Below are 57671 nucleotides of genomic sequence, written 5' to 3'. Positions count from 1 at the left end.
TTAGTGGGATTTGCCATCGGCGTGCTGGCACTGCCGTTTCTGGCACTGGGCTGGTATCTGTTGGCGCTGATTGTCATTTTGTTGAACAGGTTGCTTGATGGTCTGGACGGAGCGCTTGCTCGGCGCAGAGGACTTACCGATGCGGGCGGCTTTCTCGATATTGCTCTCGATTTCCTCTTTTATGCGTTGGTGCCTTTCGGGTTTATCCTCGCCGCACCAGAGCAAAATGCGCTGGCGGGAGGCTGGCTGCTGTTTGCGTTTATCGGCACGGGCAGCAGTTTTCTCGCTTTTGCTGCGCTGGCGGCGAAACACCAGATTGATAACCCCGGCTATGCGCACAAATCGTTTTATTATCTGGGGGGATTAACCGAAGGCAGCGAGACGATTTTGCTGTTTGTTTTAAGTTGCCTCTTCCCAACGTATTTTCCGTGGTTTGCGTGGATTTTTGGCGCACTGTGCTGGATGACGACATTAACGCGGGTGTGGAGTGGGTATCTGACGCTGAAGTCACTCCAGCGTCAGTAGTTGTAATGTTATTTGCTACTGTCCGGGCCGCGTTCCCCGGTTGCTACCGGATTTTTCGGATCGCTACTCCATTCATACCAGCCGCCATCATATACGGAGACGTTATTCCAGCCCATTGCGCGTGCGTACATAAAGGTTTCTGAGGCGCGCCAGCCGGTGCCGCAGTAGAACGAGACTTGTTGATCCGGCAAGATATTCCATTCTTTCCACATCGCCGCGATGTCATCCGCAGTACGCATGGTGCCGTCCGGATTATGGAAATCTTCCATATGCGTTGAATCGCTGCCCGCATGGCCCCAGCGTGCGCCCGGAATGTCACCTTTTGGCTTAATGTAGCTGTAACCACTGGTCGTACCGATAAATTCTGGCCACGAACGAATGCTCACCAGCGATGCATCCTGGCGATGCAGCAGCCCACGGGCCTGTTCCATATCAAGCATCAGTTGCGGTTGCGCCGGGATCTTCACGCCGAAATCCGGTTCCTCTTTCACGTTTGGTGGTGTGCCACGTTCAACGGGCAGCTCCGCGTCGGACCAGGTTTGCCAGCCTCCGTCCAGCAGACGCACATCTTTCACGCCTGCGTACAGCATAATCTGCGCTACACGCGCTGCCGCGTAAACGTCTCGCCCGTAAAGAATGACTGTGGTGTCATGGCGAATGCCGTGTTTTGCCAGCATCGCTTTCAGTTGTTCATCAGAAACTTTATTCCACAGCGGTTCGCTTTCCACTTCGTTGGTGTCGATGTAGTCAGCGCCGGGAATATGGCTGATAAGATAAAGTTTCGGTGCCCCCCAGGCCGCTTCAATGACTTTCCAGTCACCGGCAGGTTTCGCTGTAACGTCTTTACCTTGTTGCAGGTCATGCAGCCATTGCGGATAAACCAACTGCTCAAAGTGCGGCAGTTTTTGCAGACGGGAAGGTTCGCTTAGCGCGTCACTCAGGATGGAGATATGCGTAAAACCTGCTTTTTGCAATCGCGTTTTGACGGCGTCGACATCTTTGTCATTACCGTACAGTGCCACCGGAGCATCGGTTTTCAGGTTATGTTGCCTGGCCCATTCGTTGAGCTGTTCGGTACTCATTTTGTCGAGCCAGTTAGCAGAGAGGTTTAAGGCGGCAGGTTCATGACCGGAAGGGCCATTTAAGGTTTGTGACCAGCCGTTATAAAACGCGCTGGGGCGAGTATCTATCGCTTTGCCATTTTGTTGTTGAAGCTGGTCAAGTGTAAGAGGCTTCGCCAGTTCAGCGGCCCACGAAGAAGCGCAAGCCAGCCCTAAAGCCATTGCCAGCGCGGTCATTTGAGAAACACGTTTCATCGAAAATCCCGACATTGTAGTTTTGAGTGCGCCATTCTGAACTGACGCATTGGGAAAAACTTTGCGTTATCGCAGTTTGTTGTAATTTTATGACCACTGCGCCATATCCAGAACAGAACTATCAGCAGGAACATCCTGGAGATCGTGCGTTACCTGAACAACGGGGATCGCCAGTTCGCGGACTTCGCTGAACACCCACTGGCGAAAATTATCGCGCAGAGCCACATCAAGACGGCTGAACGGTTCATCCAGTAGCAACGCTTTTGGCTGGGCGAGAAGGGCGCGTAACAGAGCAACACGCGCTCGCTGACCGCCAGACAAAGTGGCGGGATCCTGATGGAAAGCTCCGTCAAGGCCTGAACGCTCAAGTGCATCATTCACGGCATTACGTCGGGCATTTCCCTTGAGTGTTGCCGGTAGCGCCAGCAGTAAATTTTGCCCGACGCTGAACTGGTCAAATAACAGTGCATCCTGGAAAAGAATGCCAATCTGACGTTGTGCGGTGGGCAGCATGTCAATCCGTTGCTCATTGAGCCATAGCTCACCTGTACAAGAAAACTGCCCGACCAGCGCACCAATCATCCACGAAAACAGAGTAGATTTTCCACAGCCAGACGGCCCCATTAACGTGACAATGTCACCTTTATCAACCGTAAAGTTAACGTTTGTCAGCAAAGGGTTTTCAGGTAAACGTAGCGAAACATTTTTCACGCAGAGCATTAGCGGAGTCCTTGTCTGACATAACCTACCCATTTTGCAAGCAGGGCGGTCAGGGCAAAAATAATAAGCGGCAATAGCAGTTGCCATAAAGCCTGGACGGCGAGAATACCATTGCTGCCACCGCTGCTTAATGCCACCGCTTCAGTGGTGAGCGTCGGAAAACGTCCCGCTCCCAGCCACAGTGTCGGCATATACTGTGCAATACTCACTGAAAATCCCACCGCGAAGGCAATCAGCGCAGGGCGCAACATGAGTGGGCATTTCACGTAAAAGAAGATTTTGACACGCGACCAGCCCAGCGTTTGCGCAATCAAAATTAACCGTGAATCAATGCGTTGCCAGGCCGGTTGCAGGATAAACAGCATCCACGGTATTACCCACAGCAGATGCCCCCAGACCACCGCCGTCCAGCTCCCATCCAGGTTCAGCCATAGCGCCAGCGTGTACTGGCCCGCCACCAGCGGCAGCGCCGGTAATAAAATGGGCAACCATAGCCACAACTGGCGACGCTGTGGCCCCCATTCCAGCCACAGCAGCAACAGAACCAAAGCGATGAATGTCGCCACCAGTCCCATCGTCAGGCTGTTGATAAGTGCCTCGTGATTGATCGTTGATTGATCCGCGAGGATCGCCAGCAGAACCACGCACAGCACACCGGTTATGGGTAAACAACTCGCCAGCGTATTGCCGGTCAATAAAGGCGTGGTGGGCTTACGAACACCATCTACGCGGGGAATAGTACGCCGCCAGCTACGCTATAATAAATAACCCAGCAAAACATAAGCGGGGAGTAGCAGCATCAGCAGCAGGCTGGCGACTGCGCCTTTCATCTGTTGATCGGCGTCGCCCTGGGTTAACCACTGCCAGCTAATTACCGCAAGCGTCGGTGGATTACCCGGCCCGAGGATAATCGCTACATCCACGACCGACAGCGACCAGGCCACAATCGCCAGCATCGCCATTGCCAGCGCAGGCGCGACAGAGGGCAACAGCAGCCAGTTCAAACATTGCCAGCGGCTGTAGCCCAGCGAATCCAGCACAATGACTTGCTGTAACAGGCGTTTTTCACTCAATACTGCCGCTAAGATCCACAACAGAAATGCGCTTTCTTTCACCGCCAGGGTGAATCCCAGACCGATACCCAATTTGTCCATTGGTGGAGTGAAATAAGGGAAATAGTCATAAAGCAGTCCACCGTCAGCAAAGAGCAGAAGGATGCTGGTGGCAAAAGCCACATGGGGAATGGCGAGCAACCACGGCAGACGGGCGCACAGATGTAGCCATTTCCCGCCAGGCCACAGCGCGACAATCACCAGCAGAGCAATCAACAATGCCCCGCCCGCCGCAATGGTTGTCGAAACCAGCGTTGCCAGTAATGCCTGCGGTAACTGCGGGTCGGCAAATAACGCCTGCCAGTGTGTCAACGACAATGCAGGCGATATCAGCGTGAGAACTGCCGGGAACAACGGTGCATAAATCACCACCACTATCGCCCACAGCAGAAAAATTAATGCGTACCGTAACGGCGTAGCCATTCTTGTTCCAGCGCATTTACCCAACCTGCGTGCGGTTCAGCCAGTACTGGCGGTAGATCTTGCGGCATTCTTGATTGCAATGTTTCGCGCTGCCCATCAGGCAGTTTTTGGGGATCGAGAACGGAAGGATCTCCCCAGATAGCAGGATCCGCTTTACGCTGTTGCGCATCGGGTGAGAGCAGGAAGTTGGCGACGACTTTTGCCGCAGCACTGGCATTCGCGTTGGCAGGAATGGTGACGAAATGCACGTTGCCAATCATCCCCTCCCGAAAGCCAAAACTGTAACTGCTTGCTGGCAAATCATCGCTGGCGATTTTTTGCTGCGCATGAGCAGGATTAAAGGTCAGCGACAGGCGCAATGTGCCAGCTTTTAGCAGAGCATCCATCCGTGCGGGCGAAGGCGGGAAATCCTTTCCTTCGCGCCATAAATACGGATGCAGCGCATCAAGATATTGCCACAAGGGCGCGGTGACATGGGCGAAAGTCGCATCGTTAGGCGCTTCTTTTAATGCTGCTGGATCTGGCGTCAGCATAATCAGCAACTGTTCAAGAAACGCCGTGCCGGTAAAGTCCGGTGGGCGCGGATAGGTAACCGTGCCGGGATTGGCTTTAGCAAATTCCAGTAAGGCTTGCGGCGTTTGTGGTGGTTGTGGCGTAACATCGCGGCGGGCGATAAACGTCAGTTGTGCGCCGCCCCAGGGTGATTCTGCCCCTTCTGTAGGCACTGAAAAATCTTCCCGCACCGGCAACTGCGTGTCGACATAGCGCCAGTTGGGCAGCGTCTCTGCCCAGCCCGTTTGTAATAAATTGGCCACTTTTAAGGTGCGGAAGTTTTCGCCGTTCACCCAGAGCAGATCCACCGAGCCGCCCGTTTTACGTCCGGCAGCAGCTTCCGTCTGAATGCGCTTCACCGCGTCTGCGGCATCCACCAGACGAACAATCTTCAGGTTTATATCGTAATGGGTTTTCATCTCGCCGCTAACCCAGTCGAGATAGCGGTTAATTGCGGTATCGCCGCCCCAGGCGTTAAACCAGACGGTTTGTCCTTTGGCTTCGTTTTTAATTTCCTGCCAGTCACTGGCATGTGTTGCCAAAGAAAACAGCGATAACAATCCCAGCAACCACCCACAATGGCGCATCATCTCTCCTTAAGAACGTTTTTCAGGAATACGGCACAGCCCCTGAGCGGGAATGTCCATGGCGGAATTAAAACGCGCCGACAGATTTTGCAAACCGATCAGCGCCGTCAGTTCGGTGAGAGCCTGGGCGTCAAAATGGATAGCCAGTCGGGCGCGCAGATCATCATCCACCGTTGGCGGCGTGACGCTGGCGGCTTCTGCGTATTCCAGCGCCAGCCGCTCTTCATCGCTGAACAGCGGGCTTTGCCGCCACTCTGCCACTGCCAGCAGTTTATCGGTACTGCCGGTACGCTCGGCGACTTTCATACTGGTGATGTCCACGCAAAATTCACACAGACACATTTGCGCAATGCGGGCGCTGACAAGCGATCGCACTACCGGATCGAGCGGTGAGCGTTTGCGCTCCAGCCAGCCGACGAACATCGACACCAGATAAAAGATAAACGGGATCCGCCCCCACCAGCGAATGGGGCTTAACACCTCACCGTAATGTCGACGATGCAACCACGCCTGCGGACGTAAAATCAACGGAATCTTGTTAAGCGGCGGTAAACCCATCAGGCATTCCTCTTCTGGCGTTCAAGCCATATTTTTTTCGCCACAAAAACCACCACGGTCAGAGCAAACAGAATAAACAGTCCGCTGACAAACCAGAAGGTACGGCCTGTTAACATACTGCCCGCCCAGGAATAAACAATCGTCGCCGGTAACTGACCAAGCCCGGTGGCGATAAAAAACGAGCGAAAACGTATTGAAGTCAAACCGGCAGCATAGCTGATTGGATCGAAAGGGACAAAAGGCAATAACCGACATACCAGGATGGTGTGTTTACCGTAGCGAGTGAAAAAGCCGTCCATACTGTCAAGCACGGTTTTACCTGTTAATTTTTCAACCACTTCGCGGCCCATCACTCTGGCGATAAAAAAGCATAGCACTGCACCCGCCATTGAACTGGTCCACGATAGCAAGGCACCCCAAAACGCGCCAAACAGTGACGCGTTGGCAAAGGTGACCAAAAACGCCGGAAGCGGCGCGGCAATGGCCTGCAAAATCATCAAAAAAAACGAGACAACTGCCGCCTGAGTGCCGTACGACTGAATAAACTGTTCTATACCCTGTTGGTCTACGGCAGCAAACGCCGCAATGCTGCGATTAATAAAATCATGGACGCCGGGAAACAGCGCCCATGCCAGCAGCGTAGTGAACAACAGGATGATGATGGCGGCACGGTAGTACCAGGTTTTACGCGATTGTATCTTCATCATCCTTTATCCAGGTTTTATTCGGCGATTTTAAAGGTAACAGATGCCAGCGTGTTATCTGGTGGGAGAATAGACGCATTGCCTTTGAATTTGACTTCACCACGTTTTTCCACCGCGCCATAAGTGTATGTTGCATTGCTGACGATACCGACCGGGCAGCTATCCAGACACACCAGGCAGCCCGTTTTCTTCTCCTCTGCGGCGGCTAAATTACCGCCAAAGCGCATGTCCAGTTTTTTACCGTTACTGTCGACAATCACTTCATCGAAGGAATACGCTTTTGCCGCTCCTTGCCAGTTGACCGAAATATCCAGTTTGCTGCCTGCGACGTGGGTAGTTTCTTTATTCTCCATGGTCATGTTTTCGCCCGGCGTACCACCGGCCTGTTTCAGGGCTTCATATAATGCTTTCGGGGAGGCATAGCCTATGAATAGCGATTTATGCCCGTTGGAGCCATCTTTAAACACAATGCCATGGCGAGTATCGTCAGTCAGAAAGCGACCATTAATTTGCACCGGCATAGTCACCGTATGGTTATTGACATCGACACGCAGCGGTTGGCTGTCCGAAAGCCCGTCGTATTCCACTTTTGCTGGCGCATTCTCTTTTTGATCGCAACCACTAAGCCCCGCAACGGCCAGTAAGCACAGTGCAGCAAGTCCTTTTTTCCATGACACTGAATAATGTTACAACATGGTTCTATCCTTCATTTTTGGGTTGAGTAAGTGGGCTGCGGTGCGAAGCAGACAGATCCACGTGTTTGTGTCGGGCGTAGAGTTTGGCGAGCTGGACGAGAATAAACAGCGCCAGGCCAGCGAGACAGAGTTGTAAAATAAAGCGCAGCGTAATGCCTTCATTGGCGAGATCGCTTGCCATCAGGGTATAAATAACAATACCGGGCAGGGTAGTCAGTGCTGAAATAAGGGTGTAAGGCCAGAAGGCGATAGTGGTTAATCCGTAAGCATAATTTTGAATATTGTAAGGAAACAGCGGGATTAAGCGGGTCAGAATAAGAAAATCAATACCGTTACGCGCAATGCCTTTTTCAATGGCCTGAAAGGTCTGGCTATGGCCAACGTATTTCAGCAGCAAATCACGCCCCAGCCAGCGCGCCAGCAGGAATGAGCACGAGGAGGCCAGCGTGGCGGCAATTAATGATAGTAGTGTCCCTAAGAGCGGACCAAAAACTATTCCTCCAGCGATCACCAGTATGCTCCCCGGTAACAGAAAGAGGGTGGCAATGATGAATAACAGAATATAGAGGCTATAACCGAACAATCCGCTCTGGCGAATGAGTGTCTGTATGTGGGGTAAATCGGTGAGCAGATCGAATAAACCGAAAGCGTGGATAGCGTAAATGACCAGCGCAAAAATAAAACAGGCAAAAAGAAATTTACGCTCAGCGTTCATCGTGGAGTTTCCTATATCAAACTTGATAATAGAGAAGTGGTCAGACAACTAAAAACGCAGTGACGGTATAACAAAGGACGGCAGGCAACAAATCATTACTGACTGTTTGTTGATTTTTCTCAAAGTTAATTCTCCTGACCCAGTTTGAGCCAGGAGAGCAGCTAAATTAGCGGTGGAAGGTCGCCCAGACGGGGGCGTGATCGGACGGTTTTTCCATGCTGCGGATTTCATAGTCGATGCCGGTTTCTACGCAACACTCGGCCAGTGGTTGGCTGGCGAGCAGCAGGTCGATACGCAGACCCCGGTTATCGTCAAAACCTTTTGAGCGGTAATCAAACCACGAAAAGCGATCTGTCGTTTGCGGATTCGCATGGCGGAAGGTATCCACCAGCCCCCAGCTCATCAGTCTCTCCATCCATTCGCGTTCTTCCGGCAGGAAAGAGCATTTACCGGTACGCAGCCAGCGCTTACGGTTCTCTTCGCCAATGCCGATATCCAGGTCGCCAGGACTAATATTCATATCGCCCATAATCAATACCGGATTATCACGTTTGAGTTCGGTTTCCAGATAGTTTTGCAGGTTCTGGTAAAACTGCGCCTTCGCGGGGAATTTTATCGGATGGTCGCGGCTTTCACCCTGCGGGAAGTAACCGTTGATCACCGTGACATTACCCAGCGGTGAGGGGATTTCTGCCATAATAATCCGCCGCTGTGCCTCTTCGCCGTCACCGGGAAAGCCGCGACGCACGGCAATCGGTGTCTCTTTGGTCAGCAGCGCCACGCCATAATGACCTTTCTGCCCATGATAAAACACGTTGTAGCCGAGCTTTGCCACCTCTTCGAGCGGAAACATATCGTCATGAACTTTTGTCTCCTGCAGGCCAATCACATCCGGCTGGTGCTTTTCGACGATGGCTTCAAGCTGGTGAGGTCTGGCGCGCAGGCCGTTGATATTAAAAGAGACAAATTTCATAGTCGCTGCCATTTATTCAGTTAAAGAGTGCGTGGATGGTAGCAGAATTTCGCTTTGCTTACTGCCTGTTGTTAAGTGATTTGATCGATGGTTGTTAATGATGTCAACGATGGCGCAAAAAATGCCCGTTTTTGGTGCGCGCCGCATCAGAATGGCGCAGTAATTTTCAGTAAATTTCGTCAATGATCACAATTCCAGAATTATATTTTACTTCTGCATAACATTGCGTTTTTAATTCTTTTTATTCACCCATATTGCAAACGTATTCACTTTATATGCACTTTAAATGCATATGGCTTGGTTATAACGCCTTGATTTCCAGTTAACCTCCTCCGTTTATGCACTTTTATCACTGGCTGGCACGAACCCTGCAATCTACATTTACAGCGCAAACATCACTCGCCGTTAACATGTAAATAACGATTTATTTACTTTAGAGGTCGCTATGTCTCAGCCAATTACGCGTGAAAATTTTGATGAATGGATGATACCTGTTTACGCTCCGGCGCCGTTTATACCGGTACGTGGCGAAGGTTCGCGCTTGTGGGATCAGCAGGGGAAAGAGTATATCGACTTCGCGGGTGGCATTGCGGTAAACGCATTGGGTCATGCACATCCGGAACTGCGCGAGGCGCTGAACGAACAGGCGAGTAAGTTCTGGCATACCGGCAACGGTTACACCAACGAGCCGGTACTGCGGCTGGCGAAAAAATTGATCAACGCCACTTTTGCCGATCGCGTGTTCTTTTGTAACTCCGGCGCGGAAGCCAACGAAGCGGCGCTAAAACTGGCGCGTAAATTCGCTCACGACCGCTACGGCAGCCATAAGAGCGGCATCGTGGCGTTCAAAAATGCATTTCACGGGCGCACGCTGTTTACCGTCAGTGCAGGCGGGCAGCCAGCCTATTCACAGGATTTTGCGCCACTGCCGCCGGATATTCGTCATGCCGCGTATAACGATATTAACTCTGCCAGTGCGCTGATTGACGACGCCACCTGCGCGGTGATTGTCGAACCCATGCAGGGGGAAGGTGGTGTGCTGCCAGCCAGCAACGCGTTTTTACAAGGTCTGCGTGAATTGTGTGACCGCCACAATGCATTACTGATTTTCGATGAGGTGCAAACCGGCGTCGGACGCACCGGTGAACTGTATGCCTATATGCACTACGGCGTGACGCCCGATCTGTTAACTACCGCCAAAGCGCTGGGCGGCGGTTTCCCGGTCGGGGCGCTGTTGGCAACCGAAGAGTGCGCCCGCGTGATGACTGTTGGCACCCACGGCACCACCTATGGCGGTAATCCGCTGGCCTCGGCGGTGGCAGGAAAAGTGCTGGATCTCATCAACACGCCAGAGATGCTTAACGGGGTTAAACAGCGTCACGACTGGTTTGTTGAGCGTCTTAATACCATTAATCACCGCTGCGGTTTGTTCAGTGAAATTCGCGGATTAGGTCTTTTGATTGGCTGTGTACTGAATGCCGATTACGCCGGGCAAGCGAAACAGATCTCTCAGGAGGCGGCGAAAGCGGGCGTAATGGTGCTGATTGCGGGTGGCAACGTGGTGCGTTTTGCGCCAGCGCTCAATGTCAGCGAAGAAGAGGTGACGACCGGACTGGATCGCTTTGCAGTTGCTTGCGAACACTTTGTTAGCCGAGGTTCATCATGATGGTCATCCGTCCCGTTGAGCGCACCGATGTCGCAGCGTTAATGCAGCTTGCCAGCAAAACGGGCGGCGGCCTGACGTCGCTTCCCGCCAATGAAGCCACGCTTTCAGCGCGTATCGAAAGGGCCATCAAAACCTGGCAGGGCGAACTGCCCAAGAGTGAGCAGGGTTATGTGTTTGTACTGGAAGATAGCGAGACAGGTACTGTGGCGGGAATTTGCGCCATAGAGGTAGCGGTTGGGCTGAACGAGCCCTGGTACAACTATCGCGTCGGCACGCTGGTTCACGCCTCAAAAGAGCTAAATGTCTATAACGCGTTGCCGACGTTATTTCTTAGTAACGATCACACCGGCAGCAGCGAGCTGTGCACGCTGTTTCTCGACCCGGACTGGCGCAAAGAGGGTAACGGTTATTTGCTGTCGAAATCACGCTTTATGTTTATGGCGGCCTTTCGCGACAAGTTTAACGACAAAGTGGTCGCTGAAATGCGCGGGGTGATTGACGAACACGGTTATTCACCGTTCTGGCAAAGCCTCGGTAAACGCTTCTTTTCGATGGATTTTAGCCGCGCCGATTTTCTTTGCGGCACCGGGCAAAAGGCGTTTATCGCTGAACTGATGCCGAAACATCCGATCTATACCCACTTTTTATCCCTGGAAGCGCAGAACGTCATCGGTCAGGTGCATCCACAAACCGTGCCCGCCCGCGCGGTGCTGGAAAAAGAGGGCTTTCGCTACCGCAACTATATCGACATCTTCGACGGTGGGCCGACGCTGGAGTGCGATATCGACCGTGTGCGCGCCATCCGCAAAAGTCGATTGGTGGAAGTGGCAGAAGGACAACCTGCGCAGGGCGATTTCCCGGCTTGCCTGGTCGCTAATGAAAATTATCACCATTTCCGCGTGGTGCTGGTACGTGCCGATCCGGCTACCCAACGTTTGATTTTAACCGCCGCACAACGGGATGCCCTCAAGTGCCACGCAGGGGATCGTGTTCGTCTGGTGCGCCTGTGCGCAGAGGAGAAAACAGCATGACTTTATGGATCAACGGTGACTGGGTGACGGGCCAGGGCGCATTGCGTGTGAAGCGTAATCCGGTATCGGGCGAGGTGTTATGGCAAGGCAATGATGCCGATGCCGCTCAGGTCGAGCAGGCTTGTCGTGCTGCTCGTGCGGCGTTTCCGCGTTGGGCGCGGCTCTCCTTTGGCGAGCGTCAAGAAATTGTTGAACGCTTTGCTGGATTGCTGGAAAGCAATAAAGCCGAATTAACCGCGATTATTGCCAGAGAAACGGGTAAGCCGCGCTGGGAAGCGGCAAGCGAAGTGACGGCGATGATCAATAAAATCGCGATATCAATTAAGGCGTATCACGTTCGTACCGGCGAGCAGCATAGTGACATGCCGGACGGCGCGGTAAGCCTGCGACATCGCCCGCACGGCGTGCTGGCGGTGTTTGGGCCTTACAATTTTCCCGGTCATCTGCCTAACGGGCATATCGTTCCGGCGCTTCTGGCGGGTAATACGCTAATCTTCAAACCCAGTGAACTGACACCGTGGAGCGGCGAAGCGGTAATGCGTTTATGGCAGCAGGCCGGTTTGCCGCCGGGTGTGCTGAATCTGGTCCAGGGCGGTCGCGAAACCGGTCAGGCGCTGAGTGCACTTGAGGATCTCGACGGTTTGCTGTTTACCGGTAGCGCCAATACTGGCTATCAACTGCATCGCCAACTTTCCGGTCAGCCGGAAAAAATCCTCGCCCTCGAAATGGGCGGTAATAACCCGCTGATTATTGATGACGTCGCGAATATCGATGCCGCCGTGCATCTGACTATCCAGTCGGCATTTGTCACTGCCGGACAACGCTGCACCTGCGCCCGCCGTTTATTGCTGAAAAACGGGACGCAGGGCGATGCGTTTCTTGCTCGTCTGGTTGCCGTCAGCCAGCGATTAACGCCGGGCAACTGGGACGACGAACCGCAGCCGTTTATTGGCGGGCTGATATCAGAGCAGGTCGCGCAGCAGGTGGTTACTGCCTGGCAGGAACTGGAAGCGATGGGCGGGCGAACTCTGCTTGCGCCCCGTTTGTTGCAAGCCACAACATCGCTGCTGACGCCGGGGATTATTGAAATGACGGGCGTTGCTGGCGTGCCGGATGAGGAGGTGTTCGGGCCGCTGTTGCGCGTCTGGCGTTATGACACCTTTGATGAGGCGATTAAGATGGCGAATAACACTCGCTTTGGCCTTTCTTGCGGGCTGGTTTCCCCCGAGCGAGAAAAGTTCGAGCAACTGTTACTGGAAGCGCGGGCGGGGATTGTTAACTGGAACAAACCGCTTACCGGAGCCGCCAGTACCGCGCCATTCGGTGGTATTGGCGCTTCCGGCAATCATCGCCCCAGCGCCTGGTATGCCGCAGATTATTGTGCCTGGCCGATGGCAAGCCTGGAGTCAGACTCGCTAACGTTGCCTGCGACACTTAACCCAGGGCTGGATTTTTCCGATGAGGTGGCGCGATGAACGCCTGGGAAGTCAATTTCGACGGGCTGGTGGGGCTGACGCACCATTACGCTGGTCTGTCGTTTGGTAATGAGGCCTCTACCCGCCACCGTTTTCAGGTATCGAATCCACAACTGGCGGCGAAGCAGGGCTTACTGAAAATGAAAGCCCTTGCTGATGCGGGATTTCCTCAGGCGGTGATCCCGCCGCATGAGCGTCCGTTTATTCCGGTTTTGCGTCAATTGGGGTTTAGTGGCAGCGATGAACAACTGCTGGAAAAGGTTGCACGTCAGGCACCGCACTGGCTTTCCCGCGTCAGTTCCGCTTCGCCAATGTGGGTAGCCAATGCGGCCACTGTCGCGCCATCCACCGATGCGCTGGATGGCAAAGTGCATTTCACGGTCGCCAACCTGAACAACAAATTTCATCGTTCGCTGGAAGCGCCCGTTACCGAATCGCTGTTAAAAGCGATTTTTAACGATAAAGAGAAATTTTGCGTCCATTCGGCGTTGCCGCAGGTGGCCTTGCTCGGTGACGAAGGGGCCGCGAATCATAATCGTCTCGGCGGTCATTACGGTGAACCGGGTATTCAGCTTTTTGTTTACGGACGAGAAGAAGGCAATGTTTCCCGACCTTCCCGCTATCCGGCGCGGCAGACCCGTGAAGCCAGCGAGGCGGTCGCAAGGCTGAATCAGGTGAATCCCCAACAGGTGATGTTCGCCCAGCAAAACCCGGACGTTATCGACCAGGGCGTTTTTCATAATGACGTGATTGCCGTGAGTAACCGCCAGGTGCTGTTTTGCCATCAACAGGCGTTCGCTTGCCAGGCACAGTTACTGGCAAACCTGCGTTCGCGGGTAAACGGTTTTATGGCGATAGAAGTTCCGGCGACTCAGGTTTCCGTGTCTGATGCGGTGTCTACATATCTGTTTAACAGCCAGTTACTTAGCCGCGCTGATGGTTCCATGATGTTGGTGCTGCCTCAGGAGTGTCGGGAACATGCTGGAGTATGGCGTTATCTCAATGAATTGCTTGCTGCCGATAACCCAATAAGCTCACTAAAAGTTTTTGATTTACGTGAAAGTATGGCGAATGGCGGCGGCCCGGCGTGCCTGCGGTTGCGCGTGGTGTTGACAGAAGAAGAACGCCAGGCGGTGAATCCGGCGGTGATGATGAACGATACCTTGTTTAATACACTCAATGACTGGGTGGATCGTTACTACCGCGATAGTCTTACTGCGGCAGATCTGGCCGACCCGCAATTGCTGCGCGAAGGGCGGGAAGCACTGGATGTATTGACCCAATTACTGAATCTTGGTTCGGTTTATCCGTTTCAGCGCGAGGGAGAGGGCAATGGATAATTTTCTTGCTCTGACCTTAACGGGTAAAAAACCGGTTATCACCGAACGAGAAATTAACGGCGTTCGCTGGCGGTGGCTGGGCGATGGCATGCTGGAACTGACGCCATTAACGCCTCCACAAGGTGCGCTGGTGATTTCGGCAGGAATACACGGTAATGAGACGGCACCGGTGGAGATGCTGGACGCGTTGCTTGGCGCTATATCTCACGGCGAGATCCCGTTACGCTGGCGGTTGCTGGTGATCCTCGGAAATCCTCCTGCGCTGAAGCAAGGGAAACGTTATTGCCATAGCGATATGAATCGCATGTTTGGCGGTCGTTGGCAGTTATTTGCTGAAAGCGAGGAAACCTGCCGGGCGCGCGAACTGGAACAGTACCTGGCAGATTTTTATGATCAGGGCAAAGAATCTGTGCGTTGGCATCTTGATCTGCATACCGCAATTCGTGGCTCCTTGCATCCGCAGTTCGGTGTATTACCACAATGCGATATTCCCTGGGACGAGAAATTTCTGACGTGGCTGGGGGCGGCGGGGCTGGAGGCACTGGTGTTCCATCAGGCGCCAGGAGGGACGTTTACCGATTTCAGCGCCAGACATTTTGGCGCGCTGGCCTGTACGCTGGAACTCGGCAAAGCGTTGCCTTTTGGACAAAACGATCTTCGCCAGTTTGCAGTAACTGCCAGCGCAATTGCTGCGCTGCTATCTGGTGAGAGGGGCGGTGTCGTGAGAACGCCGTCACTTCGTTATCGGGTGGTTTCGCAAATTACTCGCCACTCGCCGTCCTTCGAAATGCATATGGCAAGTGACACGCTTAATTTTATGCCGTTTAAGAAAGGAACGTTGCTGGCGCAGGACGGAGAGGAACGTTTTACCGTAACCCATGATGTGGAGTATGTGTTGTTCCCTAATCCGCTGGTAGCGTTGGGGTTACGTGCAGGGTTAATGCTTGAAAAAATAACCTAATACTTATCCTCAGAAATCACTCTGCGGGTATTTAGTTGCCTTCTTGTAAATTAATGCAGATTAATCCTGGTTATTTGCTTTATTTATCACCAGTCATCCGGTATAGTTCTTCATAATCTCCGCAAAATCATTGTGTTGTAATATTCTCCCATCACTCTTCATCAAATTTTCTTTTTTTCTCCATAATTGGCACAAAAGTGTTTTTTACACTTTCATTGTTTTACCATTGTTCTGGTTAATTGACGCTAAAGTCAGTAAAGTTAATCTCGTCAACACGGCACGCTACTTAAGAAAGCCGTAATAAATAACTGAAAGGAAGGAATAGAATATGCGTAAATTAACTGCCCTGTTTGTTGCCTCTACCCTGGCTCTGGGCGCGGCTAACCTGGCCCATGCCGCAGACACCACTACCGCAGCACCGACTGACGCGAAGCCGATGATGCACCATAAAGGCAAGTTCGGTCCGCATCAGGATATGATGTTCAAAGACCTGAACCTGACCGATGCGCAGAAACAGCAGATCCGCGAAATCATGAAAGGCCAGCGTGACCAGATGAAACGCCCTCCGCTGGAAGAACGCCGCGCAATGCATGACATCATTGCCAGCGATACCTTCGATAAAGCAAAAGCTGAAGCGCAGATCGCAAAAATGGAAGAACAGCGCAAAGCTAACATGCTGGCGCACATGGAAACCCAGAACAAGATTTATAACATCCTGACGCCGGAGCAGAAAAAGCAATTTAATGCCAATTTTGAGAAGCGTCTGACAGAACGTCCAGCGGCAAAAGGTAAAATGCCTGCAACGGCTGAATAATCTTTCAGCCAAAAAACTTAAGACCGCCGGTCTTGTCCACTACCTTGCAGTAATGCGGTGGACAGGATCGGCGGTTTTCTTTTCCGTTGTCAAACAGATGCAAAAAAGTCTGCTCGTCACTAACGTAAATCACCCGAGTTGCCGATACCCATCCACGGTTACCTGAACGATAACAATGAAAAGAACGGGCATGGAATACTTTGATATGCGCAAAATGTCGGTGAATCTGTGGCGAAACGCTGCCGATGAAACTTGCGAAATTTGCACGGTAAACTGCTGTTCAGTGAAATCAACGGGCTTGCTGGCCATTCGCCGGATCAAGTTCTGTAATTTCATAGTCACCGGAAAGCAGCGGCTTACAGAGTATTTTATAACCGTCGTGATCAAAACCGGCGGGTGTCCGAATTAACGTTGTCGCTTCTTCCAGCGAATTAACCGCCCCCAGCCACAGCCAGTTTTGAATAATATGATATTGAGTCATTTCCGGGTGCTGTTCTTTCAGTGCCACGGCACCTTGCCATGGCCAACACACCACCCGCAAACGCTCCAGAGACTGGCGCAAGCGCAGTGCATGTTCCTCATGGCTCTCTTTACCGCAACACGCCCCGGCGCAACGTTTTAACGCAGAACGAAAACAAGCACGCCCGCGGCTTAACGGTTCCAGTCCCAACAGACCATAACAAAGTTTTTGTTCATCAGCGATGGCCTGCAATGCATTGAATTTGCAAAGTTTTGTAGGCCAAATAAGGCGTTCACGCCGCGTCCGGCGTGAACAAAGCACTCTTTTTCGCACAAACCAATATGTGCAAATTATTACTTTTTCCAGAAATCATCAAAAACGGTAATTGGCGGGCGGCGTTTATGCTCGGTTTTCAGATACCAGTTCTCTATTGTTCTGGCGACCTGTTCAGGTACGTTTTTCCCTTCCAGATAGTCGTCGATATTGTCATAGGTCACGCCGAGCGCCACTTCATCTGGCAGAGAAGGGCGGTCATCTTCCAGATCGGCCGTTGGCGCTTTCTGATAAAGATGTTCCGGGCAACCTAATGCCGCCAGTAACTGTTTACCCTGTCGTTTGTTGAGACGATACAGCGGATTAATGTCCGTACCGCCGTCACCATATTTAGTGAAGAATCCGGTAATGGCTTCTGCTGCATGATCGGTGCCCACTACGACACCGCTGGTCATACCCGCAATGCTATATTGTGCTTTCATCCGTTCACGCGCTTTTTCATTGCCACGGACAAAATCGCTCAGTTCAATGCCCGCTTCCCGCAATGCCTGCTCGCTGGCGAGTACCGCGCCCTTGATATTGACGGTCAATACGCGATCCGGTTGAATAAAGGCAATGGCATCCTGGCAATCTTGTTCGTCGGCCTGAATACCATAGGGCAGACGGACGGCAATAAATTGCAGCGATTTGTTGTCGGTTTCCTGGCGCAGCTCATTAATCGCCATCTGACATAGCTTACCAGCAAGCGTGGAGTCCTGACCGCCGCTGATCCCGAGCACCAGTGATTTAATGAACGGATAAGTTTGCAGGTAGCTTTTCAGAAAATCGACGCTACGACGAATTTCCTCTTCAACATTAATCTGCGGTTTTGCGCCCAGCGCCTTTATTATTTGTTGTTGCAATGTCATTGAACCCCTCCAGACAAAAAAGACAAAACTTCCTTAAAGCTAACCCGTTGCTACTGAAACGACAAGCGACAGCAGGTTGAATGGTGGTTAAAACGTCATACAGGAATCCTCTGAAAGCGGAGCCGTTTCGTTCACGGGCTTGAAAAAGCACCCAATGTATTCCAGGCTTATCTAACACGCTGATAAACAAGAGGACGGAATATGAACAAGAATATGGCAGGAATTCTGAGTGCAGCGGCGGTATTAACCATGCTGGCGGGTTGTACGGCTTATGATCGTACCAAAGACCAGTTTGTACAGCCTGTGGTGAAAGACGTCAAAAAAGGCATGAGCCGGGCGCAGGTTGCACAAATTGCGGGTAAACCTTCGTCTGAAGCGAGCATGATCCATGCTCGTGGTACTTGCCAGACCTACATCCTGGGTCAACGTGATGGTAAAGCTGAAACCTACTTTGTCGCGTTAGATGATACCGGACATGTCATCAACTCCGGTTATCAGACCTGTGCCGAATACGACACAGATCCACAGGCTGCGAAGTAATCACCTCGCCTGAAAGCTTGAGTCACAACGGAAACCGGCCATTGCGCCGGTTTTTTTTGCCTGTGTTCTTAATTATCTTCGCGAATTATTTGCCCGAAATGTGAAGAGGGTCATAACCGCAGGTCAAAGAGAAACAATTTACTAAATCAAAGAAATACTATTGCTCAGATCTATACCGTATACTCCTTTCAGCCATCAAAAAAAGTCATGTTGGTTTCGCAAGTTACCCAGAGCATGGAAGCAGGTTAAGGCTTGCGGAGTGTCTGGCTGACAGATAATCGTCGATGAGGGCAGTTTTATGGAAAAGAAACACATTTATCTGTTTTGTTCTGCGGGCATGTCTACCTCTTTACTGGTATCAAAAATGCGCGCACAGGCAGAAAAATATGAAGTCCCGGTCATTATTGAGGCATTTCCGGAAACACTGGCCGGTGAAAAAGGTCAGAATGCTGATGTCGTGTTATTAGGGCCGCAGATTGCTTATATGTTGCCCGAAATCCAGCGTTTGTTACCCAACAAACCGGTTGAAGTAATTGACTCTCTGCTTTATGGCAAAGTCGATGGTTTAGGCGTGCTTAAGGCTGCGGTTGCAGCGATTAAAAAAGCCGCAGCAAATTAATTTATTTTAAATTTTCCCGTCAAAGAGTTATTTCATAAATCAATACCGCAATATTTAATTTGCGGTTTTTAAGGGTATTTTTCTATGAGTAATGTTATTGCATCGCTTGAAAAGGTACTCCTCCCTTTTGCAGTTAAAATAGGAAAGCAGCCACACGTTAATGCAATCAAAAATGGCTTTATTCGCTTAATGCCGTTAACCCTTGCGGGGGCCATGTTTGTATTAATTAACAACGTTTTTCTAAGCTTTGGGGAGGGGTCGTTTTTTTATTCCTTAGGTATTCGCCTCGATGCCTCAACCATTGAAACACTTAATGGTCTGAAAGGTATTGGTGGCAACGTATATAACGGAACATTAGGGATAATGTCTTTAATGGCTCCATTCTTTATCGGTATGGCGCTGGCCGAAGAGCGTAAAGTCGATGCGCTGGCGGCAGGATTGTTATCCGTTGCGGCATTTATGACTGTCACCCCTTATAGCGTCGGTGAAGCTTATGCCGTCGGCGCAAACTGGTTAGGTGGCGCGAATATCATCTCCGGGATTATTATTGGCCTGGTGGTGGCAGAAATGTTTACCTTTGTTGTGCGGCGCAATTGGGTGATTAAATTACCGGATAGCGTACCGACATCGGTCTCGCGTTCCTTTTCTGCATTAATTCCCGGTTTTATTATCCTTTCCGTGATGGGGATTACTGCCTGGGCGCTGAATACCTGGGGGACTAACTTCCACCAGATTATTATGGATACCATCTCAACCCCACTGGCATCGTTGGGTAGCGTGGTGGGCTGGGCCTATGTGATCTTTGTTCCACTGCTCTGGTTCTTCGGTATTCATGGCGCGCTGGCGCTGACCGCACTGGACAACGGCATTATGACGCCGTGGGCGCTAGAAAACATCGCGACCTATCAGCAATATGGCTCCGTCGAAGCGGCGCTGGCAGCTGGTAAGACCTTCCATATCTGGGCCAAGCCGATGCTTGACTCCTTTATTTTCCTCGGTGGCAGCGGTGCGACTTTAGGCCTGATCCTGGCTATCTTTATCGCTTCTCGCCGCGCTGATTATCGTCAGGTGGCAAAACTGGCGCTACCGTCCGGCATCTTTCAGATTAACGAACCGATTCTGTTTGGTCTGCCGATTATCATGAACCCGGTGATGTTTATCCCGTTTGTACTGGTACAACCGATTCTGGCGGCAATCACTCTGGCGGCGTACTACATGGGCATTATTCCACCGGTGACCAATATTGCACCGTGGACCATGCCAACCGGTCTGGGCGCCTTCTTTAACACTAACGGTAGCGTTGCCGCATTGCTGGTTGCACTCTTCAACCTTGGTATCGCCACGCTCATTTATCTGCCCTTTGTTGTGGTTGCTAACAAAGCACAAAACGCGATTGATAAAGAAGAGAGCGAAGAAGATATCGCTAACGCCCTGAAATTTTAATCGATGCCGGTACGGGTAATCGTGCCGGTAAGAAGAGAGAGGAACGATGTATGATGGAGCTCGATAATATTCCTGATACGCAAACGGAAGCCGAAGAACTGGAAGAAGTGGTGATGGGGCTTATCATTAACTCCGGACAAGCGCGCAGCCTGGCGTATGCGGCACTGAAACAGGCGAAGCAGGGCGATTTTGCCGCAGCAAAAGCCATGATGGATCAGTCACGGATGGCGTTGAATGAAGCGCATCTGGTACAGACGAAACTGATTGAAGGTGATGCGGGCGAAGGTAAGATGAAAGTGAGCCTGGTGCTGGTCCATGCTCAGGATCATTTAATGACGTCCATGCTTGCGCGTGAACTGATTACCGAATTAATTGAGCTTCATGAAAAACTGAAGGCATAAGGAGTCGATGATGCAGCCAGTGATTAACGCGCCGGAAATTGCCACTGCCCGAGAACAGCAGTTGTTTAATGGCAAAAACTTCCATGTGTTTATCTACAACAAAACTGAGAGTATCAGCGGACTGCATCAGCACGACTATTATGAATTTACGCTGGTATTAACCGGGCGTTATTTCCAGGAGATTAACGGTAAGCGTGTGTTGCTGGAACGGGGCGATTTTGTTTTTATTCCGTTAAATTCGCACCATCAAAGTTTTTATGAGTTTGGTGCCACGCGCATATTGAACGTTGGGATCAGTAAACGCTTTTTTGAACAGCATTACCTGCCGTTGTTGCCTTATTGCTTTGTCGCTTCGCAGGTATACCGGACCAATAACGCTTTTCTCACCTATGTGGAAACAGTGATTTCTTCATTGAATTTCAGTGAAACAGGGCTGGAAGAGTTTGTCGAGATGGTGACTTTTTATGTCATTAACCGTTTACGTCATTACCGCGAAGAACAGGTGGTTGATGATGTACCGCGGTGGCTGAAAAATACGGTAGAAAAGATGCATGATAAAGAGCAGTTTAGTGAGTCGGCGCTGGAAAATATGGTGACGTTGTCGGCTAAATCACAGGAGTATTTGACGCGAGCGACTCAACGATATTATGGCAAAACGCCAATGCAGATTATTAATGAAATCCGTATTAATTTTGCAAAAAAACAACTTGAAATGACCAACTACTCCGTGACGGATATTGCGTTTGAGGCCGGTTATAGTAGCCCGAGCTTGTTTATTAAAACATTTAAGAAATTAACGTCCTTTACACCTAAGAGCTATCGTAAGAAGTTGACTGAGTTTAATCAGTAAATCGTCATACCTGACAATTCACATATCAGTCCTGTCGCCGGATTATTTCTGGCCTTGGAACCGGATATGCCAGATATCAGTATTCTGTACTGAAGGGAGAAATTATGAGCCAGAAATTAAAAGTCGTCACTATTGGTGGCGGGAGTAGCTATACCCCAGAATTGCTGGAAGGATTTATTAAGCGTTACCACGAATTGCCGGTCAGTGAATTATGGCTGGTGGATGTCGAAGGTGGTAAAGCGAAACTGGATATTATTTTTGAACTCTGCCAACGGATGATTGATAACGCTGGCGTCCCGATGAAGCTTTATAAAACACTGGATCGCCGCGAGGCATTGAAAGATGCTGATTTCGTTACTACCCAACTACGCGTTGGCCAATTGCCAGCACGCGAACTGGACGAACGTATTCCGCTAAGTCATGGTTATCTGGGGCAGGAAACCAACGGCGCGGGTGGACTGTTTAAAGGCTTACGTACCATTCCGGTGATTTTTGACATCGTAAAAGATGTCGAAGAACTTTGTCCGAATGCATGGGTGATTAACTTCACTAACCCGGCAGGAATGGTCACTGAAGCCGTCTATCGTCATAGCGGATTTAAACGCTTTATCGGCGTGTGTAATATTCCGATTGGCATGAAGATGTTTATTCGCGATGTTCTGACGCTGAAAGATAGCGATAATTTATCTATCGATCTGTTTGGCCTCAACCACATGGTGTTCATTAAGGATGTGCTGGTCAATGGCAAGTCACGCTTTGCCGAATTGCTTGATGGTGTGGCATCCGGGCAGTTAAAAGCATCTGGCGTAAAAAATATTTTCGATCTGCCATTTAGCGAAGGTTTAATTCGTTCTCTGAATCTGTTGCCGTGTTCTTATTTGCTTTACTACTTCAAACAAAAAGAGATGCTGGCTATTGAAATGGGCGAATACTACAAAGGCGGCGCCCGTGCGCAGGTAGTACATAAAGTCGAGAAACAACTTTTTGAGCTGTATAAAAACCCGGAGTTGAAAGTTAAGCCGAAAGAACTGGAACAGCGCGGTGGGGCTTATTACTCTGATGCTGCGTGCGAAGTGATTAACGCTATCTACAACGACAAGCAAGCAGAACTTTACGTTAATATCCCGCATCATGGGCATATTGATAATATTCCGGCAGACTGGGCGGTAGAAATGACCTGTACGCTGGGGCGCGATGGCGCGACGCCACATCCGCGCATTACGCATTTCGATGATAAAGTGATGGGGCTGATTCACACCATCAAAGGCTTCGAGATTGCTGCCAGCAACGCCGCACTTAGTGGAGAATTTAACGATGTCTTACTGGCGCTAAACCTTAGTCCGTTGGTGCATTCCGATCGCGATGCTGAGCTGCTGGCACGCGAGATGATTCTGGCGCACGAGAAATGGCTGCCAAATTTTGCCGACTGTATCGCAGAGCTTAAAAAAGCACATTAACCGAGGCTGATAATGGAACGCTTACTGATTGTTAATGCCGATGATTTTGGCTTAAGCAAAGGTCAGAACTACGGCATTATCGAGGCCTGTCGCAATGGGATTGTCACGTCGACGACGGCGCTGGTGAATGCGCAGGCTATCGAGCATGCGGTGCAGTTGAGTCGTGATGAACCGAGTATGGCCATAGGGATGCACTTTGTCCTTACTATGGGCAAGCCACTGACTGCTGTGCCGGGGTTAACCCGCGAAGGTGTGCTGGGAAAATGGATCTGGCAGTTGGCAGAAGAAGATGCTTTACCGCTGGAAGAAATTACTCAGGAGCTCGCCAGTCAGTATTTGCGTTTCATTGCGCTATTTGGACGCAAACCCACGCATCTTGATAGCCATCATCATGTGCATATGTTTCCGCAGATTTTCCCGATTGTGGCGAAGTTTGCGGCTGAAAAGGGGATTGCGTTGCGCATCGACCGCCAGCCGCTATCTAATGATGGTGTTTTACCGGCTAATCTACGCAGTTCGCAGGGATTCAGTAGCGCGTTTTATGGTGAAGAGATTAGCGAGTCACTGTTTCTGCAAGTACTTGATGATTCCAGCCATCGAGGGGAGCGCTCGCTGGAAGTCATGTGCCATCCGGCGTTTGTCGATAATACGATTCGTCAGAGTGCTTACTGTTTTCCACGGTTAACGGAGCTGGAAGTGCTGACATCAGCATCGTTGAAGTATGCCATCGCCGAGCGTGGTTATCGTTTGGGGAGTTATCTGGATGTGTAGGTAAGGCTGTTTTGCCGGATGCGGCGTAAACGCCTTATCCGGCAAGCACTATATTGAAATTTCAAAGTATTATGAATATCCGGTAGGCCTGATAAGCGCAGAGCATCAGGCAAAGGTGGCGCAGTTGCGCCACCTATATTTATGCCGGAATTTTGTCAATCTTAGGAATGCGTGACCACACGCGGTGTGCTGCCATCAGCGTTAACAGTTCATCCATAAAACTACCGTCGGCGCTGTCAGCTTCCACAATCCCTTCTTCACCCTGGTCAGCGACCTTGATTGTTGCTTTAAACTTGCGCGCGTCTCCTGCCAGCGCAATCGGTTTAAGGTGTTTGTAGGCTTCCATCAGGTAGTAGTTGGCATCGCCGTTGTCAGCGATATCCGCGATATTGCCGCAAGGGACAATGACCGCATCGACCGTCAGCGAAGGCGCTCCGGCAAAGGTAGCAGCTATTGGCAGCACCGTACCGTCATTTGCAGTCACTTCACCCATTCGGGAATAGAGCAGTTTGGCATGAACGCCTTTGGCCTTCAGCGCCTTGAGAATGGCCAGAAGGTCTGCCGATCTCACCTCATCATTAAGCAAAATCGCTACCACGCGACCTTTCACATCACCGTCAGGAATGGTGTACAGACTTAAGGATGGCGCCTTTTTCAGACCGTTGATGTCCGGAGGCGGGGTGATATTCAGCTGGTTGTCAGTCAATTCGATGCCGAGATTTTTCGCCACCGCCTGGGCCAGAGTGAGATCAATATGCGCCAGCTGGTCAATAACGCGCTCACGAATATACGGACGGACGACTTTGCTTAACTCAAAGCTGAAACCTTCGACAATATGGCGCTGCTCGAATGGCGTCTGACTTAGCCAGAACAGACGCGGATGGGAATAATATTCGCCAAAGGATGGACTGCGCTCGCGAACTTTATTGCCTTCCACGCGCTCCGGGTATGATTCAAAACCGCCGCGTTTCGGCCCCGGCGGCGTTTCGCGCGGCCAGTTATCGTTAATCGAGTTCGGTTCGTAATTCGCCGGGTTAGTGTCGATTCCCATACGATGCATGCCGTCACGCTGGAAATTATGGTAAGGGCAGGTCGGGCGGTTAATCGGGATCTCATGGAAATTCGGCCCACCAAGACGACTGATTTGTGTATCGGTATAAGAGAACAAACGCCCCTGCAACAGCGGGTCGTTGGTGAAATCCAGCCCCGGCACGATATGCCCGGGATGGAAAGCCACCTGTTCGTTTTCGGCAAAGAAATTATCCTGGTTGCGATTGAGCACCATTTTACCGACGCGCTGAACGGGCACCAGTTCTTCCGGGATAAGTTTGGTTGGATCGAGAAGGTCGAAGTCGAACTTGAATTCGTCTTCTTCGGGGATTAACTGGAGGCCCAGTTCGTATTCCGGAAAATCGCCTGCTTCAATGGCTTCCCACAATTCTCGGCGGTGGAAGTCCGGGTCACGCCCGGTAAGTTTCTGCGCTTCATCCCAGACCAGCGAGGCTTTACCCGCCAGGGGTTTCCAGTGGAAACGTACGAACGTTGCTTTACCTTCAGCATTAATCAGGCGAAAGGTGTGAATACCGAAGCCTTCCATGGTGCGATAACTGCGCGGGATCCCGCGATCCGACATCGCCCATATCACGTTGTGCAGAGTTTCAGGTTGCAGAGAAACATAATCCCAGAAGGTATCGTGGGCGCTTTGCCCTTGTGGAATTGCCCAGTGCGGTTCTGGTTTTACCGCATGAACAAAATCGGGGAATTTATGCGCATCCTGGATAAAGAAGATGGGCGTGTTATTGCCAACAAGGTCAAAAATACCCTCTTCGGTATAGAACTTGGTGGCAAAACCACGGATATCACGCACGGTATCTGCCGACCCTGCGCCACCCTGAACGGTAGAGAACCTGACAAATACTGGGGTGATTTTGTTCGGGTCTGAGAGGAAATCCGCTTTGGTGATATTGCTTAAGCTTTTATACGGCTGGAAATAACCGTGAGCGGCTGATCCGCGTGCATGAACAATACGTTCCGGGATGCGCTCATGGTCAAAGTGAGTGATTTTCTCGCGCAGAATAAAATCTTCCAGCAGCGTTGGGCCACGGCTACCGGCACGCAGAGAATTTTGATCGTCGGCGATGCGCACGCCCTGATTAGTGGTCAGCGCATAATTTTCACTGCCTTTGCGTACGTCTTCCAGAGAATTAAGTTTTTCATTACGCGTATCAGGGGCTTTCTGGCTCCCTGGGGCGGTAGGTTGTGCGCCGGGCGGTGTGGGTTCAGCCGCTGGACGATGAGATCCATCCTCAGGTGCCAGTGAGTCCATCCCCGGTTTCGCTTCGCTGGAATCGTGTAGTGGTGACTGGTGCTGATGTGGGGTCTTTTCGTTATGCTGCGACATTGAACTCGTCTCCTTAATTTTTTACTGAAAGGGCCGCTGTTTTGGTCAAAAAACCCTCTAACTATAGACCACCAGCCAGATCCCGCTTCGGAGACTATTCTGGAAACCGTGTTATGAAATACACGCAAAGCAGGACGTACAGGGGTTAAATCGGCTAAACTACAGTTTTTCTGATTTTTAATATGTGTTTAGTGAAGCCAGTAATGAAGAAACCGCTCCGTCAGCAAAACCGCCAAATTATTAGCTATGTCCCACGCACGGAACCCGCGCCGCCAGAACATGCGATAAAGATGGATACGTTTCGTGATGTCTGGATGCTGCGTGGCAAATATGTTGCGTTTGTACTGATGGGAGAGTCATTTCTGCTCTCACCGGCGTTTACTGTACCTGAATCTGCCCAGCGTTGGGCAAATCAGATCCGTCAGGAAGGGGAAGTGGCTGAGTAAGAATTACGTACCTCCCTGTGTTGCCGGGAGTTACATGACCTGTATCACGTCTCTACATTCATTTAAACTACATGTAACAAAAAGCTGCCTTTGACGATCTATTTAAATATGAGTCGGTATGCATCGCCGCGATAGAACATTTAAAAAGTAAGGCAACGGCCCCTATACAAAACGGACCGTTGCCAGCATAAGAATTAACGGTGTGCCAGTTCGGCGTCGTCTTCGCTATCCAGAATGGCTTTATCGGTTTGCTTCAGCCACTGGCTGGTCAGCGTACCTGCGGTCATAGAGCCACTGACGTTTAGCGCAGTACGACCCATGTCGATAAGCGGTTCAACTGAGATTAACAGTGCCACCAGCGTTACAGGCAGGCCCATTGCAGGTAGCACAATCAGTGCAGCGAAAGTTGCACCGCCACCGACACCGGCAACGCCTGCAGAACTAACGGTAACAATACCGACCAGCGTTGCAATCCACATCGGGTCCAGCGGGTTAATGCCCACCGTAGGCGCAACCATCACCGCCAGCATTGCCGGATACAAACCGGCACAGCCGTTCTGACCTATGGTCGCACCGAAAGAGGCGGCGAAACTGGCGATGGATTCAGGAACCCCCAGACGATGCGTTTGTGCTTCAACATTCAGTGGGATAGACGCGGCGCTGGAACGACTGGTAAAGGCAAACGTCAATACTGGCCATACCTTACGGAAGTACTTCAGCGGGCTCACGCCATTAATACCCAGCAGGATGCCATGCACTGCAAACATAATCAGAAGACCGAGGTAGGACGCGACAACGAAACTTCCCAGTTTGATGATGTCTTGCAGGTTAGAACCCGCAACCACTTTGGTCATCAGCGCCAGAACGCCGTAAGGGGTCAGTTGCATGACCAGGCGAACCAGTTTCATCACCCAGCTTTGCAGGGTATCGATAGCAGTTAAGACGCATTCTCCTTTCGGGGCATCATCTTTCAGCAATTTCAGCGCAGCTACGCCCAGGAATGCGGCAAAAATTACCACGCTGATAATTGACGTCGGATTGGCTCCGGTCAGATCGGCAAACGGGTTTTTCGGGATAAAAGACAAGATCAGCTGCGGAACGCTCAGGTCAGAGACTTTACCAACATAGTTACTTTCGATGGCGTTCAGGCGTGCAGTTTCTGCCCCTCCCTGAACCAGACCTTCAGCCGTCAAACCAAACAGGTTGGTGACCAGCACACCGACCAGCGCCGCAATCAGCGTGGTAAACAGCAGCGTACCGATGGTCAGAAAACTGATTTTGCCTAACTGAGATGCGTTATGCAGACGGGCAACCGCGCTCAGAATAGAGGCAAAGACTAACGGCATAACGATCATTTGCAGCAGTTGAACATAGCCGTTACCAACAATGTTAAACCACTGTACAGAATCTTTAAGTACCTGGCTGTCAGAACCATAAATGGTATGCAGGGCAAGGCCAAAAACCACACCCATTACCAGCCCCACCAGCACTTTTTTCGCCAGACTCCACTGTTTGTGGCGGGTCTGAGCCAGCGCCCACAGCAGTACAACGAACACCACGATGTTCGCAATTAATGGAAAGTTCATCCCCGTTCTCCTGATCTTATTATTTCTATTACTGTGTAGAAGTCATAGTGTTGGCGCAAGATTAACAGAACTGTGAGCTGGCTCTTATATTCAAATGGAATTGCTTATTCCAGAAAGGTGATTTTTGCCTTTTTAGTATTCAACCTGATGCTTAATAAGCCGATGAAACTGGATCTGCAAGGTATGGATCATTTGCGATGACCAACGAACAGCGCTGTTTTCGGGTAATGAATGAGGCATCCATACCGACCAGACAAATAATGCCATGCAGATAAAACGTTCCAGTTGGTTGCCCTTTTGGGGAACCAGGATCGGCAAGCGGAAACGCCAGCGGCATGGCCAGAGTAGGGGAACACCTGCGGGTGTCAGCATATCGGCAAGTATGTGGCTCAAATAACCCAGCACCATTCCTTGTAGCGCATCAGCTGGAATGAACCAGCTTTCAGGGACCTTAAGGTAAAAGGTTGCCAGTAACGCAAATACCGCCAGCAGACTGTGGGTAAAACCACGATGCCCAAAAGCGCGGGCGATCGGTTTTGATATCCACTTTAACCGCTGCCCAAGAAATGACTTTGGGTGATCGATGTCCGGTAACAAACACGTCAGGATTGCGGAAGGGACAATATGCCACCAGTCACCCTGTGCCAGCACGGGCGTCAGCTCGGCATTTTTGGCAAATACCGCACAAGCAATAGAAAAGAGAAGGTGACCTTCCGCCGTCATGATAAAACTCACTAAACTGTCGATACGTACAGTATAGGGTTTTTATACAGTGCACGGAAGTGGTGACGGTGTAACTCTTTATCTTAAATTGACGATTAATTCGCCAGTTGAGTGCGAATTCAGATAAATAGCCAGAGGCAGCGTGATCACTGCCCCTGATCATTAACCGAGGAGGTCTTTTGCGGTGAGTTCCGTCAGCGATGAAAGTTTGACGTTTGCTAACACAAAACGTGGATCACTTTGCGCTTCCGGTGCAGGAACGACGATGGAACGCATGCGGGCCGCTTTAGAGGCGATCATGCCATTTACTGAATCTTCCAGCGCCACGCAGGCCAGTGGGTCAACGCCCAGTTTTGCTGCGCAGTCGAGATATACTTGCGGATGCGGCTTGCTGTAAGGCAGTTTTTCAGCCGAGACGAGGGCATCGAAACTGTCACGTAAATCAAACATGGTCAACACTTTTTCCAGCATATGCAGCGGTGACGCGGAGGCCAGTCCCACCAATAAACCTTGTTCTTTGCATAACGCAACGGCTTCACGCACGCCTGGCAATAATGGACGTGTCTCTTCAACCAGTGAAATGGCACGAGCAATAACCCGTTCTACTACTTCCTGACGGCTTGGCCCATTCCAGGGTTGCCGGGCGTACCAAAGATCGACCACCATATCGATGCGTAAACCTAAGGTGTCCGGTAGCTCGTTACGACGGGAGATATCTACCCCCAGGCTTGCCATCACATCCAGTTCGGCCCGATCCCATAAAGGCTCTGAGTCGATAAGTAATCCATCCATATCAAAAATTGCAGCAAGAATCTGACTCGGGGTTGACATTACAACCTCTCCTTTAGAGCATTATGGGTAAGGTATTAAACCGTGCTTATGATTAAGCGCCTATCATATCGCCTTTAAAGAATGGGCGAAAACAGATATCTACAGGTAAACTAAGTGAAACGACGCGTCTTAATCAAGGAGAACTCATGACGTATCAACAAGCTGGACGCATTGCTGTCTTGAAAAGGATTTTGGGTTGGGTGGTTTTTATACCTGCATTGATCTCTACATTGATTTCTTTGCTGAAATTTATGAATACCCGGCAGGAAAACCAGGAAGGCATTAATGCGGTCATGCTCGACTTTACGCATGTCATGATCGATATGATGCAGGTGAATACGCCTTTTTTGAATCTGTTCTGGTATAACTCCCCGACGCCCAATTTTAATGGTGGCGTGAACGTTATGTTCTGGGTGATTTTTATCCTGATTTTTGTCGGACTGGCGTTGCAGGATTCCGGCGCCCGGATGAGTCGCCAGGCACGTTTCTTGCGGGAAGGTGTTGAAGATCAACTCATTCTGGAAAAAGCCAAAGGAGAAGAGGGGCTAACGCGTGAACAAATTGAGTCACGAATTGTTGTTCCGCACCATACTATTTTCCTGCAGTTTTTCTCGCTATATATCCTGCCGGTTATTTGTATTGCTGCGGGTTATGTATTCTTTTCTCTGCTTGGGTTTATTTAATCTAAAGGCCGCACTGGGCGGCCATTATCCTCAATCCATATCATGCGGCTAATAATCTATCCAGTGACTGCTGAGCAATAACCAAATGCTGACCGCCAAATAACCTTGCACGATTTAACAGCGTATAGAGTTGGTAAACGGGTTGACGTTCAAGGAAATCGGCAGGTAGCGGGGATACTGACTGATAGCCGTCATAGATTTGTGGCGGCTGTTCAGTATGCAGCGGTAGCATCGCCAGATCGCACTCTCGGTCACCCCAGTAACAGGCCGGGTCGAAAATGTACGGGCCATCCGGGCCCAGCGCACAGTTACCGGACCATAAATCGCCGTGTAACAGAGAAGGCTGCGGTTGATGCGAGGCCAGACGCTGCTGAATATGCTCGACGATGGCGTCGATATTGCCGAAAGCGATCCCTTTTTCTGCCGCCAGTTCCAGCTGCCAGCCAATCCGTTGTTCAGCAAAAAACGTTGACCAGCGACGTTGCCAGGTGTTGGGCTGTGGCGTTGTGGAGAGCGCGTTATCGAAATCGAGGCCAAATTGTGGTTGGTCGCTCCATTGGTGTAAACGCGCAATTTGCTGACCAAGAATAAATGCGCTATGCGCATCCAGCGGGCGAGGTGGGAGATAATCCATTACCAGAAAACTGTAGTCACGGTCAGCGCCAACCGCCCAAACCTTAGGTATGGTAACGGTTTTACTACGCGACAGTAACTCCAGTTGGTCGGCTTCGGCGGTAAAACCGGGAAGCAGTTCCCTCTCATCACATTTGACGAAAAAGTCACGTCCTGCATAGCGCAAATGCCATGCGGCATGGACTTCTCCGCCAGGCAGTTCATTACGCAGTTCGATTTCGCCTTCACCTAACTGCTCGCTCAAAAGACGACTGATTGCCTGCCACATGATGTCTCTCCCATGTTGTCTGCCAGATCATAAGGTTAGCGCAAGAATGCGGTGTAAAAACACGAGCTAACGCACACCACAGACTGATTATTGCCCAAAAACCATTTATTTTCTGTTGTTATTCCATTCCTCCCAGGTCGTGATGGTGATTTCAGGATCTTTGCCGGTTGCACTTTGGGCAAGCCCTGAAACCAGTTCTCTAATTTCTTCTTCACTTTGGGTACTGATAAGTCCAAAAGTGTTAGTTCCCAGCTCATGGATATTTCCGTCGTCATCCGTCATGGTGAGCAAAAAACCGTCGCGAGTCAGATAATTATTCAACTCGTTAATTTCAGTCAACGTATCCTCATGCAACATGACGGTTATGACATAACGGACAAGAGCGCCATTGGCCATAGTTAGCCCCTTTGTTATTACATGACTTTTGAGCATAGTCGGAGAAACGCGTTGCCGACGGGTTCGTGGTGATTCCCCCAATGCAGGGGGAATGTTTCTGTTAACGGGAAAGGTAAACGTAAATTTTTTGCGTATCGTCATGGGAGCACAGGCGTGTGCCCTGATTGAGTGTGGCGGCACTCCCCGCAGCTACGCCAAAACGGACCATCTCTTCAAGCGATGCATTTTCTGCCAGTTTCAGTGTCATCGCGCCGACCATGCTGTCGCCTGCACCAACAGTACTCTGGCTTTTCAGCGGTGGTGGCACGACCTGAATGCAGTTTTCACTATCAACGCCCAGCGCCCCTTGTGGACCCAGGGATACGACAACCCGTTTGGCCTTGCCGCTATTAACGATTTCCTGCGCGGCTTGGCGGACATCGTCTGGCTGGGTAAGTTCGCGATTCACCAGCGCACTGAGTTCTTTTTGGTTAGGCTTAACCAACTCGATGTTACCAATCGCCAGTGCTGCACTTAACGCTTCGCCAGAACTGTCGATGATGCAGCGGATCCCTTGTTTTTGCGCAGCGGAAATCAGTTGGGTTAATTTTTCCAGCTTCACACCTGGCGGCAAGCTTCCGCTTATGACCAGGATGGCCCCAGATTCAATTTCCAGAACTTGCTCTTCAAGCTGGCGAAACTCATCTTCACTTAGTGTTGCGCCTGGCATAACAAAACGATACTGCTCGCCGCTTGCTTCCACATGTACGTGCAAATTCTGCCGGGTCCAGTCTTTGGCTTCTACAGTAGCGACGGGGACATTTTCATCTGCCAACAGTGAAACCAGATGTTCGCCGGTCGCGCCACCCGCCGGGAAGATTGCTGTGGCACTGCCTCCAAGATGGGCAATGGCGCGGGCGACGTTGATGCCGCCGCCCCCGGGTTCGAATACCGGTGCGGTACAGCGCAGTTTTCCTTCGGGATAAATTTGTGGGGTAATTGTTGCGCTATCGAGAGAGGGCGCAAGTGTCAACGTATAGATACGTACCATCATTTCCTCCTATAGGCTGATTTCAGTCTGGCACCGAATCAGCGGAAAGTGAAGAAATTAACAATATGATTTATTGGCGCTTTATTTAAAATTTTGCAGATAAAGATATATAAATAAAAATCTGTTTTCGGTACATGCTTATTCAAAAAATGAAATAAGAATTCATTGCTAAGTTATTCGCGCCTTTTTATAATTCGTTACCTTTCCTGGGACGCTAATCCTTGATCCTTAAGAAAGTTTCCGGGGCCGCGATGGTCTCTTTTTTTGTTGTACGGACTCTTGATAAATGAAGCTTTTGAAGACAGTTCCTGCCATCGTTATGTTGGCGGGGGGCATGTTTGCGTCACTGAATGCAACTGCCGATGATTCCGTTTTTACTGTCATGGACGATCCTGCCAGCGCTAAAAAACCTTTCGAAGGTAATCTGAACGCAGGATATCTTGCACAATCAGGCAATACGAAAAGCTCCTCACTTACGGCTGACACTACCATGACCTGGTATGGACAAACCACCGCCTGGTCGCTGTGGGGGAATGCCAGTAATACCTCTTCTAATGATGAGCGTTCTTCAGAAAAATATGCGGCGGGCGTAGCCGTTTTAATTTAACTGATTATGATTATTTTTTTGGTCAGGCAAGTTGGCTGACAGACCGCTACAACGGCTATCGAGAGCGCGATGTGTTGACCGCAGGTTATGGTCGTCAGTTTTTGAATGGCCCGGTACACAGTTTCCGCTTTGAATTCGGCCCAGGGGTGCGTTACGACAAATATACCGACAATGCCAGTGAAACCCAGCCGCTGGGTTATGCATCCGGAGCTTATGCATGGCAGTTAACTGACAATGCTAAATTTACGCAGGGTGTTTCCGTCTTTGGCGCGGAGGATACAACGCTGAACTCCGAAAGCGCATTAAATGTTGCTATTAATGAACATTTTGGGCTGAAGGTGGCTTATAACGTCACATGGAACTCTGAACCTCCGGAGTCCGCACCGGAACATACCGATCGTCGGACAACCTTATCGCTGGGCTACAGCATGTAAAATTATCTGCCGGACCGTGTCATGCGGTCTGGCTGTACTCATTTGTCACTGCTCAACCCCAAATCATTGCCGCCCAACGTAGCAACAACATAGCGCCACAGATTGCCAGTAGCACCACCACCATTTTCCAGTGTTTTTTATCAAAGCGTTTAGTCGGCATGCCTGTGTCCTGCGTATCTCTTGTACGTGATATCGGAGTGTAACAAATGGGACAGGCATCAGGGGATTATTTGTTATAACCGTAGTTAGGATAGCGTTGAATACCTGGACAGTATTCCGGTATTTTATGAGTGAAATAAAGGTACTTATCAACTTAAATATCATATAAATACGTCTGTAGTTCATCTATAGCAGCGTAATATGTTTCTTCCGTTTTATAATAATTATGGTGAATAGCTGGTGTTGTCTAAGAGAATTTTTTTTGCAAAACGACAGAAGAAAATATCTAAAGCGAAGCCAAAATCCTTACATCATTGCGATATGACCACTTTGTTATTAATCTCATGATCGTTAAAATACCACCGCGCAAATAGCGCAACGAACTTTTCTGGATTCAGTTTACGCTGCTGTAAATCCACCCGCAGTAATCCCTTCAGACACTCAGCGATGTTGTCAGTTGTTCTTAACGCGTTTTGCAGGCGTACTCACCACAAACGAATTGCGAATCTAATCAATGTGAAACGGAAAGGTACAATCTCCCTTTTTTTAGTGTTAACATCGCTCAACCGGGTGGAAGGTGAGAGGTTAATGTCTTTCATTTGTGTACCTGATTGCGAACCAATTTAGCATTTGTTGGCTAGATGGTTTCGCAATGAACTGTTAATAAACAAATTTTTCTTTGTATGTGATCTTTCGTGTGGGTCACCACTGCAAATAAGGATATAAAATGCCTGTTATAACTCTTCCTGATGGCAGCCAACGCCATTATGACCACGCTGTAAGCCCCATGGATGTTGCGCTGGACATTGGTCCAGGTCTGGCGAAAGCCTGTATCGCAGGGCGCGTTAATGGCGAACTGGTTGATGCTTGCGATCTGATTGAAAACGACGCACAACTGTCGATCATTACCGCCAAAGACGAAGAAGGTCTGGAGATCATTCGTCACTCCTGTGCGCACCTGTTAGGGCACGCGATTAAGCAACTTTGGCCGCATACCAAAATGGCAATCGGCCCGGTTATTGACAACGGTTTCTATTACGACGTTGATCTTGACCGCACGTTAACCCAGGAAGATGTCGAAGCACTCGAGAAGCGGATGCATGAGCTTGCTGAGAAAAACTACGACGTCATTAAGAAGAAAGTCAACTGGCACGAAGCGCGTGAAACTTTCGCCAACCGTGGGGAGAGCTACAAAGTCTCCATTCTTGACGAAAACATCGCTCATGATGACAAGCCAGGTCTGTACTTCCATGAAGAATATGTCGATATGTGCCGTGGTCCGCACGTACCGAACATGCGTTTCTGCCATCATTTCAAATTGATGAAAACGGCAGGGGCTTACTGGCGCGGCGACAGCAACAACAAGATGTTGCAACGTATTTACGGTACAGCGTGGGCAGACAAAAAAGCGCTTAACGCTTATCTGCAGCGCCTGGAAGAAGCCGCGAAACGCGACCACCGTAAAATCGGTAAACAGCTCGACCTGTACCATATGCAGGAAGAAGCACCGGGTATGGTATTCTGGCACAACGATGGCTGGACCATCTTCCGTGAACTGGAAGTGTTTGTTCGTTCTAAACTGAAAGAGTACCAGTATCAGGAAGTTAAAGGTCCGTTCATGATGGACCGTGTCCTGTGGGAAAAAACCGGTCACTGGGACAACTACAAAGATGCAATGTTCACCACGTCTTCTGAGAACCGTGAATACTGCATTAAGCCAATGAACTGCCCGGGTCACGTACAGATTTTTAACCAGGGGCTGAAGTCTTATCGCGATCTGCCGCTGCGTATGGCCGAGTTTGGTAGCTGCCACCGTAACGAGCCGTCAGGTTCGCTGCATGGCCTGATGCGCGTGCGTGGTTTTACCCAGGATGATGCGCATATCTTCTGTACTGAAGAACAAATTCGCGATGAAGTTAACGGATGTATCCGTTTAGTCTATGATATGTACAGCACTTTTGGCTTCGAGAAGATCGTCGTCAAACTCTCCACTCGTCCTGAAAAACGTATTGGCAGCGACGAAATGTGGGACCGTGCTGAGGCGGACCTGGCGGTTGCACTGGAAGAAAACAACATCCCGTTTGAGTATCAACTGGGGGAAGGCGCTTTCTACGGTCCGAAAATTGAATTTACCCTGTATGACTGCCTCGATCGTGCATGGCAGTGCGGTACAGTACAGCTTGACTTCTCCTTGCCGTCTCGTCTGAGCGCCTCTTATGTGGGCGAAGACAACGAGCGTAAGATACCGGTAATGATTCACCGCGCAATTCTGGGGTCGATGGAACGTTTCATCGGTATCCTGACCGAAGAATTCGCTGGTTTCTTCCCGACCTGGCTTGCGCCGGTTCAGGTTGTTATCATGAATATTACCGATTCACAGTCTGAATACGTTAACGAATTGACGCAAAAACTATCAAATGCGGGCATTCGTGTTAAAGCAGACTTGAGAAATGAGAAGATTGGCTTTAAAATCCGCGAGCACACTTTACGTCGTGTCCCATATATGCTGGTCTGTGGTGATAAAGAGGTGGAATCTGGCAAAGTTGCCGTTCGTACCCGCCGTGGTAAAGACCTGGGAAGCATGGACGTAAATGAAGTGATCGAGAAGCTGCAACAAGAGATTCGCAGCCGCAGTCTTAAACAATTGGAGGAATAAGGTATTAAAGGCGGAAAACGAGTTCAAACGGCGCGCCCTAACCGTATCAATGGCGAAATTCGCGCCCAGGAAGTTCGCTTAACAGGTCTGGAAGGCGAGCAGCTTGGTATTGTGAGTCTGAGAGAAGCTCTGGAGAAAGCAGAAGAAGCCGGAGTAGACTTAGTCGAGATCAGCCCTAACGCCGAGCCGCCGGTTTGTCGTATAATGGATTACGGCAAATTCCTCTATGAAAAGAGCAAGTCTTCTAAGGAACAGAAGAAAAAGCAAAAAGTTATCCAGGTTAAGGAAATTAAATTCCGTCCTGGTACAGATGAAGGCGACTATCAGGTAAAACTCCGCAGCCTGATTCGCTTTCTCGAAGAGGGTGATAAAGCCAAGATCACACTGCGTTTCCGTGGTCGTGAGATGGCGCACCAGCAAATCGGTATGGAAGTGCTTAATCGCGTGAAAGACGATTTGCAAGAGCTGGCAGTGGTCGAATCCTTCCCAACGAAGATCGAAGGCCGCCAGATGATCATGGTGCTCGCTCCTAAGAAGAAACAGTAAGGCCATCAAGCAATCATTCCTGTGGGCTTCGGCTCACAGGGTGATTCGCCTTTGTTTCGTTTATCAACAATGCGAAGTGGAAGTTATTAAAATGCCAAAAATTAAGACCGTACGCGGTGCTGCTAAGCGCTTCAAAAAAACCGGTAAAGGTGGTTTTAAGCACAAGCACGCTAACCTGCGTCACATTCTGACCAAAAAAGCGACTAAACGTAAACGTCACCTGCGTCCGAAAGCCATGGTTTCCAAAGGCGATCTGGGCCTGGTAATCGCGTGCCTGCCGTACGCATAAGCCGTTAACGTTTTTCAACTTTTTAATTAGAATATAGATACAGGAGAGCACATATGGCTCGCGTAAAACGTGGTGTTATTGCACGCGCACGTCACAAGAAAATTTTGAAACAAGCTAAAGGCTACTACGGTGCGCGTTCTCGCGTATACCGCGTTGCCTTCCAGGCTGTTATCAAAGCTGGTCAGTATGCTTACCGTGACCGTCGTCAACGTAAGCGTCAGTTCCGTCAACTGTGGATTGCGCGTATCAACGCAGCAGCACGTCAGAACGGTATTTCTTACAGCAAATTCATCAATGGCCTGAAAAAAGCCTCTGTTGAAATTGACCGTAAGATCCTGGCTGATATCGCAGTATTCGACAAAGTAGCGTTCACCGCTCTGGTTGAAAAAGCGAAAGCAGCTCTGGCATAAGCCAGTTGAAAGAGGGAGCTAGTCTCCCTCTTTTCGTTTCAACGCTATCAAAACATTGACTTTTATCGCCGTAGCCCTTTCAATAAAGGTCTTTTAAAGAGTACCAAAAGGTAACGCAAGCAATGAATGCTGCTATTTTCCGCTTCTTTTTTTACTTTAGCACCTGACTCCAGGAGGCAAGCGCGTGAGAAGAGAAACGGAAAACAGCGCCTGAAAGCCTCCCAGTGGAGGCTTTTTTTGTATGCGCGTTTTGAAAAATAAAAAGCCTGTCTCATCAGGCGTAATTGTCGCAGCCAGTCTGGACACGGCCAGCGCGGAGAAACCGGGGCGTACTTAAGTACGTGAGGATTTCGAGCACTGCCCGGGACCAAAATGGCAAGTAAAATAGCCTGATGGGATAGGCTCTAAGTCCAACGAACCAGTGTCACCACTGACACAATGAGGAAAACCATGTCACATCTCGCAGAACTGGTTGCCAGTGCGAAGGCGGCCATTAGCCAGGCGTCAGATGTTGCCGCGTTAGATAATGTGCGCGTCGAATATTTGGGTAAAAAAGGGCACTTAACCCTTCAGATGACGACCCTGCGTGAACTGCCGCCAGAAGAGCGTCCGGCAGCGGGTGCGGTTATCAACGAAGCAAAAGAGCAAGTGCAGCAGGCGCTGAATGCGCGTAAGGCTGAACTGGAAAGCGCGGCGCTGAATGCGCGTCTGGCGGCGGAAACTATTGATATCTCCCTGCCTGGTCGTCGCATTGAAAACGGCGGTCTGCATCCGGTTACCCGTACCATCGACCGTATCGAAAGTTTCTTCGGTGAGCTTGGCTTTACCGTGGCAACCGGGCCGGAGATCGAAGACGATTATCATAACTTCGATGCTCTGAATATTCCTGGTCACCACCCGGCGCGCGCTGACCACGACACTTTCTGGTTTGACGCTACCCGCCTGCTACGTACTCAGACCTCTGGCGTACAGATCCGCACCATGAAAGCCCAGCAGCCACCGATTCGTATTATCGCGCCAGGCCGCGTTTATCGTAACGACTACGACCAGACTCACACGCCGATGTTCCATCAGATGGAAGGTCTGATTGTTGATACCAACATTAGCTTTACCAACCTGAAAGGCACGCTGCACGACTTCCTGCGTAATTTCTTTGAGGAAGATTTGCAGATCCGCTTCCGTCCTTCCTACTTCCCGTTCACTGAACCTTCTGCAGAAGTAGATGTCATGGGTAAAAACGGTAAATGGCTGGAAGTGCTGGGCTGCGGGATGGTGCATCCGAACGTGCTGCGTAATGTTGGCATCGATCCGGAAGTTTACTCTGGTTTTGCCTTCGGTATGGGGATGGAGCGCCTGACTATGTTGCGTTACGGCGTCACTGACCTGCGTTCATTCTTCGAAAACGATCTGCGTTTCCTCAAACAGTTTAAATAAGGCAGGAATAGATTATGAAATTCAGTGAACTGTGGTTACGCGAGTGGGTGAATCCGGCGATTGATAGCGATGCGCTGGCAAATCAAATTACCATGGCTGGCCTGGAAGTAGACGGTGTAGAACCGGTTGCCGGTAGCTTCCACGGCGTGGTTGTTGGTGAAGTGGTTGAGTGTGCGCAGCATCCGAACGCTGACAAACTGCGTGTAACAAAAGTCAATGTCGGCGGCGATCGCCTGCTGGACATCGTCTGCGGTGCGCCAAACTGCCGTCAGGGCCTGCGTGTGGCAGTTGCGACCATTGGTGCTGTACTGCCGGGCGATTTCAAAATTAAAGCAGCTAAACTGCGTGGTGAACCGTCAGAAGGGATGTTGTGTTCCTTCTCTGAACTGGGGATTTCAGACGATCACAGCGGCATTATCGAACTGCCTGCGGATGCGCCAATTGGCACCGACATTCGTGAATACCTGAAACTCGATGACAACACTATCGAAATCAGCGTAACGCCAAACCGTGCCGATTGCTTAGGTATCATTGGTGTTGCGCGTGACGTTGCCGTACTGAACCAGCTGCCGCTGGTTGAACCGGAAATCGTTCCGGTTGGTGCGACCATCAACGACACGCTGCCGATTGCAGTCGAAGCGCCGGAAGCCTGCCCACGTTATCTTGGCCGTGTGGTAAAAGGCATTAACGTTAAAGCGCCAACCCCGCTGTGGATGAAAGAAAAACTGCGTCGCTGCGGGATCCGTTCTATCGATGCGGTCGTTGACGTCACCAACTATGTGTTGCTCGAACTGGGCCAGCCGATGCACGCTTTCGATAAAGATCGCATTGAAGGCGGCATTGTGGTGCGAATGGCGAAAGAGGGTGAAACGCTGGTGCTGCTCGACGGTACTGAAGCGAAGCTGAATGCTGACACCCTGGTCATTGCCGACCACAACAAGGCGCTGGCGATGGGGGGGATCTTTGGTGGCGAACACTCTGGCGTGAATGATGAAACGCAAAACGTCCTGCTGGAATGCGCTTTCTTTAGCCCGCTGTCTATCACCGGTCGTGCTCGTCGTCATGGCCTGCATACTGATGCGTCTCACCGTTATGAGCGTGGCGTTGATCCGGCACTGCAGTACAAAGCGATGGAACGTGCGACCCGTCTGCTGATCGACATCTGCGGCGGTGAAGCGGGTCCGGTTATCGATATCACTAACGAAGCAACGCTGCCGAAGCGTGCAACCATCACTTTACGTCGTAGCAAACTGGATCGCCTGATCGGCCATCATATTGCCGATGAGCAGGTAACTGACATTCTGCGTCATCTCGGCTGCGAAGTGACCGAAGGCAAGGACGAGTGGCAGGCAGTTGCGCCGAGCTGGCGTTTCGACATGGAGATTGAGGAAGATCTGGTCGAAGAAGTGGCGCGTGTTTACGGTTATAACAACATCCCGGATGAGCCGGTACAGGCGAGCCTGATTATGGGTACTCACCGTGAGGCTGACCTGTCGCTCAAGCGCGTGAAAATGCTGCTCAACGACAAGGGCTATCAGGAAGTGATCACCTATAGCTTCGTTGATCCGAAAGTGCAGCAGATGATCCATCCAGGCGTTGAAGCTTTATTGCTGCCAAGCCCGATTTCCGTTGATATGTCGGCAATGCGTCTTTCTCTGTGGACCGGCCTGCTGGCAACCGTGGTGTACAACCAGAACCGTCAGCAAAACCGTGTGCGCATTTTTGAAAGTGGTCTGCGTTTCGTGCCAGATACCCAGGCTCCATTGGGCATTCGTCAGGATCTGATGTTAGCGGGTGTCATTTGCGGTAACCGTTATGAAGAGCACTGGAACCTGGCAAAAGAGACGGTTGATTTCTATGATTTGAAAGGCGATCTTGAATCCGTTCTCGACCTGACCGGTAAACTGGCTGATGTTGAATTCCGTGCAGAAGCGAATCCGGCACTGCATCCAGGGCAATCCGCAGCGATTTATCTGAAAGGTGAACGTATTGGTTTTGTTGGGGTTGTTCATCCTGAACTGGAACGTAAACTGGATCTTAACGGTCGCACTCTGGTGTTCGAACTGGAGTGGAACAAGCTCGCAGACCGCGTGGTGCCTCAGGCGCGCGAGATTTCTCGCTTCCCGGCGAACCGTCGTGATATCGCAGTAGTGGTCGCAGAAAACGTTCCCGCAGCGGATATTTTATCCGAATGTAAGAAAGTTGGCGTAAATCAGGTAGTTGGCGTAAACTTGTTTGACGTGTACCGCGGTAAGGGTGTTGCGGAGGGGTATAAGAGCCTCGCCATAAGCCTGATTCTGCAAGATACCAGCCGTACACTCGAAGAAGAGGAGATTGCCGCTACCGTCGCCAAATGTGTAGAGGCATTAAAAGAGCGATTCCAGGCATCATTGAGGGATTGAACCTATGGCGCTTACAAAAGCTGAAATGTCAGAATATCTGTTTGATAAGCTTGGGCTTAGCAAGCGGGATGCCAAAGAACTGGTTGAACTGTTTTTCGAAGAGATCCGTCGCGCTCTGGAAAACGGCGAACAGGTGAAACTCTCTGGTTTTGGTAACTTCGATCTGCGTGATAAGAATCAACGCCCGGGACGTAACCCGAAAACGGGCGAGGATATTCCCATTACAGCACGGCGCGTGGTGACCTTCAGACCCGGGCAGAAGTTAAAAAGCCGGGTCGAAAACGCCTCGCCCAAAGACGAGTAATCTGATCTAACTAAAAAGGCCGCTCTGCGGCCTTTTTTCTTTTCACTGTCGAAGAGTCACCGTAAAATCAACGCCATGACACTTCAGCAGAACGGATACCATGCTGACTCTTGCCCTCCAACAACAGCGACATAATCTTCGCTGGTTATTATGCCTGTCAGTTTTGCTGCTGCTGGCGCTTCTCTTAAGTCTTTGCGCCGGTGAACAATGGATTTCGCCAGGTGACTGGTTTACACCTCGTGGCGAACTGTTCGTTTGGCAAATTCGCCTGCCACGTACGCTGGCTGTATTACTGGTTGGCGCGGCGCTGGCTATATCCGGCGCAGTAATGCAGGCGTTGTTTGAAAACCCTCTGGCAGAACCTGGACTACTTGGCGTCTCTAATGGCGCAGGCGTGGGGCTTATCGCTGCGGTATTGCTTGGGCAAGGGCAACTCCCCAACTGGGCGCTGGGGCTGTGTGCGATTGCTGGCGCGCTTATCATCACTTTAATACTCTTACGTTTCGCCCGTCGTCATCTTTCAACCAGTCGGTTACTGCTGGCAGGCGTTGCATTAGGGATTATCTGTAGCGCACTAATGACGTGGGCTATCTACTTTTCCACCTCTGTTGATTTACGCCAGCTGATGTACTGGATGATGGGCGGTTTTGGCGGCGTAGACTGGCGGCAAAGCTGGCTGATGCTGGCATTGATCCCCGTGTTGTTGTGGATCTGCTGTCAGGCCAGACCGATGAATATGTTAGCGCTTGGCGAGATATCGGCGCGGCAACTAGGTTTACCCCTGTGGTTCTGGCGCAATGTGCTGGTGGCAGCGACCGGCTGGATGGTCGGCGTTAGTGTCGCGCTGGCAGGGGCTATCGGCTTTATTGGTCTGGTGATCCCACATATTCTCCGGCTGTGTGGCTTAACCGATCATCGCGTATTACTTCCCGGCTGCGCGTTGGCAGGGGCGAGCGCATTGTTGCTGGCCGATATTGTCGCGCGTCTGACATTAGCTGCCGCAGAGCTGCCTATTGGCGTGGTCACCGCAACGTTGGGTGCGCCGGTGTTTATCTGGTTATTGTTAAAAGCAGGACGTTAGCCGCAAAAAGACGGTCTATGATTAAAAGCTAAGATTTTTACTGACCACACCCAGGAGAAATGATGCAAGATTCCATTCTGACGACCGTTGTGAAAGATATTGACGGTGAAGTAACCACGCTGGAGAAGTACGCTGGTAATGTGTTGCTGATTGTCAATGTCGCCTCAAAGTGTGGCTTAACGCCGCAATATGAGCAGTTGGAGAATATTCAGAAGGCCTGGGCCGATCGTGGTTTTGTGGTGCTGGGATTCCCGTGCAACCAGTTTCTGGAGCAAGAACCGGGCAGCGATGAAGAGATTAAAACTTACTGTACCACCACCTGGGGGGTGACGTTCCCGATGTTCAGTAAGATTGAAGTTAATGGCGAAGGGCGTCATCCGCTGTATCAAAAATTGATTGCCGCAGCGCCGACGGCAGTCGCGCCGGAAGAGAGCGGATTCTATGCACGTATGGTCAGCAAAGGTCGTGCACCGCTGTACCCTGATGATATCTTGTGGAATTTTGAGAAATTTTTAGTCGGCAGGGACGGATTGGTCATCCAGCGTTTTTCCCCGGATATGACGCCGGAAGATCCCATTGTGATGGAAAGCATTAAACTGGCGTTGGCGAAATAATGTCTATTGTGATGCAGTTACAGGATGTTGAGGAATCGACCCGCTTGGGGCCGCTTTCTGGCGAGGTCCGGGCAGGGGAGATCCTGCACCTGGTGGGGCCGAACGGCGCGGGTAAGAGTACCTTGCTGGCGCGAATGGCCGGAATGACCAGCGGTAAAGGAAGCATTCAGTTCGCGGGTCAACCACTGGAAGCATGGTCCGCAACAAAACTTGCGCTGCATCGCGCCTATCTTTCACAACAGCAGACGCCGCCGTTTGCAATGCCGGTCTGGCACTACCTGACCCTGCATCAGCACGATAAAACGCGTACCGATCTACTGAATGATGTCGCAGGGGCGCTGGCCCTTGATGACAAACTCGGACGTAGTACCAATCAACTTTCCGGCGGTGAATGGCAACGCGTACGTCTTGCTGCGGTAGTACTGCAAATCACACCACAAGCCAATCCCGCAGGCCAATTACTGCTTCTTGATGAGCCGATGAACAGTCTTGATGTTGCGCAACAAAGTGCATTAGACAAAATTCTGAGTGCGCTGTGTCAGCAAGGACTGGCGATTGTGATGAGCAGTCACGACCTCAACCACACATTGCGTCATGCGCATCGGGCGTGGTTGCTAAAAGGTGGAAAAATGCTGGCCAGTGGCCGCCGGGAAGAGGTGCTCACGCCGCCAAATCTGGCGCAGGCCTATGGGATGAATTTTCGCCGTCTGGATATCGAAGGTCACAGAATGCTGATTTCGACCATCTGATTTCATCAGTATCTTGAAAATCGGGTAATTACGACGCTAAATTAATGCAAGAATAAAAAACAGAGGAACCGTACGGAATGCGTTTCTGCCTTATTTTGATCACAGCATTGTTTCTGGCCGGGTGCAGCCACCATAAAGCACCGCCGCCAAATGCCAGACTTTCTGACTCGATTACCGTTATTGCCGGTTTGAACGACCAGCTACAAAGCTGGCATGGCACGCCGTATCGTTATGGTGGCATGACGCGCCGCGGTGTGGACTGTTCAGGGTTTGTGGTTGTGACGATGCGCGATCGTTTCGACTTGCAGCTGCCCCGTGAAACCAAACAACAGGCCTCTATCGGCACGCAAATTGATAAAGACGAGTTGTTGCCTGGTGACCTGGTTTTTTTCAAAACGGGCTCCGGACAAAATGGGTTACATGTGGGTATTTATGATACCAACAACCAATTTATCCACGCCTCTACCAGCAAGGGCGTGATGCGTTCATCCCTTGATAATGTCTACTGGCAGAAAAATTTCTGGCAGGCGAGACGAATCTAGTATGTTGAAAAATGGACGGTAATGATACATCGCCGTCCATGCTCTCCAGGGATGTCTGTGACCTGCTGTTCCTGTAAATCAGATAACGAGGTTGATTCAGCGATACCCCTCCTGTTTGCTGGTGTTTAAGACGAGAGTAACCGTCTACACTATCAAACAGGAGGATCTATGGCCTTGTCTTTTATTACCCGCTGGCGTGATGAATTGCCAGCAACCTACACAGCACTTTCCCCTACGCCTTTAAAAAATGCCCGGCTGATTTGGCATAATGCCGAACTGGCTAATTCGCTGGGTATTCCATCGTCGCTGTTTAAAAATGGCGCAGGTGTCTGGGGCGGCGAAACCCTACTGCCAGGTATGTCACCACTGGCGCAGGTATACAGCGGTCATCAGTTTGGCGTCTGGGCTGGTCAACTGGGAGATGGGCGCGGCATTTTACTCGGCGAACAACAGCTTGCCGATGGCACTACAATGGACTGGCATCTGAAAGGTGCGGGCTTGACGCCTTATTCGCGAATGGGCGATGGACGGGCGGTTTTACGTTCGACGATACGGGAAAGTCTCGCCAGTGAGGCGATGCATTATCTGGGTATTCCGACGACCCGCGCTTTAAGTATCGTCACCAGCGATTCGCCAGTGTATCGGGAAACGGTAGAGCAAGGCGCGATGCTGATGCGTGTGGCACCGAGTCATCTGCGCTTTGGCCATTTCGAACATTTTTACTATCGCCGCCAGCCGGAAAAGGTTCGTCTGTTAGCTGACTTCGCTATCCGTCATTACTGGTCACATTTTGAAGATGATGAAGACAAATACCGTCTCTGGTTTACCGATGTCGTCGCACGTACCGCGTCGTTAATTGCCCAATGGCAGACGGTTGGCTTTGCTCATGGGGTGATGAATACCGACAACATGTCGCTGCTGGGGCTGACGCTTGATTATGGGCCGTTTGGTTTTCTTGATGATTACGCACCTGGTTTTATTTGTAATCACTCGGATCATCAAGGGCGTTACAGCTTTGATAATCAACCTGCCGTCGCGCTGTGGAATTTACAGCGTCTGGCGCAGACATTGTCGCCATTGATTGCCGTAGATGCACTGAATGAGGCGCTGGACAGCTATCAGCAGATTTTGTTGACGCATTATGGACAACGGATGCGGCAGAAACTGGGTTTCATGACGGAGCAAAAAGAGGATAACGCGCTACTGAATGAATTATTCGGTCTGATGGCGCGAGAGCGCTGCGATTATACCCGCACATTCCGCATGCTGAGTCTGACCGAGCAGCACAGCGCGGCGTCACCGCTACGTGATGAGTTTATTGATCGTGCGGCATTTGATGACTGGTTTGCTCGTTATCGGGTGCGCTTGCAACAAGACGAGGTTACCGATAGTGAGCGTCATCAACTGATGCAGAGTGTTAATCCTGCGCTGGTGTTGCGCAACTGGTTGGCGCAACGGGCGATTGAGGCGGCAGAAAAGGGGGATATGACGGAATTGCACCACCTGCATGAGGCGTTGCGAAATCCTTTCAGCGACAGAGATGATGACTATGCCAGTCGTCCACCTGACTGGGGGAAACGGCTGGAAGTCAGCTGCTCGAGTTAAAAGCTACTTGGTCAACAGCAGCTTGCCAGCCTGAGTTTTACGGAGCAGATATTCTTGCCCATCATGATCGATAATCAGTTTGCCATCCGGACCTAACAGTGTCTGGCTGGTAATTCGCCGAATGGGCTGCGGAGAAGAGGTCTTGTGATTGGCATCCGTTTCAGGAGTGAGTTTCCTGCTATCCGTATAACGCATAAAGATTAATAATAATAGATATAACAATGATTCTTATTATCAACATTATAATGAGCCAGAGCAAGCAGTAATTTGTTGAGAAGACAATAAGTTGCGCTGAAATGCCCATTCCGTCAGGAATGGGCACGCATTCAGAAGCGGGTCTCTACCGCAGAGGCGAGTTTTTCGACCAGGCGCTCGGTATCTTCCCAGCCTAAACACGGGTCGGTAATGGATTGACCGTATGTGAGCGGCTGACCGCCGACGATTTTTTGCGCTCCTTCGCGCAGGAAACTTTCTGCCATAATTCCAGCAATCGCCGTAGAGCCATTGCGGATTTGCTGACAAATATCCTCACAAACTTCTAACTGGCGACGGTGCTGCTTCTGGCAGTTACCGTGGCTGAAATCCACCACCAGATGTTCAGGTAAATCAAACTCGTGCAACGTATCGCAGGCTGCAGCGATATCATCGGCATGGTAATTCGGCTTTTTGCCGCCGCGCATAATAATGTGCCCATACGGATTGCCGCTGGTCTGGTAGATGGTCATCTGACCGTTTTTGTCTGGCGAGAGGAACATATGGCTGGCGCGGGCAGCGCGGATAGCATCCACGGCAATCCGCGTGTTGCCATCGGTACCATTTTTAAAACCTACCGGGCAGGAGAGTGCCGAAGCCATTTCACGGTGAATCTGACTTTCGGTAGTACGTGCGCCAATCGCGCCCCAACTGATTAAATCAGCAATAAACTGACCGGTCACCATATCGAGAAACTCAGTCGCCGTGGGTACGCCCAGTTCATTTACCTGTAAAAGTAATTTTCGCGCCAGCTCCAGACCGTGATTTACCCGATAGCTGCCGTTTAAATCCGGGTCGGAAATTAAACCTTTCCAGCCAACAACGGTACGCGGTTTTTCAAAATAGGTGCGCATTACGATTTCCAGCCTTGAGTGATACTGGGTGCGCAGCGACTGCAGACGGGTGGCGTACTCCATGGCAGCGGTAAGATCGTGGATCGAGCAGGGGCCAATAATGACCAGCAGTCGCTTGTCTTCACCATTCAGTATTTTTTCAATTCTGCGTCGGGAATCGATGACATGGTTGGCAACACCAGGCGTTACGGGATACCGTAGCGCGAGTTCAGCGGGTGTTACCAGACTCTCGATACGCGCGGTACGGAGTTCGTCAGTTCTGTTCATTACAAGTCTCAGAAATTTGTTGCTTCAACGGCAGGACTACCGGGAAGTGATGCGCATCACGATAAACCAATCCCTGCTGATTTCAAGTGCGAGGTGTGTCACACCTCGCCGGGGGGTTAGCATGATAACAAAAGGATAAGCTAATGCACTAGTTATCTAGTACATTCTCCGGCTAAGACCCATGATATCGAGGATCTTGGTGGCAATCTCTTCTACCGAATAATTGGTACTGTTAATCCACGGGATCTGATTTTTACGGTATAACGCTTCCACTTCCGCGACTTCCATCCGGCACTGACGAAGCGAGGCGTAGCGACTGTTCTCCCGACGTTCCTCACGAATCGCCGCCAGACGCTCCGGGTCGATAGTCAGGCCGAACAATTTATGCTGAAGCGGTTTGAGCGAGGCAGGCAGGACCAGGTTGTCCATATCGTCAGCAATAAAAGGGTAGTTTGCCGCGCGGATGCCAAATTGCATTGCCAGATACAGGCTGGTGGGGGTCTTACCGCAGCGAGAGACGCCGAGCAGAATCACCTGTGCCTGATCCAGATTGCGCAACGAAATGCCGTCATCGTGCGCGAGGGTGTAATCAATCGCCGCAATACGTGCATCATATTTATTCAGATTATTGGGATTCAGACCATGGGTACGGTGAGCAATCGGCGTCGGATCCAGTTTCATCTCTTGTTGTAGCGGGGCAACCAGCGCCTGAACAATATCCTGACAAAACCCCTCGCTTTGCAAAATGATGGCGCGAATCTCCGGTAAGACGATGGAGTAGAAAACCAGCGGGCGCACCCCCGTCTGTTGGTAGATGGCGTCGATCTGATCCTTCACCGCCCGTGCACGGCTCTCATTTTCGACAAACGGCAGCGTAATGCTGCTGATAGTAACGGGAAATTGCGACATTACCGCGTGACCTAACACCTCCGCAGTTATTGCCGTACCATCAGAAATATAAAAAACGTGGCGATCAACAGCATTATCCATTTTGTTCTTCCTGTGATGCAGACATAATTCTATGAAAGCATAAATTAAAAAGACACGGAAGCGTAGAGCGTTATGTCTGGTTTATAAAATGAACCTTCAATTTTATTTTTTATGAAAACAGCATTTCATTTTTATGGTTTTGTTTATACCGGTGGTTTATGTGGAAATTGTCGAAGAGAGGGGGATTTGCGCAACGCTGGAATCAGTCTTAAAAAGTAAAAAAATATATTTGCTTGAACGATTCACCGTTTTTTTCATCCGGTTAAATATGCAAAGATAAATGCGCAGAAATGTGTTTCTCAAACCGTTCATTTATCACAAAAGGATTGTTCGATGTCCAACAATGGCTCGTCACCGCTGGTGCTTTGGTATAACCAACTCGGCATGAATGATGTAGACAGGGTTGGGGGCAAAAATGCCTCCCTGGGTGAAATGATTACTAACCTTTCCGGAATGGGTGTTTCCGTTCCGAATGGTTTCGCCACAACCGCCGACGCGTTTAACCAGTTTCTGGACCAAAGCGGCGTAAACCAGCGCATCTATGAACTGCTGGATAAAACGGATATTGACGATGTTACCCAGCTTGCGAAAGCGGGCGCGCAAATCCGCCAGTGGATTATCGACACTCCCTTCCAGCCTGAGCTGGAAAATGCCATCCGCGAAGCCTATGCACAGCTTTCTGCCGATGACGAAAACGCCTCGTTTGCAGTGCGCTCCTCTGCCACCGCAGAAGATATGCCGGACGCTTCTTTTGCCGGTCAGCAGGAAACTTTCCTCAACGTTCAGGGTTTTGACGCCGTTCTCGTGGCAGTGAAACATGTCTTTGCTTCTCTGTTTAACGATCGTGCCATCTCATATCGTGTGCATCAGGGTTACGATCACCGTGGTGTGGCGCTCTCTGCCGGTGTTCAGCGGATGGTGCGTTCCGACCTCGCATCTTCTGGCGTGATGTTCTCCATTGATACCGAATCCGGTTTCGACCAGGTGGTGTTTATCACTTCCGCATGGGGCCTCGGTGAAATGGTGGTACAGGGGGCGGTTAACCCGGATGAGTTTTACGTGCATAAACCGACACTGGCAGCGAATCGCCCGGCTATCGTGCGCCGCACCATGGGATCGAAAAAAATCCGCATGGTCTACGCGCCGACCCAGGAGCACGGCAAGCAGGTTAAAATTGAAGACGTACCGCAGGAACAGCGTGACATCTTCTCGCTGACCAACGAAGAAGTGCAGGAACTGGCAAAACAGGCCGTACAAATTGAGAAACACTACGGCCGCCCGATGGATATTGAGTGGGCGAAAGATGGCCACACTGGCAAACTATTCATTGTGCAGGCGCGACCGGAAACCGTGCGTTCACGCGGTCAGGTCATGGAGCGTTATACGCTGCATTCACAGGGTAAGATAATCGCCGAAGGCCGTGCTATCGGTCATCGCATCGGCGCGGGGCCGGTAAAAGTCATCCATGACATCAGCGAAATGAACCGCATCGAACCTGGCGACGTGCTGGTTACTGACATGACCGACCCGGACTGGGAACCGATCATGAAGAAAGCATCTGCCATCGTCACCAACCGTGGCGGTCGTACCTGTCACGCGGCGATCATCGCTCGTGAACTTGGCATTCCGGCGGTAGTGGGCTGTGGTGATGCAACAGAACGGATGAAAGATGGTGAGAGCGTCACTGTTTCTTGTGCCGAAGGGGATACCGGTTACGTCTATGCTGAGTTGCTGGAATTTAGCGTGAAAAGCTCCAGCGTAGAAACGATGCCGGATCTGCCGTTGAAAGTGATGATGAACGTCGGGAACCCGGACCGTGCTTTCGACTTCGCCTGTTTGCCGAACGAAGGCGTGGGCCTTGCGCGTCTGGAATTTATCATCAACCGTATGATTGGCGTCCACCCACGCGCACTGCTTGAGTTTGACGATCAAGAACCGCAGTTGCAAAACGAAATCCGCGAGATGATGAAAGGTTTTGATTCACCGCGTGAGTTCTACGTTGGTCGTCTGACCGAAGGGATCGCGACGCTGGGTGCCGCGTTTTATCCGAAGCGCGTCATTGTACGTCTCTCTGACTTTAAATCGAATGAATACGCTAACCTGGTAGGCGGTGAGCGTTACGAGCCAGAGGAAGAGAACCCCATGCTCGGCTTCCGTGGTGCGGGCCGCTATGTTTCCGACAGCTTCCGCGACTGCTTCGCGCTGGAGTGTGAAGCTGTGAAACGTGTGCGCAACGACATGGGACTGACCAACGTTGAGATCATGATCCCGTTCGTGCGTACCGTAGATCAGGCGAAAGCGGTGGTTGAAGAACTGGCGCGCCAGGGGCTGAAACGTGGCGAGAACGGGCTGAAGATTATCATGATGTGTGAAATTCCGTCCAACGCCTTGCTGGCAGAACAGTTCCTCGAATATTTCGACGGCTTCTCAATTGGCTCAAACGACATGACGCAGCTGGCGCTCGGTCTGGACCGCGACTCCGGCGTGGTGTCTGAACTGTTCGATGAGCGCAACGATGCGGTGAAAGCACTGCTGTCGATGGCGATTCGTGCCGCGAAGAAACAAGGCAAATATGTTGGCATTTGCGGTCAGGGGCCATCTGACCACGAAGACTTTGCCGCATGGTTGATGGAAGAGGGGATCGATAGTCTGTCTCTGAACCCGGATACCGTGGTACAAACATGGTTAAGCCTGGCTGAACTGAAGAAATAAAATAAATCCCCGGCGGCGTTTTGTCGCCGGGTCCATTTCTATCCCCCTACCTTTTAACAAACTACTTCCGGCAAATGCGCTTGTGCAATGCCGTACTCAACTGTAAAAAATCTTCCGGGCATCATCTGAATAATTGGCTGGTCTTTTTTCTGATTTTAATTTGTTTGCGAGTCTCTCCACAGATTAATTCCCGATACCGTTTTTTCTCAAAGTCGAATGTGATCACTCGTCAATTTCCTTAAGCATATGCGTAATTTTTTCGTCCAGAGTTCGTTGGATTGCACGAAGTCACTGGTGAGTCCCGTTTTTATACTGTCTTCAACCACAGCATAAAAAAGGATATGACCATGAAAAATTACCGCACCGTTATTCAGACATAAGCGCAGATTATGTAATTCAGACAATTTATTCGAACTAAAACCGATTTTCTGATTTGTCTGGCTGTACAGAAAACAGGAACCACTCTCTCCGCAAGCGGTGAGAAACAGCTACAGGGATTGCATATGAGTTGCTATTTGAAAGTCCTGATTTGTGCGATTGTTGCACTCGCTATTTGGTTTTTCCCCGTTCCCGAAGGATTAACACCTTTAACCTGGCATATTCTGGCTATATTCATCACCACTGTGGTGGCGTTTATTCTGCAACCTTTGCCAGTAGGCGCTATTGCGTTAATAGCCATTAGTTTCATTATGCTTACCGGTATGATGAAAACCAGCGAAGCCTTAAAAGGTTTCAGCAGCACCACGGTATGGCTTATTGTCGCCGCATTCCTTTATGCGAAAGGATTCATCAAAACGGGGTTGGGGCGGCGTATCGCCTATTTGCTGATTCGCGGATTTGGCGGCAGCTCGTTGCGTCTGGGTTATACATTGGCGCTAAGTGATATGATTATCGCGCCCGCCACGCCATCAAACACGGCGCGAGCAGGGGGGATTTTGTTCCCGATTGTTCGCAGTGTCTCTAACAGCTTTGGGTCTGAACCGGATCAAGGGCCGCGTAAAATTGGCGCTTATCTGATGCAGACGGTGTTCCATTCCAACTGTCTCTCCTCCTCGATGTTTATGACGGCCAGCGCACCTAATGCACTGATTGTGTCTCTGGCGGCCAGCACCTTATTTGTCGATATCTCATGGGGAATGTGGACGCTAAGTGCGCTGGTGCCGGGGATTATTGCTTTTATCACCATGCCGTTGGTCATTTACAAACTCTACCCGCCAGAGATTAAAAAGACGCCAGAAGCCAAAGCGTTGGCACAGGAAGAACTTGTCAAAATGGGACCGGTAACCCGTGATGAGCTCGTGACGATTGGTATTTTCCTGCTTTCATTGTTGGCCTGGAGTACCTCGAAATGGACTGGGCTGGATGCAACGGCTGTTGCGCTTTCCGGCGTCTGTTTAATGCTGATGACCCGAATTATCACCTGGCAAGATGTGCAGTCAGAGAAGGGGGCCTGGGACATTCTGGTCTGGCTGGGCGTCATGATCTGTATGGCAGATAAGCTCAATCAGCTTGGCCTGTTCAAATGGTTTGCTGTCACAACGTCAGCTCTGTTCACTGGCATTCCGTGGGAGATCACTCTAACGGTACTGCTGATAGTTTACTGCTATTCCCACTATTTCTTTGCCGGAAGTACGCCGCATGTGGTGGCAATGTATGCCGCTTTTGGTGGAGTCTCTGTTGCTGCTGGCGCACCGCCGATGATGGCGGCTCTGTCACTGGCGTTCGTCACTAACCTGATGAGCGGCATTTCGCATTATGGCAACGGACCCGCAGTGATCTATTACGGCGCAGGCTATGTCTCGCAACGAGAATGGTGGCGGCTGGGCTTTATCGTCATGTTGTTGAACATTGTCATCTGGTTCGGACTGGGGGCGGTGTGGTGGAAAATTCTTGGCCTGTGGTAAGTGGCCTGCGGCAAACATCAATCAAGGAATAATGTATGAACTTAAAAGATATTCAGGTGGCGATCGTCGGCAAACTAAGTGACCGCTTAATGGCTAAAGTTGAATCTACCTTCACCGCATATCGCTTGTGGGAACTGACCGACGCAGACGCTTTTTACACGCAAATCGCGCCGAATATTCAGGCGCTGGTGACCAGTGGTAATCCGGTAATGGGGGCTTCCCGGGCGCTAATTGAAAAATTTCCGAATCTGAAGATTATTGCCAGCAACGGTGTGGGTTATGACCCTATTGATATTGTGGCAGCCAGGGAGCATGGCGTTATCGTCACCAACACGCCTGGCGTACTTAACGACTGTGTTGCTGACATTGGTATGGCGTTACTGCTCAACGTTGCCCGACGCATCAACATTGCCGATCGCTATGTCCGAGACGGCCGTTGGCCAAATGAAGGGCGTTTCCCGATGGCGACGAAAGTGAGTGGTAAACGTTGCGGGATTGTTGGTCTGGGGAACATTGGTAATGCGGTTGCCCGCCGTGCAGCAGCATTTGAAATGGAAATTCATTATTTCGACCCAAAACCACATAACAAACCTGAATGGACGGCGCATGATTCGCTGGTTTCGTTGGCACAAGCGGTTGATTTCCTCGTTCTGACGCTGCCAGGTGGTGCGAGTACACGAGGTGTTATAGACAAATCTGTTCTGCAGGCATTAGGTAAATCCGGGCATTTGATCAGTATTTCCCGAGGTTCAGTGGTGAACGAAACCGATCTGATTGATGCTTTGCAAAATAACATTATTGCAGGGGCAGCACTGGACGTGTATGCCAACGAACCACATGTGCCTGAGCAATTATTGACCCTGGACAATGTTGTCCTTACGCCACATATCGCGAGCGGAACGAGCGAAACATTTAATGCGATGGCAGATTTGGTTTTTGATAACTTACAGGCTTTCTTTAGCGGACAGCCAGTGATTACCCCTGTTACTCAATAAGGCGGAAAATATGATTTATGGCGATATTGCATATCTTAGTGAACAACAAAAGCGGGCATTTCATCCTGTCATTGCTCGTGTCATTGAGTATCTTTCACAACATGATCTGAATAGTGCTCCTGTGGGGGAGAAGGTTTTTATTCAGGATGACTCAATATTTTATACCGTGGTCGAACCGATGACCAAACCGTTGAATGAATGCCGCCCGGAAGTCCATCGTAAATATCTCGATGTTCATTTCTTGATTGCCGGAGAAGAACGGATTTGTGTGGATTTTGATGATGGAAAAAATTCGGTTGTAGAAAGCCACCTGGGCGACCGCGATGTTATTTTTTACGCCGATGAGCGTATTAATGATCGAGTCATCACGCTGACACCAGGACAGTTTGTGGTGGTCTTCCCGGAAGAGGTACATCGGGCATGTTATAAAGTCGATAACGTGGAAAAAATCAAAAAAACAGTCGTGAAAATCGACATGAGTTTATTATAGGCAGAGCGGGTTATGACAAAAATTGCCCTGGTGACGGGGGGAAGTAAAGGCATCGGCTACGCAGCAGCAAAGGCACTCTATGACATTGGATATACGGTTATTGTTGCTGCACGTAACGAAGAAACCTTACAGCAATGTGCACAAGGATTAGCCGAAGAACGGTTTGTTCCTCTGGTTGCCGATGTCACGGATGAGTCCGCTGTCGTTGCGCTATTTGCCGAGATTAAGGCGCGTTTTGGTCGACTGGATCTCTTGTTCAATAATGCGGGTAATAATAGCCCGGCTAAAAGTATTGAAGAGATTGAGTTTGCTGAGTGGACTCGCGTGTTTAACGCCAATATTCACTCGACATTTTTGTGTTCGAAAGAGGCGATTAAAATTATGAAAGCGCAGCAGCCAATGGGAGGACGTATTATTAACAATGCGTCGATTTCTGCATTGACACCGCGCCTTTATACGGCACCATACACAGCATCGAAACATGCCGTTACTGGATTGACTAAGGCAATATCACTGGATTGTCGTAAATTTAATATTGCTTGTGGGCAAATTAATATCGGCAATGCTGAAACAACATTATCAAACCGGATGCGGAAGGGCGTTTATCAGGCAGATGGCGCTATTAAAGCGGAAGATATGATGAATGTTGCAGATGTTGCAGCAGCCATTCAGATGATGGCCCAGTTGCCCATTACGACGAATGTTCTGGAAATAACGATTATGGCAAATAATATGCCGTATGTCGGACGTGGTTAGTCGAAGCTGAGAACAGCGCCTCTTTTCTGAGGTGCTGTTCTTTTTATGGCTTACACCTCGACGCATGTTTTTACCAGACGTTGGATAATATCTTTCCTTAACAAAAACTTTTGTATTTTACCTGAAGCTGTGCGCGGTAATTTCTCTGTTAGCACGATATATTCAGGATATTTATATTTTGCTACCCGTTTACGGCTAAAAAAAGCGACTACATCTTCCAGTGATAATGAATGATGCGGCGCTTTCAGCACGACATAAGCGCATGAACGTTCACCTAAACGTTCATCGGGCATCGCAACCACACAGGCATCATGAATTTTAGGATGCTGCAATAAAATATCTTCCACTTCACGGCTGCTAATATTTTCCCCGCCGCGGACAATAATATCTTTCTTGCGCCCGGTTATTTTTATATAGCCAGCCTCATCCATACGGCAGAGATCGCCGCTGTAATACCAGCCTTCTTCATCCAGCGCAAGGGCGGTTAATTCAGGTTCATCAAAATACCCCATAAACACATTGGGACCACGCGAGACTTCTTCACCTTCGTAACCTGGCGGTAAGGTCTTGCGTGCGTCATCGACCACTTTAATCTCTACGCCCGCGGCAGCGTAACCATCGGTGTGCATAAAGCGCGACAAAGGATCGTCGAGATTCACCACCGCGTGCGGCGAGCTTTCTGTGGAACCATAAACGCTTAATAATTTAATGCCGCGCTGCAGGCATTCACGCGCCACTTTTTTAGGGATTGTGGTACCGCCGCAAAGAAAGAAACGCAGTGCTGAAAGATCGGCAGGCTGTTTCTCAAGTAAATTTAAAAGATCATAGACAAACGGCGTTGCGCCGAGCATGCAGGTACACCGCTGCTGCTCAAGTAGCAAAAGACAGGCTTCCGGGGTGAAAATATCTAACAACACGCTGCGAGCACCAATCAAAAATGGTGCTGTTACGCCATGCAGAAACCCTGTTGCGTGACCAAGTGGCGCAGGCATCATAAAGACATCCTGCCAGGTCAGGTTTAGCCGCGCACAATAAGCCCGCTCACTGGCGAGAATATTGTTATGCGTTAGCATCACGCCCTTTGGCAGACCCTCGGTTCCGGAGGTAAACAGCACTGCTGCTAATTCATCGCCGTGGGTCGTTATCGCCGTGGTCAGTGGGGTATTGTCGGCAATAATCTGACTTAACGAGAGGGAAGAGGTGGCAGGGGCCAGTTTGTCCACGCCAACAATTTGTTGTAGTCGTGGAAGCTGATTTTGCAGCGGCAGGATTAAATCTACCGGACGCGATTGTTTAAACAGCGTCGGTGCAAAGAACATTTTTGCCTGACATTTATTGAGCACCCATACCAGTTCTGCTTCCCGCCAGGAAGGCAACAGCGGCACGGAAACTGCACCGGTTTTCAGGCAGGCAAGATAGATAACGGTAAATTCACACCAACCAGGCAGTTGAAATGCGATGCGATCGCCTGACTCAATACCCTTCGCCAGCATCCAGTTTGCCAGACAGCTTGCGGCGTGATCGAGCTCGCTATAGGTGTACTGACGCATCGCCCCATAACCCTTGCTGACGATACGCCGCACGACGTTGTTCATTAAACGTTAATGTCACTTTCATTTTGGACTCTCGAAACAGAACATCAGGCCCGAGATGCGGGCCTGTGAGATGCATGATTGTAAGCGGCTCGTCAGAACCGTATTGATATTTACTGAGAGCTCAGATCAACTTTCCAG

Annotated in this window: 54 protein-coding genes, 6 pseudogenes and 1 other annotated feature (1 of these 61 running past the window's edge); of the genes and pseudogenes, 37 read left to right on the top strand and 23 right to left on the bottom strand. The window is 50.4% G+C overall.

What is annotated here, in order from left to right; genetic code table 11:
* On the top strand, positions 1–525 hold the 3' portion of the coding sequence (locus tag A7090_RS14565) for a CDP-alcohol phosphatidyltransferase family protein (RefSeq protein ID WP_105274560.1). 96 nt of this gene lie to the left of the window's left edge; the window shows 525 of its 621 coding nt (coding positions 97–621); its start codon lies off the left edge, out of view; the stop codon is at positions 523–525.
* Positions 526–533: 8 nt separating this feature from the next.
* Here the strand turns inward: A7090_RS14565 and ynjE are convergent, their stop codons facing one another.
* The 9 genes and pseudogenes from ynjE to xthA all read right to left on the bottom strand — a co-directional run bounded on the left by ynjE (position 534) and on the right by xthA (position 8880).
* Positions 534–1841 (bottom strand): thiosulfate sulfurtransferase YnjE, encoded by a 1308-nt coding sequence (gene ynjE, locus A7090_RS14560; RefSeq protein ID WP_105274559.1) that lies wholly within the window; start codon positions 1839–1841, stop codon positions 534–536.
* A gap of 87 nt (positions 1842–1928) precedes the next feature.
* Complete coding sequence (locus A7090_RS14555; RefSeq protein ID WP_105274558.1) at positions 1929–2561, bottom strand: ATP-binding cassette domain-containing protein; 633 nt, start codon at positions 2559–2561, stop codon at positions 1929–1931.
* A pseudogene (locus A7090_RS26195) lies at positions 2561–4096 on the bottom strand (ABC transporter permease subunit). The gene A7090_RS14555 and the pseudogene A7090_RS26195 overlap by 1 nt, the downstream one beginning before the upstream one ends.
* Positions 4069–5235, bottom strand: coding sequence for an ABC transporter substrate-binding protein (locus tag A7090_RS14545; protein WP_105274557.1), 1167 nt, complete (start codon positions 5233–5235; stop codon positions 4069–4071). Before A7090_RS14545 ends, A7090_RS26195 begins: the two are co-directional and overlap by 28 nt.
* Before the next feature lie 9 nt (positions 5236–5244).
* Positions 5245–5793, bottom strand: coding sequence for a carboxymuconolactone decarboxylase family protein (locus tag A7090_RS14540; RefSeq protein ID WP_105274556.1), 549 nt, complete (start codon positions 5791–5793; stop codon positions 5245–5247).
* Positions 5793–6500 (bottom strand): TVP38/TMEM64 family protein, encoded by a 708-nt coding sequence (locus A7090_RS14535; RefSeq protein WP_105274555.1) that lies wholly within the window; start codon positions 6498–6500, stop codon positions 5793–5795. The genes A7090_RS14540 and A7090_RS14535 overlap by 1 nt, the downstream gene beginning before the upstream one ends.
* Positions 6501–6514: 14 nt before the next feature.
* Positions 6515–7174, bottom strand: coding sequence for a lipoprotein YdjY (gene ydjY, locus A7090_RS14530; RefSeq protein WP_123056959.1), 660 nt, complete (start codon positions 7172–7174; stop codon positions 6515–6517).
* 22 nt (positions 7175–7196) lie between these two features.
* Positions 7197–7907 carry a TVP38/TMEM64 family protein gene (locus A7090_RS14525; RefSeq protein ID WP_105274554.1) on the bottom strand — a complete coding sequence of 237 codons (711 nt, stop codon included), beginning with the start codon at positions 7905–7907 and terminating at the stop codon, positions 7197–7199.
* Positions 7908–8073: 166 nt separating this feature from the next.
* On the bottom strand, positions 8074–8880 hold the full coding sequence (gene xthA / locus A7090_RS14520; RefSeq protein ID WP_105274553.1) for an exodeoxyribonuclease III: 807 nt from the start codon (positions 8878–8880) through the stop codon (positions 8074–8076).
* Between the two features lie 445 nt (positions 8881–9325).
* Here xthA and astC point away from each other — a divergent pair, with 445 nt between their 5' ends.
* From astC to A7090_RS26615, 7 genes and pseudogenes are all read left to right on the top strand, one after another.
* Positions 9326–10546, top strand: a complete 1221-nt coding sequence (gene astC / locus A7090_RS14510; RefSeq protein ID WP_105274552.1) for a succinylornithine/acetylornithine transaminase — start codon at positions 9326–9328, stop codon at positions 10544–10546.
* Positions 10543–11577 (top strand): arginine N-succinyltransferase, encoded by a 1035-nt coding sequence (astA, locus tag A7090_RS14505; protein WP_105274551.1) that lies wholly within the window; start codon positions 10543–10545, stop codon positions 11575–11577. Before astC ends, astA begins: the two co-directional genes overlap by 4 nt.
* Entirely contained in the window at positions 11574–13052 is a 1479-nt protein-coding gene (gene astD / locus A7090_RS14500) for a succinylglutamate-semialdehyde dehydrogenase (protein WP_105274550.1), read from the top strand. Before astA ends, astD begins: the two co-directional genes overlap by 4 nt.
* Positions 13049–14392, top strand: coding sequence for an N-succinylarginine dihydrolase (gene astB, locus A7090_RS14495; protein WP_105274549.1), 1344 nt, complete (start codon positions 13049–13051; stop codon positions 14390–14392). Before astD ends, astB begins: the two co-directional genes overlap by 4 nt.
* The gene (gene astE, locus A7090_RS14490; RefSeq protein WP_105274548.1) at positions 14385–15353 is read left to right on the top strand and encodes a succinylglutamate desuccinylase; all 969 of its coding nucleotides are present in this window, start codon (positions 14385–14387) and stop codon (positions 15351–15353) included. The genes astB and astE overlap by 8 nt, the downstream gene beginning before the upstream one ends.
* Before the next feature lie 328 nt (positions 15354–15681).
* The gene (gene spy / locus A7090_RS14485; protein ID WP_105274547.1) at positions 15682–16167 is read left to right on the top strand and encodes an ATP-independent periplasmic protein-refolding chaperone Spy; all 486 of its coding nucleotides are present in this window, start codon (positions 15682–15684) and stop codon (positions 16165–16167) included.
* Between the two features lie 190 nt (positions 16168–16357).
* Positions 16358–16435: pseudogene (locus tag A7090_RS26615) on the top strand (environmental stress-induced protein Ves); the annotation flags it as partial.
* A gap of 21 nt (positions 16436–16456) precedes the next feature.
* On the opposite strand, the pseudogene A7090_RS14475 reads toward A7090_RS26615, so the two are convergent.
* Both A7090_RS14475 and nadE read right to left on the bottom strand, forming a co-directional pair.
* A pseudogene (locus tag A7090_RS14475) lies at positions 16457–16885 on the bottom strand (endonuclease); the annotation flags it as partial.
* A gap of 95 nt (positions 16886–16980) precedes the next feature.
* Positions 16981–17808 carry an ammonia-dependent NAD(+) synthetase gene (gene nadE / locus A7090_RS14470; RefSeq protein WP_105274546.1) on the bottom strand — a complete coding sequence of 276 codons (828 nt, stop codon included), beginning with the start codon at positions 17806–17808 and terminating at the stop codon, positions 16981–16983.
* A gap of 201 nt (positions 17809–18009) precedes the next feature.
* Between nadE and osmE the strand changes: the two genes are divergently transcribed.
* The 7 genes from osmE (at position 18010) to chbG (ending at position 23889) form a co-directional block, all read left to right on the top strand.
* Positions 18010–18348: an osmotically-inducible lipoprotein OsmE gene (osmE, locus tag A7090_RS14465; RefSeq protein WP_105274545.1), complete on the top strand. Its 339-nt coding sequence runs from the start codon at positions 18010–18012 to the stop codon at positions 18346–18348.
* Positions 18349–18646: 298 nt separating this feature from the next.
* A complete protein-coding gene (chbB, locus tag A7090_RS14455) occupies positions 18647–18967 on the top strand; it encodes a PTS N,N'-diacetylchitobiose transporter subunit IIB (protein WP_000412169.1) in 321 nt (106 codons plus the stop codon).
* Between the two features lie 84 nt (positions 18968–19051).
* Entirely contained in the window at positions 19052–20410 is a 1359-nt protein-coding gene (gene chbC / locus A7090_RS14450; RefSeq protein WP_105274543.1) for a PTS N,N'-diacetylchitobiose transporter subunit IIC, read from the top strand.
* 50 nt (positions 20411–20460) lie between these two features.
* Positions 20461–20811, top strand: a complete 351-nt coding sequence (gene chbA / locus A7090_RS14445; protein ID WP_096941899.1) for a PTS N,N'-diacetylchitobiose transporter subunit IIA — start codon at positions 20461–20463, stop codon at positions 20809–20811.
* A 7-nt stretch (positions 20812–20818) separates the two neighbouring features.
* Positions 20819–21661 carry a transcriptional regulator ChbR gene (gene chbR, locus A7090_RS14440; RefSeq protein WP_105274542.1) on the top strand — a complete coding sequence of 281 codons (843 nt, stop codon included), beginning with the start codon at positions 20819–20821 and terminating at the stop codon, positions 21659–21661.
* A 104-nt stretch (positions 21662–21765) separates the two neighbouring features.
* Positions 21766–23118 (top strand): 6-phospho-beta-glucosidase, encoded by a 1353-nt coding sequence (celF, locus tag A7090_RS14435; protein ID WP_105274541.1) that lies wholly within the window; start codon positions 21766–21768, stop codon positions 23116–23118.
* Between the two features lie 12 nt (positions 23119–23130).
* A complete protein-coding gene (gene chbG / locus A7090_RS14430) occupies positions 23131–23889 on the top strand; it encodes a chitin disaccharide deacetylase (RefSeq protein ID WP_105274540.1) in 759 nt (252 codons plus the stop codon).
* A gap of 139 nt (positions 23890–24028) precedes the next feature.
* On the opposite strand, the gene katE is transcribed toward chbG, so the two are convergent.
* A complete protein-coding gene (katE, locus tag A7090_RS14425) occupies positions 24029–26290 on the bottom strand; it encodes a catalase HPII (RefSeq protein ID WP_105274539.1) in 2262 nt (753 codons plus the stop codon).
* Positions 26291–26472: 182 nt separating this feature from the next.
* Here katE and cedA point away from each other — a divergent pair, with 182 nt between their 5' ends.
* Complete coding sequence (gene cedA, locus A7090_RS14420) at positions 26473–26736, top strand: cell division activator CedA (RefSeq protein WP_105274538.1); 264 nt, start codon at positions 26473–26475, stop codon at positions 26734–26736.
* A 92-nt stretch (positions 26737–26828) separates the two neighbouring features.
* Positions 26829–26927, top strand: a pseudogene (locus A7090_RS26610) (protein YdjO); the annotation flags it as partial.
* Positions 26928–26930: 3 nt separating this feature from the next.
* On the opposite strand, the gene tcyP reads toward A7090_RS26610, so the two are convergent.
* The 3 genes from tcyP to hxpB all read right to left on the bottom strand — a co-directional run bounded on the left by tcyP (position 26931) and on the right by hxpB (position 29876).
* Positions 26931–28322: a cystine/sulfocysteine:cation symporter gene (tcyP, locus tag A7090_RS14415; RefSeq protein ID WP_105274537.1), complete on the bottom strand. Its 1392-nt coding sequence runs from the start codon at positions 28320–28322 to the stop codon at positions 26931–26933.
* Between the two features lie 132 nt (positions 28323–28454).
* Positions 28455–29045, bottom strand: a complete 591-nt coding sequence (locus A7090_RS14410; RefSeq protein ID WP_105274536.1) for a metal-dependent hydrolase — start codon at positions 29043–29045, stop codon at positions 28455–28457.
* A gap of 162 nt (positions 29046–29207) precedes the next feature.
* Positions 29208–29876: a hexitol phosphatase HxpB gene (gene hxpB / locus A7090_RS14405; RefSeq protein WP_105274535.1), complete on the bottom strand. Its 669-nt coding sequence runs from the start codon at positions 29874–29876 to the stop codon at positions 29208–29210.
* 146 nt (positions 29877–30022) lie between these two features.
* On the opposite strand from hxpB, the gene A7090_RS14400 reads away from it, so the two are divergent.
* Positions 30023–30559: a YniB family protein gene (locus A7090_RS14400; protein ID WP_105274534.1), complete on the top strand. Its 537-nt coding sequence runs from the start codon at positions 30023–30025 to the stop codon at positions 30557–30559.
* A 40-nt stretch (positions 30560–30599) separates the two neighbouring features.
* Here A7090_RS14400 and A7090_RS14395 read toward each other — a convergent pair whose 3' ends face one another.
* The 3 genes from A7090_RS14395 to pfkB all read right to left on the bottom strand — a co-directional run bounded on the left by A7090_RS14395 (position 30600) and on the right by pfkB (position 32886).
* The gene (locus tag A7090_RS14395) at positions 30600–31460 is read right to left on the bottom strand and encodes a fructosamine kinase family protein (RefSeq protein ID WP_105274533.1); all 861 of its coding nucleotides are present in this window, start codon (positions 31458–31460) and stop codon (positions 30600–30602) included.
* A 105-nt stretch (positions 31461–31565) separates the two neighbouring features.
* Positions 31566–31856 (bottom strand): type V toxin-antitoxin system endoribonuclease antitoxin GhoS, encoded by a 291-nt coding sequence (gene ghoS / locus A7090_RS14390; protein ID WP_105274532.1) that lies wholly within the window; start codon positions 31854–31856, stop codon positions 31566–31568.
* 100 nt (positions 31857–31956) lie between these two features.
* Complete coding sequence (gene pfkB / locus A7090_RS14385) at positions 31957–32886, bottom strand: 6-phosphofructokinase II (protein ID WP_105274531.1); 930 nt, start codon at positions 32884–32886, stop codon at positions 31957–31959.
* A gap of 286 nt (positions 32887–33172) precedes the next feature.
* Between pfkB and A7090_RS14380 the strand changes: the two are divergent.
* Positions 33173–33927, top strand: a pseudogene (locus A7090_RS14380) (DUF481 domain-containing protein).
* A 52-nt stretch (positions 33928–33979) separates the two neighbouring features.
* Here the strand turns inward: A7090_RS14380 and yniD are convergent.
* Positions 33980–34087 carry a small membrane protein YniD gene (gene yniD / locus A7090_RS14375; RefSeq protein ID WP_001142445.1) on the bottom strand — a complete coding sequence of 36 codons (108 nt, stop codon included), beginning with the start codon at positions 34085–34087 and terminating at the stop codon, positions 33980–33982.
* A 726-nt stretch (positions 34088–34813) separates the two neighbouring features.
* Here yniD and thrS point away from each other — a divergent pair.
* From thrS to selO, 13 genes are all read left to right on the top strand, one after another.
* Complete coding sequence (thrS, locus tag A7090_RS14370; protein WP_105274530.1) at positions 34814–36742, top strand: threonine--tRNA ligase; 1929 nt, start codon at positions 34814–34816, stop codon at positions 36740–36742.
* A 3-nt stretch (positions 36743–36745) separates the two neighbouring features.
* Positions 36746–37288 carry a translation initiation factor IF-3 gene (gene infC / locus A7090_RS14365; protein WP_001700733.1) on the top strand — a complete coding sequence of 181 codons (543 nt, stop codon included), beginning with the start codon at positions 36746–36748 and terminating at the stop codon, positions 37286–37288.
* A gap of 91 nt (positions 37289–37379) precedes the next feature.
* A complete protein-coding gene (gene rpmI / locus A7090_RS14360) occupies positions 37380–37577 on the top strand; it encodes a 50S ribosomal protein L35 (protein ID WP_001124225.1) in 198 nt (65 codons plus the stop codon).
* Positions 37578–37630: 53 nt separating this feature from the next.
* Positions 37631–37987 (top strand): 50S ribosomal protein L20, encoded by a 357-nt coding sequence (rplT, locus tag A7090_RS14355; RefSeq protein WP_000124850.1) that lies wholly within the window; start codon positions 37631–37633, stop codon positions 37985–37987.
* Positions 37988–38103: 116 nt separating this feature from the next.
* Positions 38104–38228: a sequence feature (Phe leader region), on the top strand.
* Positions 38110–38154 carry a pheST operon leader peptide PheM gene (gene pheM / locus A7090_RS14350; RefSeq protein WP_001386830.1) on the top strand — a complete coding sequence of 15 codons (45 nt, stop codon included), beginning with the start codon at positions 38110–38112 and terminating at the stop codon, positions 38152–38154. It overlaps the preceding feature by 45 nt.
* A gap of 209 nt (positions 38229–38437) precedes the next feature.
* Positions 38438–39421 (top strand): phenylalanine--tRNA ligase subunit alpha, encoded by a 984-nt coding sequence (gene pheS / locus A7090_RS14345; RefSeq protein WP_046081448.1) that lies wholly within the window; start codon positions 38438–38440, stop codon positions 39419–39421.
* A 14-nt stretch (positions 39422–39435) separates the two neighbouring features.
* Entirely contained in the window at positions 39436–41823 is a 2388-nt protein-coding gene (gene pheT / locus A7090_RS14340) for a phenylalanine--tRNA ligase subunit beta (RefSeq protein WP_105274529.1), read from the top strand.
* A 4-nt stretch (positions 41824–41827) separates the two neighbouring features.
* Positions 41828–42127 carry an integration host factor subunit alpha gene (gene ihfA / locus A7090_RS14335; protein ID WP_001229265.1) on the top strand — a complete coding sequence of 100 codons (300 nt, stop codon included), beginning with the start codon at positions 41828–41830 and terminating at the stop codon, positions 42125–42127.
* Between the two features lie 100 nt (positions 42128–42227).
* Positions 42228–43208 (top strand): vitamin B12 ABC transporter permease BtuC, encoded by a 981-nt coding sequence (gene btuC / locus A7090_RS14330; protein WP_105274528.1) that lies wholly within the window; start codon positions 42228–42230, stop codon positions 43206–43208.
* Positions 43209–43270: 62 nt separating this feature from the next.
* The gene (gene btuE / locus A7090_RS14325; RefSeq protein ID WP_001154187.1) at positions 43271–43822 is read left to right on the top strand and encodes a bifunctional thioredoxin/glutathione peroxidase; all 552 of its coding nucleotides are present in this window, start codon (positions 43271–43273) and stop codon (positions 43820–43822) included.
* The gene (gene btuD / locus A7090_RS14320; RefSeq protein WP_105274527.1) at positions 43822–44571 is read left to right on the top strand and encodes a vitamin B12 ABC transporter ATP-binding protein BtuD; all 750 of its coding nucleotides are present in this window, start codon (positions 43822–43824) and stop codon (positions 44569–44571) included. Before btuE ends, btuD begins: the two co-directional genes overlap by 1 nt.
* A 77-nt stretch (positions 44572–44648) precedes the next feature.
* Positions 44649–45113 (top strand): C40 family peptidase, encoded by a 465-nt coding sequence (locus A7090_RS14315; protein WP_001209785.1) that lies wholly within the window; start codon positions 44649–44651, stop codon positions 45111–45113.
* Positions 45114–45281: 168 nt separating this feature from the next.
* Positions 45282–46718 carry a protein adenylyltransferase SelO gene (gene selO / locus A7090_RS14305; RefSeq protein WP_105274526.1) on the top strand — a complete coding sequence of 479 codons (1437 nt, stop codon included), beginning with the start codon at positions 45282–45284 and terminating at the stop codon, positions 46716–46718.
* 3 nt (positions 46719–46721) lie between these two features.
* Here selO and hemP read toward each other — a convergent pair whose 3' ends face one another.
* The 3 genes from hemP to ppsR all read right to left on the bottom strand — a co-directional run bounded on the left by hemP (position 46722) and on the right by ppsR (position 49081).
* Positions 46722–46913: a hemin uptake protein HemP gene (gene hemP, locus A7090_RS14300; protein ID WP_105274525.1), complete on the bottom strand. Its 192-nt coding sequence runs from the start codon at positions 46911–46913 to the stop codon at positions 46722–46724.
* Between the two features lie 131 nt (positions 46914–47044).
* On the bottom strand, positions 47045–48091 hold the full coding sequence (aroH, locus tag A7090_RS14295) for a 3-deoxy-7-phosphoheptulonate synthase AroH (protein WP_105274524.1): 1047 nt from the start codon (positions 48089–48091) through the stop codon (positions 47045–47047).
* Between the two features lie 156 nt (positions 48092–48247).
* Positions 48248–49081 carry a posphoenolpyruvate synthetase regulatory kinase/phosphorylase PpsR gene (ppsR, locus tag A7090_RS14290; RefSeq protein WP_000368056.1) on the bottom strand — a complete coding sequence of 278 codons (834 nt, stop codon included), beginning with the start codon at positions 49079–49081 and terminating at the stop codon, positions 48248–48250.
* Positions 49082–49414: 333 nt separating this feature from the next.
* On the opposite strand from ppsR, the gene ppsA reads away from it, so the two are divergent.
* From ppsA to A7090_RS14260, 5 genes are all read left to right on the top strand, one after another.
* Positions 49415–51793 (top strand): phosphoenolpyruvate synthase, encoded by a 2379-nt coding sequence (gene ppsA / locus A7090_RS14280; RefSeq protein WP_105274523.1) that lies wholly within the window; start codon positions 49415–49417, stop codon positions 51791–51793.
* 503 nt (positions 51794–52296) lie between these two features.
* Positions 52297–53697: an anion permease gene (locus tag A7090_RS14275; RefSeq protein WP_105274522.1), complete on the top strand. Its 1401-nt coding sequence runs from the start codon at positions 52297–52299 to the stop codon at positions 53695–53697.
* A gap of 35 nt (positions 53698–53732) precedes the next feature.
* The gene (locus A7090_RS14270) at positions 53733–54692 is read left to right on the top strand and encodes a 2-hydroxyacid dehydrogenase (protein ID WP_105274521.1); all 960 of its coding nucleotides are present in this window, start codon (positions 53733–53735) and stop codon (positions 54690–54692) included.
* A gap of 10 nt (positions 54693–54702) precedes the next feature.
* Positions 54703–55182: a YhcH/YjgK/YiaL family protein gene (locus A7090_RS14265; RefSeq protein WP_105274520.1), complete on the top strand. Its 480-nt coding sequence runs from the start codon at positions 54703–54705 to the stop codon at positions 55180–55182.
* 12 nt (positions 55183–55194) lie between these two features.
* The gene (locus A7090_RS14260; protein ID WP_105274519.1) at positions 55195–55938 is read left to right on the top strand and encodes an SDR family oxidoreductase; all 744 of its coding nucleotides are present in this window, start codon (positions 55195–55197) and stop codon (positions 55936–55938) included.
* Positions 55939–55988: 50 nt separating this feature from the next.
* Here the strand turns inward: A7090_RS14260 and fadK are convergent.
* Positions 55989–57555, bottom strand: a pseudogene (gene fadK / locus A7090_RS14255) (medium-chain fatty-acid--CoA ligase).
* Between the last annotated feature and the right edge of the window lie 116 nt (positions 57556–57671).

The sequence above is a fragment of the Escherichia sp. MOD1-EC7003 genome (assembly GCF_002965065.1).
GTDB lineage: Bacteria > Pseudomonadota > Gammaproteobacteria > Enterobacterales > Enterobacteriaceae > Escherichia.
This window is presented reverse-complemented; position numbering and strand designations above follow the sequence as displayed.

What these genes read in the sequence shown, in the direction of transcription:
- A7090_RS14275 (WP_105274522.1), top strand. Translation starts at nt 52,297, where the DNA reads ATGAGTTGCTATTTGAAAGTCCTGATTTGTGCGATTGTTGCACTCGCT.
- ppsA (WP_105274523.1), top strand. Translation starts at nt 49,415, where the DNA reads ATGTCCAACAATGGCTCGTCACCGCTGGTGCTTTGGTATAACCAACTC.
- yniD (WP_001142445.1), bottom strand. Translation starts at nt 34,087, where the DNA reads ATGCCGACTAAACGCTTTGATAAAAAACACTGGAAAATGGTGGTGGTG.
- xthA (WP_105274553.1), bottom strand. Translation starts at nt 8,880, where the DNA reads ATGAAATTTGTCTCTTTTAATATCAACGGCCTGCGCGCCAGACCTCAC.
- A7090_RS14555 (WP_105274558.1), bottom strand. Translation starts at nt 2,561, where the DNA reads ATGCTCTGCGTGAAAAATGTTTCGCTACGTTTACCTGAAAACCCTTTG.
- ihfA (WP_001229265.1), top strand. Translation starts at nt 41,828, where the DNA reads ATGGCGCTTACAAAAGCTGAAATGTCAGAATATCTGTTTGATAAGCTT.
- ghoS (WP_105274532.1), bottom strand. Translation starts at nt 31,856, where the DNA reads ATGGCCAATGGCGCTCTTGTCCGTTATGTCATAACCGTCATGTTGCAT.
- selO (WP_105274526.1), top strand. Translation starts at nt 45,282, where the DNA reads ATGGCCTTGTCTTTTATTACCCGCTGGCGTGATGAATTGCCAGCAACC.
- chbG (WP_105274540.1), top strand. Translation starts at nt 23,131, where the DNA reads ATGGAACGCTTACTGATTGTTAATGCCGATGATTTTGGCTTAAGCAAA.
- aroH (WP_105274524.1), bottom strand. Translation starts at nt 48,091, where the DNA reads ATGAACAGAACTGACGAACTCCGTACCGCGCGTATCGAGAGTCTGGTA.
- spy (WP_105274547.1), top strand. Translation starts at nt 15,682, where the DNA reads ATGCGTAAATTAACTGCCCTGTTTGTTGCCTCTACCCTGGCTCTGGGC.
- A7090_RS14270 (WP_105274521.1), top strand. Translation starts at nt 53,733, where the DNA reads ATGAACTTAAAAGATATTCAGGTGGCGATCGTCGGCAAACTAAGTGAC.
- chbR (WP_105274542.1), top strand. Translation starts at nt 20,819, where the DNA reads ATGATGCAGCCAGTGATTAACGCGCCGGAAATTGCCACTGCCCGAGAA.
- katE (WP_105274539.1), bottom strand. Translation starts at nt 26,290, where the DNA reads ATGTCGCAGCATAACGAAAAGACCCCACATCAGCACCAGTCACCACTA.
- tcyP (WP_105274537.1), bottom strand. Translation starts at nt 28,322, where the DNA reads ATGAACTTTCCATTAATTGCGAACATCGTGGTGTTCGTTGTACTGCTG.
- A7090_RS14400 (WP_105274534.1), top strand. Translation starts at nt 30,023, where the DNA reads ATGACGTATCAACAAGCTGGACGCATTGCTGTCTTGAAAAGGATTTTG.
- rplT (WP_000124850.1), top strand. Translation starts at nt 37,631, where the DNA reads ATGGCTCGCGTAAAACGTGGTGTTATTGCACGCGCACGTCACAAGAAA.
- pfkB (WP_105274531.1), bottom strand. Translation starts at nt 32,886, where the DNA reads ATGGTACGTATCTATACGTTGACACTTGCGCCCTCTCTCGATAGCGCA.
- rpmI (WP_001124225.1), top strand. Translation starts at nt 37,380, where the DNA reads ATGCCAAAAATTAAGACCGTACGCGGTGCTGCTAAGCGCTTCAAAAAA.
- btuE (WP_001154187.1), top strand. Translation starts at nt 43,271, where the DNA reads ATGCAAGATTCCATTCTGACGACCGTTGTGAAAGATATTGACGGTGAA.
- astE (WP_105274548.1), top strand. Translation starts at nt 14,385, where the DNA reads ATGGATAATTTTCTTGCTCTGACCTTAACGGGTAAAAAACCGGTTATC.
- A7090_RS14265 (WP_105274520.1), top strand. Translation starts at nt 54,703, where the DNA reads ATGATTTATGGCGATATTGCATATCTTAGTGAACAACAAAAGCGGGCA.
- astA (WP_105274551.1), top strand. Translation starts at nt 10,543, where the DNA reads ATGATGGTCATCCGTCCCGTTGAGCGCACCGATGTCGCAGCGTTAATG.
- A7090_RS14545 (WP_105274557.1), bottom strand. Translation starts at nt 5,235, where the DNA reads ATGCGCCATTGTGGGTGGTTGCTGGGATTGTTATCGCTGTTTTCTTTG.
- A7090_RS14395 (WP_105274533.1), bottom strand. Translation starts at nt 31,460, where the DNA reads ATGTGGCAGGCAATCAGTCGTCTTTTGAGCGAGCAGTTAGGTGAAGGC.
- osmE (WP_105274545.1), top strand. Translation starts at nt 18,010, where the DNA reads ATGAACAAGAATATGGCAGGAATTCTGAGTGCAGCGGCGGTATTAACC.
- chbA (WP_096941899.1), top strand. Translation starts at nt 20,461, where the DNA reads ATGATGGAGCTCGATAATATTCCTGATACGCAAACGGAAGCCGAAGAA.
- A7090_RS14525 (WP_105274554.1), bottom strand. Translation starts at nt 7,907, where the DNA reads ATGAACGCTGAGCGTAAATTTCTTTTTGCCTGTTTTATTTTTGCGCTG.
- A7090_RS14260 (WP_105274519.1), top strand. Translation starts at nt 55,195, where the DNA reads ATGACAAAAATTGCCCTGGTGACGGGGGGAAGTAAAGGCATCGGCTAC.
- astC (WP_105274552.1), top strand. Translation starts at nt 9,326, where the DNA reads ATGTCTCAGCCAATTACGCGTGAAAATTTTGATGAATGGATGATACCT.
- hemP (WP_105274525.1), bottom strand. Translation starts at nt 46,913, where the DNA reads ATGCGTTATACGGATAGCAGGAAACTCACTCCTGAAACGGATGCCAAT.
- thrS (WP_105274530.1), top strand. Translation starts at nt 34,814, where the DNA reads ATGCCTGTTATAACTCTTCCTGATGGCAGCCAACGCCATTATGACCAC.
- pheT (WP_105274529.1), top strand. Translation starts at nt 39,436, where the DNA reads ATGAAATTCAGTGAACTGTGGTTACGCGAGTGGGTGAATCCGGCGATT.
- hxpB (WP_105274535.1), bottom strand. Translation starts at nt 29,876, where the DNA reads ATGTCAACCCCGAGTCAGATTCTTGCTGCAATTTTTGATATGGATGGA.
- ppsR (WP_000368056.1), bottom strand. Translation starts at nt 49,081, where the DNA reads ATGGATAATGCTGTTGATCGCCACGTTTTTTATATTTCTGATGGTACG.
- A7090_RS14535 (WP_105274555.1), bottom strand. Translation starts at nt 6,500, where the DNA reads ATGATGAAGATACAATCGCGTAAAACCTGGTACTACCGTGCCGCCATC.
- cedA (WP_105274538.1), top strand. Translation starts at nt 26,473, where the DNA reads ATGTGTTTAGTGAAGCCAGTAATGAAGAAACCGCTCCGTCAGCAAAAC.
- A7090_RS14540 (WP_105274556.1), bottom strand. Translation starts at nt 5,793, where the DNA reads ATGGGTTTACCGCCGCTTAACAAGATTCCGTTGATTTTACGTCCGCAG.
- chbB (WP_000412169.1), top strand. Translation starts at nt 18,647, where the DNA reads ATGGAAAAGAAACACATTTATCTGTTTTGTTCTGCGGGCATGTCTACC.
- astB (WP_105274549.1), top strand. Translation starts at nt 13,049, where the DNA reads ATGAACGCCTGGGAAGTCAATTTCGACGGGCTGGTGGGGCTGACGCAC.
- btuD (WP_105274527.1), top strand. Translation starts at nt 43,822, where the DNA reads ATGTCTATTGTGATGCAGTTACAGGATGTTGAGGAATCGACCCGCTTG.
- astD (WP_105274550.1), top strand. Translation starts at nt 11,574, where the DNA reads ATGACTTTATGGATCAACGGTGACTGGGTGACGGGCCAGGGCGCATTG.
- A7090_RS14315 (WP_001209785.1), top strand. Translation starts at nt 44,649, where the DNA reads ATGCGTTTCTGCCTTATTTTGATCACAGCATTGTTTCTGGCCGGGTGC.
- chbC (WP_105274543.1), top strand. Translation starts at nt 19,052, where the DNA reads ATGAGTAATGTTATTGCATCGCTTGAAAAGGTACTCCTCCCTTTTGCA.
- A7090_RS14410 (WP_105274536.1), bottom strand. Translation starts at nt 29,045, where the DNA reads ATGACGGCGGAAGGTCACCTTCTCTTTTCTATTGCTTGTGCGGTATTT.
- pheS (WP_046081448.1), top strand. Translation starts at nt 38,438, where the DNA reads ATGTCACATCTCGCAGAACTGGTTGCCAGTGCGAAGGCGGCCATTAGC.
- btuC (WP_105274528.1), top strand. Translation starts at nt 42,228, where the DNA reads ATGCTGACTCTTGCCCTCCAACAACAGCGACATAATCTTCGCTGGTTA.
- nadE (WP_105274546.1), bottom strand. Translation starts at nt 17,808, where the DNA reads ATGACATTGCAACAACAAATAATAAAGGCGCTGGGCGCAAAACCGCAG.
- celF (WP_105274541.1), top strand. Translation starts at nt 21,766, where the DNA reads ATGAGCCAGAAATTAAAAGTCGTCACTATTGGTGGCGGGAGTAGCTAT.
- ynjE (WP_105274559.1), bottom strand. Translation starts at nt 1,841, where the DNA reads ATGAAACGTGTTTCTCAAATGACCGCGCTGGCAATGGCTTTAGGGCTG.